At 60.7% G+C, this 49014-nt stretch carries 40 protein-coding genes and 1 other RNA gene; 8 read left to right on the top strand and 33 right to left on the bottom strand.

Translation table 11 applies throughout. The features are described 5' to 3' along the window. Positions 1 to 524 precede the first annotated feature (524 nt). The 17 genes from HMPREF2674_RS02115 to glf form a co-directional block, all read right to left on the bottom strand. Entirely contained in the window at positions 525 to 704 is a 180-nt protein-coding gene (locus tag HMPREF2674_RS02115; RefSeq protein WP_070824684.1) for a hypothetical protein, read from the bottom strand. A 275-nt stretch (positions 705 to 979) separates the two neighbouring features. Beyond that, positions 980 to 1352, bottom strand: a transfer-messenger RNA (tmRNA) gene (gene ssrA / locus HMPREF2674_RS02110). Between the two features lie 273 nt (positions 1353 to 1625). Then, on the bottom strand, positions 1626 to 2384 hold the full coding sequence (locus tag HMPREF2674_RS02105) for a DUF4190 domain-containing protein (RefSeq protein ID WP_070824683.1): 759 nt from the start codon (positions 2382 to 2384) through the stop codon (positions 1626 to 1628). 215 nt (positions 2385 to 2599) lie between these two features. Beyond that, complete coding sequence (locus HMPREF2674_RS02100; protein WP_049333306.1) at positions 2600 to 3061, bottom strand: DUF4190 domain-containing protein; 462 nt, start codon at positions 3059 to 3061, stop codon at positions 2600 to 2602. 145 nt (positions 3062 to 3206) lie between these two features. Continuing rightward, entirely contained in the window at positions 3207 to 3701 is a 495-nt protein-coding gene (gene smpB / locus HMPREF2674_RS02095) for an SsrA-binding protein SmpB (protein WP_005508591.1), read from the bottom strand. Between the two features lie 18 nt (positions 3702 to 3719). Continuing rightward, positions 3720 to 4847 carry a peptide chain release factor 2 gene (prfB, locus tag HMPREF2674_RS02090; protein WP_070824682.1) on the bottom strand — a complete coding sequence of 376 codons (1128 nt, stop codon included), beginning with the start codon at positions 4845 to 4847 and terminating at the stop codon, positions 3720 to 3722. A 261-nt stretch (positions 4848 to 5108) separates the two neighbouring features. After that, positions 5109 to 5702 carry a pilus assembly protein TadG-related protein gene (locus HMPREF2674_RS02085; protein ID WP_049333310.1) on the bottom strand — a complete coding sequence of 198 codons (594 nt, stop codon included), beginning with the start codon at positions 5700 to 5702 and terminating at the stop codon, positions 5109 to 5111. Further along, positions 5665 to 6177: a pilus assembly protein TadE gene (locus HMPREF2674_RS02080; protein ID WP_246826149.1), complete on the bottom strand. Its 513-nt coding sequence runs from the start codon at positions 6175 to 6177 to the stop codon at positions 5665 to 5667. The genes HMPREF2674_RS02085 and HMPREF2674_RS02080 overlap by 38 nt, the downstream gene beginning before the upstream one ends. Next, complete coding sequence (locus HMPREF2674_RS02075; RefSeq protein WP_049344011.1) at positions 6152 to 6607, bottom strand: TadE family protein; 456 nt, start codon at positions 6605 to 6607, stop codon at positions 6152 to 6154. Before HMPREF2674_RS02075 ends, HMPREF2674_RS02080 begins: the two co-directional genes overlap by 26 nt. Next, complete coding sequence (locus HMPREF2674_RS02070; RefSeq protein WP_049344009.1) at positions 6607 to 6834, bottom strand: hypothetical protein; 228 nt, start codon at positions 6832 to 6834, stop codon at positions 6607 to 6609. Before HMPREF2674_RS02070 ends, HMPREF2674_RS02075 begins: the two co-directional genes overlap by 1 nt. 108 nt (positions 6835 to 6942) lie before the next feature. Next, complete coding sequence (locus HMPREF2674_RS02065) at positions 6943 to 7875, bottom strand: type II secretion system F family protein (RefSeq protein ID WP_070634785.1); 933 nt, start codon at positions 7873 to 7875, stop codon at positions 6943 to 6945. Further along, entirely contained in the window at positions 7872 to 8726 is an 855-nt protein-coding gene (locus HMPREF2674_RS02060; protein WP_070824680.1) for a type II secretion system F family protein, read from the bottom strand. The genes HMPREF2674_RS02065 and HMPREF2674_RS02060 overlap by 4 nt, the downstream gene beginning before the upstream one ends. Further along, positions 8726 to 9988, bottom strand: coding sequence for a TadA family conjugal transfer-associated ATPase (locus HMPREF2674_RS02055; protein WP_070824679.1), 1263 nt, complete (start codon positions 9986 to 9988; stop codon positions 8726 to 8728). Before HMPREF2674_RS02055 ends, HMPREF2674_RS02060 begins: the two co-directional genes overlap by 1 nt. 464 nt (positions 9989 to 10452) lie before the next feature. Then, positions 10453 to 11226, bottom strand: coding sequence for an ABC transporter ATP-binding protein (locus tag HMPREF2674_RS02050; RefSeq protein WP_005505398.1), 774 nt, complete (start codon positions 11224 to 11226; stop codon positions 10453 to 10455). A gap of 4 nt (positions 11227 to 11230) precedes the next feature. Then, complete coding sequence (locus HMPREF2674_RS02045; protein WP_049333323.1) at positions 11231 to 12112, bottom strand: ABC transporter permease; 882 nt, start codon at positions 12110 to 12112, stop codon at positions 11231 to 11233. Continuing rightward, positions 12109 to 14115: a glycosyltransferase gene (locus HMPREF2674_RS02040; protein WP_070824678.1), complete on the bottom strand. Its 2007-nt coding sequence runs from the start codon at positions 14113 to 14115 to the stop codon at positions 12109 to 12111. Before HMPREF2674_RS02040 ends, HMPREF2674_RS02045 begins: the two co-directional genes overlap by 4 nt. A 2-nt stretch (positions 14116 to 14117) precedes the next feature. Then, on the bottom strand, positions 14118 to 15305 hold the full coding sequence (gene glf, locus HMPREF2674_RS02035) for a UDP-galactopyranose mutase (protein ID WP_049333325.1): 1188 nt from the start codon (positions 15303 to 15305) through the stop codon (positions 14118 to 14120). A gap of 625 nt (positions 15306 to 15930) precedes the next feature. Here glf and HMPREF2674_RS02030 point away from each other — a divergent pair. Continuing rightward, positions 15931 to 20256, top strand: a complete 4326-nt coding sequence (locus tag HMPREF2674_RS02030; protein WP_246826148.1) for an FtsK/SpoIIIE domain-containing protein — start codon at positions 15931 to 15933, stop codon at positions 20254 to 20256. 18 nt (positions 20257 to 20274) lie between these two features. On the opposite strand, the gene HMPREF2674_RS02025 is transcribed toward HMPREF2674_RS02030, so the two are convergent. Further along, positions 20275 to 20718, bottom strand: coding sequence for a hypothetical protein (locus HMPREF2674_RS02025; RefSeq protein WP_049343991.1), 444 nt, complete (start codon positions 20716 to 20718; stop codon positions 20275 to 20277). A gap of 495 nt (positions 20719 to 21213) precedes the next feature. On the opposite strand from HMPREF2674_RS02025, the gene HMPREF2674_RS02020 reads away from it, so the two are divergent. Next, positions 21214 to 21462, top strand: a complete 249-nt coding sequence (locus HMPREF2674_RS02020) for a WhiB family transcriptional regulator (RefSeq protein ID WP_004005030.1) — start codon at positions 21214 to 21216, stop codon at positions 21460 to 21462. Positions 21463 to 21608: 146 nt separating this feature from the next. Here the strand turns inward: HMPREF2674_RS02020 and HMPREF2674_RS02015 are convergent, their stop codons facing one another. From HMPREF2674_RS02015 to HMPREF2674_RS02005, 3 genes are all read right to left on the bottom strand, one after another. Further along, positions 21609 to 23183, bottom strand: a complete 1575-nt coding sequence (locus tag HMPREF2674_RS02015) for a sensor histidine kinase (protein WP_049343988.1) — start codon at positions 23181 to 23183, stop codon at positions 21609 to 21611. A gap of 378 nt (positions 23184 to 23561) precedes the next feature. Continuing rightward, entirely contained in the window at positions 23562 to 25208 is a 1647-nt protein-coding gene (locus HMPREF2674_RS02010) for a CpaE/TadZ family protein (protein WP_070824676.1), read from the bottom strand. After that, complete coding sequence (locus tag HMPREF2674_RS02005; RefSeq protein ID WP_070824675.1) at positions 25205 to 25906, bottom strand: SAF domain-containing protein; 702 nt, start codon at positions 25904 to 25906, stop codon at positions 25205 to 25207. The genes HMPREF2674_RS02010 and HMPREF2674_RS02005 overlap by 4 nt, the downstream gene beginning before the upstream one ends. A gap of 360 nt (positions 25907 to 26266) precedes the next feature. Here HMPREF2674_RS02005 and HMPREF2674_RS02000 point away from each other — a divergent pair, with 360 nt between their 5' ends. Beyond that, a complete protein-coding gene (locus HMPREF2674_RS02000; RefSeq protein WP_049333339.1) occupies positions 26267 to 26500 on the top strand; it encodes a helix-turn-helix domain-containing protein in 234 nt (77 codons plus the stop codon). A 136-nt stretch (positions 26501 to 26636) separates the two neighbouring features. Here the strand turns inward: HMPREF2674_RS02000 and HMPREF2674_RS01995 are convergent, their stop codons facing one another. Beyond that, complete coding sequence (locus tag HMPREF2674_RS01995) at positions 26637 to 27236, bottom strand: histidine kinase (RefSeq protein WP_070824674.1); 600 nt, start codon at positions 27234 to 27236, stop codon at positions 26637 to 26639. Between the two features lie 208 nt (positions 27237 to 27444). Between HMPREF2674_RS01995 and HMPREF2674_RS01990 the strand changes: the two genes are divergently transcribed. Next, positions 27445 to 28311 carry a LysM peptidoglycan-binding domain-containing protein gene (locus HMPREF2674_RS01990; RefSeq protein WP_070824673.1) on the top strand — a complete coding sequence of 289 codons (867 nt, stop codon included), beginning with the start codon at positions 27445 to 27447 and terminating at the stop codon, positions 28309 to 28311. Between the two features lie 41 nt (positions 28312 to 28352). Then, positions 28353 to 28976 (top strand): Rv3235 family protein, encoded by a 624-nt coding sequence (locus HMPREF2674_RS01985; protein WP_070824672.1) that lies wholly within the window; start codon positions 28353 to 28355, stop codon positions 28974 to 28976. Positions 28977 to 29105: 129 nt separating this feature from the next. Here the strand turns inward: HMPREF2674_RS01985 and secA are convergent, their stop codons facing one another. The 10 genes from secA to HMPREF2674_RS01935 all read right to left on the bottom strand — a co-directional run bounded on the left by secA (position 29106) and on the right by HMPREF2674_RS01935 (position 42902). Continuing rightward, positions 29106 to 31733 (bottom strand): preprotein translocase subunit SecA, encoded by a 2628-nt coding sequence (secA, locus tag HMPREF2674_RS01980; protein ID WP_070824671.1) that lies wholly within the window; start codon positions 31731 to 31733, stop codon positions 29106 to 29108. Between the two features lie 341 nt (positions 31734 to 32074). After that, on the bottom strand, positions 32075 to 32710 hold the full coding sequence (gene hpf / locus HMPREF2674_RS01975; protein WP_049333383.1) for a ribosome hibernation-promoting factor, HPF/YfiA family: 636 nt from the start codon (positions 32708 to 32710) through the stop codon (positions 32075 to 32077). Positions 32711 to 32926: 216 nt separating this feature from the next. Beyond that, positions 32927 to 33613 carry a ComF family protein gene (locus HMPREF2674_RS01970; RefSeq protein WP_168162478.1) on the bottom strand — a complete coding sequence of 229 codons (687 nt, stop codon included), beginning with the start codon at positions 33611 to 33613 and terminating at the stop codon, positions 32927 to 32929. 225 nt (positions 33614 to 33838) lie between these two features. Further along, positions 33839 to 35557, bottom strand: a complete 1719-nt coding sequence (locus HMPREF2674_RS01965) for an LpqB family beta-propeller domain-containing protein (protein WP_070824669.1) — start codon at positions 35555 to 35557, stop codon at positions 33839 to 33841. 251 nt (positions 35558 to 35808) lie between these two features. Beyond that, positions 35809 to 37572: an MtrAB system histidine kinase MtrB gene (gene mtrB, locus HMPREF2674_RS01960; RefSeq protein ID WP_070824668.1), complete on the bottom strand. Its 1764-nt coding sequence runs from the start codon at positions 37570 to 37572 to the stop codon at positions 35809 to 35811. A gap of 48 nt (positions 37573 to 37620) precedes the next feature. After that, positions 37621 to 38322, bottom strand: a complete 702-nt coding sequence (gene mtrA, locus HMPREF2674_RS01955; RefSeq protein WP_080974956.1) for an MtrAB system response regulator MtrA — start codon at positions 38320 to 38322, stop codon at positions 37621 to 37623. Between the two features lie 55 nt (positions 38323 to 38377). Then, positions 38378 to 39646, bottom strand: a complete 1269-nt coding sequence (locus tag HMPREF2674_RS01950) for a methionine synthase (RefSeq protein ID WP_070824667.1) — start codon at positions 39644 to 39646, stop codon at positions 38378 to 38380. 37 nt (positions 39647 to 39683) lie between these two features. Beyond that, positions 39684 to 40085 carry a chorismate mutase gene (locus HMPREF2674_RS01945; protein WP_049343966.1) on the bottom strand — a complete coding sequence of 134 codons (402 nt, stop codon included), beginning with the start codon at positions 40083 to 40085 and terminating at the stop codon, positions 39684 to 39686. An 88-nt stretch (positions 40086 to 40173) separates the two neighbouring features. Next, a complete protein-coding gene (gene mnmA / locus HMPREF2674_RS01940) occupies positions 40174 to 41376 on the bottom strand; it encodes a tRNA 2-thiouridine(34) synthase MnmA (protein WP_049343962.1) in 1203 nt (400 codons plus the stop codon). A gap of 278 nt (positions 41377 to 41654) precedes the next feature. Further along, positions 41655 to 42902: a cysteine desulfurase family protein gene (locus HMPREF2674_RS01935; protein WP_070824666.1), complete on the bottom strand. Its 1248-nt coding sequence runs from the start codon at positions 42900 to 42902 to the stop codon at positions 41655 to 41657. Between the two features lie 146 nt (positions 42903 to 43048). Here HMPREF2674_RS01935 and HMPREF2674_RS01930 point away from each other — a divergent pair, with 146 nt between their 5' ends. After that, positions 43049 to 43516: a tRNA (cytidine(34)-2'-O)-methyltransferase gene (locus HMPREF2674_RS01930; RefSeq protein ID WP_049333350.1), complete on the top strand. Its 468-nt coding sequence runs from the start codon at positions 43049 to 43051 to the stop codon at positions 43514 to 43516. A gap of 1 nt (position 43517) precedes the next feature. Then, the gene (locus HMPREF2674_RS01925) at positions 43518 to 44165 is read left to right on the top strand and encodes a uracil-DNA glycosylase family protein (RefSeq protein ID WP_049333351.1); all 648 of its coding nucleotides are present in this window, start codon (positions 43518 to 43520) and stop codon (positions 44163 to 44165) included. A gap of 158 nt (positions 44166 to 44323) precedes the next feature. On the opposite strand, the gene HMPREF2674_RS01920 is transcribed toward HMPREF2674_RS01925, so the two are convergent. After that, entirely contained in the window at positions 44324 to 45631 is a 1308-nt protein-coding gene (locus HMPREF2674_RS01920; protein WP_049333352.1) for a S1C family serine protease, read from the bottom strand. A gap of 767 nt (positions 45632 to 46398) precedes the next feature. On the opposite strand from HMPREF2674_RS01920, the gene HMPREF2674_RS01915 reads away from it, so the two are divergent. Next, a complete protein-coding gene (locus tag HMPREF2674_RS01915; protein ID WP_070824700.1) occupies positions 46399 to 48780 on the top strand; it encodes a non-ribosomal peptide synthetase subunit in 2382 nt (793 codons plus the stop codon). Positions 48781 to 49014 lie beyond the last annotated feature (234 nt).

Raw genomic sequence — 49014 nt, 5'->3', positions numbered from 1 at the left:
GTGGTAGAAACCTACCGCGGTTCGTCCTCTTAGAAACTTCTAAGCGATGTTTTACTTACTAGGTCCCTTAGGGAACTTTGAATCACTCTCAAGCGTCTTTCTGGCTGCAAAAGTAACCAAAAGACCTCCTAAAATTGCACTTAGAATTGATACTGGATCGAAGAACTCCCAGTCTCTGGCAAATGAGATAATCACCCAGAACACCGGAACAATAGTGAGAAAAAATCCTAGTGTAAATATATTCTTCGTACGCATTGGACCTCTCCCAGGTTAAAGAGTGAGAGTGCAGGACACTGCTGCAACAGCTAGCGTAGCGGCAATTACTGCCGGACCTCCAAGGGCTTTTCCAAAACCACCAACAAATGCTGGCCCTAAAGCTCTTGCAATCGTGGAAGCAGATAACCCCCAATTCCAAGCAGAAATTGCGGTTATGAATGCATTCCCACGTCACATAGTGACGTATCTTACGTTACTACTCAGCAGTCTATCAGAGAGTCTCGCCAGATGTAACACGCAAATTTACATTACATGAAAAATATGCTTCTTCTGTCATACACACTCTCAGTGGCGGGTCCACTGCCGCATCTAATCGCGAGGTCGAAGCCCATGATAGTGGCCACCACGCCGTCGATCTTCTCGGTGGATTTTTCTTTGTCGGGTTTGATGTTCCCGGCAGGGTCGGTGCAGATGAAGATGTTGTCCATCTAAACCTTTCGATGCAAGCCCCTACTTTTGACGTTAGCCCAAACCTTTTGACGCCCAACCCACTTACAATGCGGTCACCTGAGTACCCTCGGGCACGCCGGTACATCCCAGAACAGACCGACAATACAGGACCGACCAATTGGGCATAAAAATACCCGGCAGGTGACGCCGTGGGGCGTCCTGCCGGGTGGTAGAAACCTACCGCGGTTCGTCCTCTGGATTGGAACCGATAATCACCGCCGCACCCCATACGGGATAGCGGGCGGTTGGGAGATCGTGGAGATGCGGGGAATCGAACCCCGGTCCGATGTGGCGTCAACGGGGCTTCTCCGTGCGCAGTTTATGCGAACGCTACTTTTCGGCTCCGGTACTTGCATAAACACATATACCGACGAACCTAGTCACGTAAAAGTCCCGCCAGCCCCCGCAACAAGGGCTAGCAGCAGTGGCCTTTTAAGTCGATGCCGGTAACTGAGCCAAAGGCATGCTCAGGCCGACAGACGGCAACTCGCGCTTAGGCAGCGAGTGCGAAGTCAGTGCGCTTAGATTCTGCACTTAATTTTTTGCAGAGGGCGTTAACGAGATAACCCTGCATCCTCGGCACGCTTCACCCATCTCAACTCACATCGTCGAAACCGATCATCCCCCTATGCTTTTATCAAAAAGCCCACCGTCCTCTGAAAGTTTTCCTCAGCGTACCTAGACGCTGCGGTGCCATTCAAACACGGTAGAGATTCAGTATATCTGAGGCACCCGAACGGGCGCAAGTCCCTCGATGCTTCCCCCGACGACGTGCACGCGCCGAGTGCCTGTCCCCAACATAGAGATTCCCAGAAAGCGAAAGGAGGGGCGGAGCCTCAGAAACTCTGAGTGCTCCGCCCCTCCCCTTACGCGCTCGTCAGGTGGCGTTCTAAAGTTTATTAACGTGCCGGGACGGTCATCAGGTCGTCCGGATCGTCACCGATCTGGCAGACCGCGTGGCCGTGACCGTCGTTAGTACCAACCTCGGCGCACTTCTGCATGGTCTGGAAGGTAAGGATATAGACAAAGACCATAATGAGGCCGAAGATAAAGGCCAGAGCACCGGTAATGATACCGGTAATTGCGAAGCCCTGACCCGCGCCGGCGGCCTTGGTCTGCTTCAGCGAGATGATACCCAGAACAACGGCAGCGATGCCAAAGAGCAGGCCGATTGCGAAGAAGCCGGTCAGAAGACCAACAATACCGAGAATCATCGAGGTGATAGCCAGAGCCGGGGTCTTCTTCGATGCCTGGTAGGGGTAGTTGCCCTGCTGGCCGTAGCTGTAGAGATCCTGGCCGGGCTGCTGGTAGGAGTTCTGCTGGTACTGGTAGTTGTTGTACTCACCCGGCTGGCCCTGCTGGGGGTAACCCTGGCCGTACTGGGAAGACTGCTGAGCCGAGGAGTCCTGGCCGTACTGGCCGAACTGGTTCTGGCTCTCCTGACCGTACGAGGACTGGTTGTAGGGGTTCTGGCCATACGAGTTCTGGCCGTAGGAACCCTGAGCGGACGAATCCTGACCGTATGAGGACTGACCGTACGAGGACTGATTGTAGGAGGACTGGCCGTACGCGTCGTTCTGCTGGGAAGAAGCAGGCTGCTGAGCAGCATAGGGGTTCTGCGCGTTCCCCTGGGGGTTTCCGTAGTTATTCTCAGACATCTGTCATTCTTTCTTTCACAGTTGCAGTGAACAGTTTCATCTCGCTCAACGCGCTACGTAGCGCCAAGCCTTACCCACAATTATATAAACAAGCCGCTCTTTGACCACATATCACGCAATTTTTTCATCAGGAGAGCCGCCACGCCCTCCATCCAGCAAATATGCTTCGGAGCCAGTGCGCGCGCTATCCCCGTGAGGAGGCAGCACCGTCTGCCCTAGAAACGGCTCAGGTTCTTGTACTCCGAGGGGCTCAGGGTCTGCTCGTGACCGCCCAGGGTGCACACGTAACCACCATCGGACGTCTCGTGACCGTTGTTGATGCATTCCTGACCCATCATGGCGTTCAGCACGATGACCGCGATGGTCACCGCAGTCACCACGAAGCTCACGACACCGGTCACGATACCGCCAATCGCCAGGCCCTTACCGGAAGCAGCGCCTCGACGCACCTGAACCAGCGCAACAATGCCCAGCACAATACCGGCCAAGCCGAGAGCAACACCGTAGATAAAAATACCGGTCAGAATACCCAAAATGCCGCATACCAAGGAGGCGATAGCCAGCCCCGAGCTCAGCTTCTGTTCCGCAACAGGATGCGGGGTGCGCTCCGCCGCTTCCTGCACCGGTGCGGAAGCGGCGTCTTCGGGCAACGGCTGAACGTTCGAGGACTCAGACATATCGATCTCCTTACATAGATATAGTTTGTGGCGGCGCACGACGGAGCTTGGAATTGTAGACAGCATCCGGTCGGCGCACTATCCACCTACCATTATAGGTAGGGGCACCCACCCTTCCCGAGGGAGAAGAGCGATGCACCAGTCCCTAGCCGAGGTTGCGGTAACGCATCGCGCGGCGCGCCTCCAGGTCATCCTGACGCTCACGCAAAGCCTGACGCTTATCGTACTCACGCTTACCGGTCGCCAGGGCAATCTCAACCTTCGCACGACCATTCGAGAAGTACAGCTTCAACGGAACCACCGTGTAACCGGTCTCCTTCAGCTTCTGCGCCAACTTATTAATCTCAGAACGATGCAGCAGCAGCTTACGGCGACGACGAGCCGCATGGTTCGTCCACGTACCGTAACCATACTCCGCAATATGAATACCCTCGAGCCACAACTCGTTATCGGTCACCTGGCAGAAACCATCCACAATGGACGCCCCACCATCACGCAGAGACTTCACCTCGGTGCCCAGCAGAACGATGCCCGCCTCATAGGTATCCACAATGTTGTAGTTGTGGCGAGCCTTCTTATTCTGGGCAATAATCGCGTTATTCGGGTCCTTCTTCGCGTCTTTCTTCTTTTTCTGAGCCATCACTCAATCCTTCACGTCTTAGCTCTCTTCAGCCGCGCGCCCCGAAGCACGCCAGCGAATACCAGCATCAATAAAGGCGTTCAAACCGCCATCCAAAACATTAGAGGTATTACCCTCCTCATAGCCGGTACGCAGATCCTTCACCATCTGGTACGGATGCAGAACATAGGAGCGCATCTGATCACCCCAGCTCGCCTTAATATCACCGGCAAGCTCCTTCTTCTTCGCGTCCTCCTGCTCCTTACGCAACAGCAACAGGCGAGACTGCAGCACACGCAAAGCCGCCGCACGGTTCTGCAACTGCGACTTCTCATTCTGCATCGACACCACAATACCGGTCGGCAAGTGAGTCATACGCACCGCCGAATCCGTCGTATTCACCGACTGACCACCCGGGCCCGACGAGCGGAACACATCCACCTTAATCTCAGACTCGGGAATCTCAATAGCATCCGTCTGCTCAATCAGAGGAATCACCTCAACCGCCGCAAACGAGGTCTGGCGGCGGCCCTGATTATCGAACGGCGAAATACGCACCAGGCGGTGAGTCCCCGCCTCCACCGACAGGCGGCCAAAAGCGTACGGCGCGTTCACCTCGAAGGTCACCGACTTCAGGCCCGCCTCCTCAGCGTAAGAGGTGTCCAGCACCTTCGTCGGGTAGCCGTTCTTCTCGGCCCAACGCAGGTACATGCGCAGAAGCATCTCCGCGAAATCGGCGGCGTCCACACCACCGGCACCCGCACGAATGGTCACCACGGCCTCGCGCTGATCGTACTCACCGGAGAGGAGGACCAGAACCTCCAGCTCTTCCAGCTTGGCGCGAATCTGGCCGCATTCCTCCTGAGCATCTGCCAGTAGTTCGGCGGCGGTCTCTGCATCCTCGGCCTCGGCAAGCTCCACCATCACCTCAACATCGTCAATGCGAGAGGACAGCGAGCGCAGACGATTCAGCTCCGCCTGCTTGTAGGAGAGGGCACTCGTCACCTTCTGGGCATGCTCAACATCATCCCAGAGGTCGGGGACGGCGGCCTGTTCGGACAGCTCCTCAATGGCGCGCTCAATCCCCTCGATGTCGCTCACTGCGGCAATCGAGGCAAAGATAGCGCGAAGCTCTTTAATCTCAGCGGAAAAGTCGAAGGATGCCATAGCTTTTAACACTATCGCGAAACGGCCAGAAAGTCCCGCCGTTACAGCCCCCAACAGCCCACAGCGCAGAAGGATAAGGCAGGCAGAGGGCAGAACCCGCGCAGCGAAGACCTAAAAAGGGCATAAAACGAGGGCGCATCCGCTAGCCGTTACACTACCTTGCGGATGCGCCCTCGCAGTCTAGGAGGCTCACAACACGCCAATAAGCGAGTGAGCCGATATACCCGTCGCCGATACGCCCGTGCGCCGTTGATGGACGCACTAATCAGTGGACGGGCCCTGGCTCGTCTTCAAACGCGACGAACCGTGAGCGGTTACCTCAATACCATCAGGCACCAGAATCGACAGTAGCGGCGGACGAATACGAGCCGACAGGTACACATGCACACTCTGGTCAGAATCCACAGACACGTTCTCCAGACGTAGCGCCTGAAAATCCTGCCCCGGCTGAACCTCAGCCAGGTACGCACTCGCATACTCCCACGCCGCCGAACCACTCGCCTCATCCGGAGTGCGCATCGTGCGGGTAATCGAGTTCGCCTGAGCGTCCGCCATATCCTGCAGATGCTGAGTCTGCAGATACGCGCCAGTAATCGCCACCGTCACCGAACCGATGAGCAGAAGCAACGCCAGCATGCCCACAATCAGCGGGGCAATACTGCCCTCTTCCGGGCCTGATGCGATCGGGTCAGCGGCGAGCGCCCGGCTCTGCGCACGGGCACGAACCTGTAGACGGGCACGACGGCATGCGTTAGCGTAGCGCTCCCGCACAGAGGAAAGCAGGCGAGCGGGCGAGAACAGATGAGCGGGCGAACCATTAGGAATCAGCATGACCAGACCCCCAACTCGTCGCATGAGAACTCACCGGAATCACGCCGCCATCCATAAACGAAGGCAGAAGCGGCAGACGCGCCTGAACCGTCACCGTGGCGTACGCCTTCGTACCCGAGACGCACTCCCCCGACGCACAACTCAACGACACGCTCACATCGGACGGCTCAACCCCGTAATCCGCGGCAGCATGCACCGCCAGACGCTGAGCCAAATCCGGGCCAACCGATGAATCCTGCGGCTGCTCCTGCACATACAGCACCACCTGGGCGCTCGCCGCATGAGCCGCCATCACCGAAGACTGCAAGCTAAAAATCGTCAGAATGCCGTAGAGCACCGGGATGAGCAGAGTAATGCCCAAGCCCAGGAACTCCACAATGGCGCTACCCTCTTCAGGGCGGTGCTGGCTAAAAAGAGGCCAATCAGAACGGCTCTTCAGGCGTTCCTTCACCCGCTGCCGAAGCGAAAAGTCACTAATCACCGGAACGATGCTCCGCATAAATCGCATGCCCCTTCACCTCAATAGAATCCGGAAAACCCCACGGGCCCAGCACCGGCAACGGAGACTTCACCGTCACCTCCAAAGTGCGCACACCCGTAGAATCACTACTCTGACGGTACGAAATATTCTCAGCATACGAAGACGGAAGAACCCCCTCAATCATCTGACGGGTACGCTCCATGCCCTCCTGCGGAGTGCGGTCACGCATCGTACCGTAACGTGCCCCAGCCGCCGCAGCATCCACCAACATGGTTCGTGCATACAGGGCGAAAGAAACCTGCAGAATCGCCATGGTCAGCAACACCAACAGCGCACCGACCATGACGAATTCCGTGCTGGCGTCACCGCGCTCGCTCTCCTCCACAGAATATTCCGCGGAGGATAGCTCAGCGGCAGTCAGCTCAGAAGCGATGCGGGGCTTACGCATTACTGGTGAACCAGAGCAATCGCGTCGTTGAACATCTTGGTCAGAGCGGGCTGAGCAATCGCCAGGATAGCGGCAACCAGCACAGCGCTCATCATGGTGATCATGACCCAGCCGGGCACGTCGCCGCGCTCGGGGTCATCCTGCTTGTTCTTCAGGCGCAGAGCCAGCATGGATGCAATAGCCAGGGCAATCAGCACGGTCAGGGTGGTGCGGAAACGACGGAACATTGTATTCTCCTTCTCTCAAAGGGTGTAGTGTGTGGTTGGTGCGGCACGCCGGGCAATCAGCCCAGCCCACCGCGGCGCAGCCGGTACGGTGTGTACCCGCCGCAAAATCTAAAAGTTCAAACGCATGAGCGACAGGCCCGGGAAGACCGCGAAAATCACGGTCAGCGGCAGGATGAAAAACACCACCGGGGCGAGCATCGCAATCTCTTTCTTACCGGCTGTTTCCATCAGCTCACGCTTTGCGTTATCGCGCACATCCTGAGCCTGCGCACGCAACACATCGGCTAGAGGGGTGCCACGCTCAATCGCCACGGCAATACCCTCAACGAAGCGGCTCAGCGCCGGAACGCGAGTACGCTCCGCAAACTCCTGCAGCGCGCTCAGCAGAGAAACGCCGGTACGGGTCTGCGCCAAAATCTCCGAAAACTCGCGAGCCAACTCGCCGCGCGAAGTCAGACAGATACGCTCCAGTGCCGCCAGCGCCGACTCGCCCGCCGTCACCGACAGCGCCATCATCTCCGCCAGCGCCGGGAACTCAGCAACCAGCTGCTTCTCACGTTTAGTCACCGCCTCGCCCAGCCACCAGTCACGCGCCAGAAAGCCGCTTAAACCGCTCACGAGCACCAGCACAAGAGCCACCAGGATGGAGAAACGCTCCTGCACCACACCGATAACGGTCAGGGCGCTCATAACGGTTACACCGGCAAGAGCCCACAGCAGCTGCTCAGCACGAAACGCGCTCACACTCTGCGAAGAACCCGCACGGCGCAGACGCTCCTGCACCGAACTATCGCTCAACGACGAGCCGTTCAACGACGAGGACAGCGAACGAAGCAACGGCGCGCAGAACGCCGAAATCGCCTCCAACAGGCTCGGCTCACGGCGCTCCTGCTCCTTCAACAACGACTCACGTAGAGTCTCACCGCGCAGCTGCGACGCCACACGATCAGAGAACGAAATACTGCGAGTATTCAGCACCGAGGAAAGAATCAGACCCACGCCGGTCGCCAACAGCAAACCAAAAATCAGAGGCAGGTTCATCCGAACACCCTCCGTTCACGCGGCAACTCACCAATACGCAACATCAGACGGTACGCCGCCAAAGAAATAGCGGCACCGGCAATCATCAGCATCGCACCGGCAAACGAGTTATACACCATACGCGCGGCAGGCTGAGTCGCCATCAGACACAGCACAAACCACGGCGCCACGCAGGAGAGCCGGGCCGCATTCACTGTCCAGGATTGGCGAGCCAGAAGCTCCGAGCGGGTGCGGGCATTATCGCGCAGAAAATCACTCAGCGTGCCCAGCAGCTTACCTAGGTCCGAACCGCCCACCTCGCGGGCAATCTTCAACGCCTCGATAATGGTGTCCGCCACCGGGTCAGAGAGGTATTCCTTCAGACGGTTCAGCGAGGGCACGAACTCGCCCGAGGCGCGATAGTCACGCGAAAAATGGGCGAAGGCCCCGCGAAGCTCCTCCGGGCCGCGGTAGGAGAGCTGAATCAGTGCCTCCGGCAGGGAAAGGCCCGCACGAATCGCCGAACGCAGGTGGTCGACGGCATCCGGCCACAGCTGCCAGATGCGTGCATCCGCGGCACGGGCGCGATGATTCACCACCACGCGAGGGGCCACCAGCCCGGCGATAAACCCGAGCACGCCCAGGGCCACCAACTGGCTAACCAGCAGAAGCAGCAGGGACAGGGCGACGGCGCTCGCAAGGCTCACCCAGGTGAAGGTTCGAGGGGTCAGCGTGTGCATCCCGGCTTTGCGCAACGCCACGACCAGTGCGGGGTCGGCGGCCTCGCGGACCGGTTTCTGCCCCTCCGGAAAACAGGAGAGGTACACCAGGCACACGCCGATGCCCAGAATTAGGCTGAGGAAAAGCGGCATCACTGCCCCGCTTTCGCGAGGGCCAGCACCTGTTCGGGACGATGTCCCGCACGTACCCAGCGTTCGGCGTTCGGCAGTTCCAGGGCCACGCAAACCATGCGCCCATCATGGCGCACAAATAGCGGCGACATCTCAATCACCCCGTCCTCGACACGACCGCCGAGCATGCTAATCTCCTCGACCCGGCGCTGCCCGCGGGTATCGCGGCCGCAGTGAACCACGATGTCAAAGCACGAGGCCACGGTGGGCACCACGAATGAGGAGGAGATATTCTCGCCCGCCAGTAGCGGCAGGGTGCAAATCTTTGTCACGGCGTCGCGTGCCGAGTTCGCGTGAATCGTGCACATGCCGGGCAGACCCGCGTTGAGCGCAATCAGCATGTCCAGAGATTCTGCCTCGCGTACCTCGCCAATGAGGATGCGGTCCGGGCGCATACGCAGGGCCTCCTTGACCAGGCGGCGCAACTCGATGGCGCCGGTACCCTCAAGGTTCGGCTGGCGGCATTGCATGCCCACCACGTCTCGCAGCGGCACGGAGAGCTCAAAAATCTCTTCGCAGGTGACCACGCGTTCCCGCGGCGGAATCGATGCAGATAGGCAATTGAGCATCGTGGTCTTGCCCGACTGGGTTGCACCCGAGACGAGGATATTCATGCCGCTCTCCACCGCCGCGTGCAGCAGGGACGCCGCGCCGGCGCTTAGCGAGTTCATGCGGACCAGATCGGGCAGGCGGCGGGCCCGCACCACGAACTTACGAATGTTGATGCTCGTGTGCCTGCGGGTGATATCCGGGATTACCGCGTGCAATCGGGAGCCATCCGGCAGGGAAGCATCCACGAAGGGAGAGGAAAGGTCCAGGCGACGGCCCGAGGGCTTGAGCATACGCTCCAGCAGGCTGTTGATGGCCCGGGGGCTCAGATGCAGGCCGGTGAGCTCGCTTTCGCCGTTGCGCGCGATGAAGATTTCATCGGGCGAGTTAATCCAGATCTCCTCAACGCTCTCATCATCGAGGAAGGGCTGAATGACCCCGAAACCGCAGATTTCATCGTGGAGCCGCTGGATGACGACGCTCCGCTCCCCCACATCGGGCAGGGAGACGCGGGTGCGCTTCTGCTCATATTCGTCCAAACATTCACCGATGAGCGCGCGTACGGCATCCCGGTCCTCTCGAGGGTCCAGGTTGCGACGGCGCATGGCCTTGCGAATGTTCTCCTCAAGTAGAGCCAGGTGTTCCATTTTGGTATTCGGAACGGTGTTCTCCATTGAAATAATCCGATGCTGCGGTGTGTGGTGGCGTTACATGCAACTTTACGACTGTAACCTATTACTTCCATCATCCTAGCCACAGGGCATCAAATTTATCAAACCTATATATTTCGCTACTTAATATTTACAGGTGTAGTTTTTCGATATTTTCTATCGTGATATGTGCTATTTCTGCGCGGGGAATACCCGAATCAGTACAAACGCCCTAGTCAATCGCCGCAAGTATTCTTCTCCGCCCTTGGGAGGTAGCTTGCAGCATCTAGCGCCAAGCCCATCTTCCTACCACGAATACGTGCGTAACATTTGGTGTTTTATCCACACCGCGGATTTGGCCAGGACCATCCGCGCTGTCCCTCACGAGCCGATAACCCCGCAACGAAAGAGCGCAGTGACAGGGCACGGCAAAGGGGCGTGCACTCCCCTCACGGGAATACACGCCCCTTCACCATGACGCTTAGCGTTTAGTCACCGCCGCGAATTACCTTCACGGCCTCCTTAATCGGACCGTCGAATCGAAGGTTACCGTGCTCCAGCACCACGCCGCGGTCACAAATCTTAGACACCAAATCCAGGTCATGGCTCACCACGGCAAGAGTCTTACCGGCAGAGCACAGCTCCTGAATCTTCGCAATACACTTCTTCTGGAACGGCTCATCGCCCACCGCAAGAATCTCATCCACCAGGAAGATATCCGGGTTCGTATGAACCGCAACCGAGAAGGCCAGACGCAGGTACATACCCGAAGAGTAGAACTTCACCTCGGTATCGATAAAGTCGTGAATCTCAGCGAAATCAACAATCGAATCGAAGGAAGCCTCAATCTCATCTTTGGTCATACCCAAAATCGCGCCGTTGAGGTACACGTTATCGCGGCCGGTCAGATCAGGGTGGAAACCAGCGCCCACCTCAATCAGACCCGCAATATTGCCGCGAGTAAGAACCTCACCTTCATCAGCGCGCATCACGCCAGAAATCATCTTCAGCAGCGTGGACTTACCCGAGCCGTTCAGACCCAGAAGAGCCACACGCTCGCCCTGACGAATATCCAGGCTCACGCCGTTGAGTGCATTGAACTTCTCCGAAAGATCACCCTTGCGGCCCTTAATCAGCCACACAAAAGCTTCCTTCATCGAACGGGTGTGGCGCAGAACGAAGCGCTTCACCAAATTCTCCACGTGAATCACCACGGGAGCGTCCGGGCTCACCGGCGGGAACTCAAGCTTCTTAATATCCACAGAATCAGAGCTCCTGGGCGAAGTTGCCCTCAAACTTACGGAAGAGCAAATCACCAATCAAAACGGTCAGCAGAGAAATACCAATGGCAATCGGAGTCCAGAAGCTGAAGAGATGCGGAACCACCTGCGAAGCAGGAAGCGCCAAATCCTCAGGACGGAGCGTCGGATGCCAGAAGCCATAGTGGAACAGCTCCACCGCAACGGTCAACGGGTTAATCATGAACACGTTGAACACCCACGGGTAGAGAGTGTCACGCACCATGGTCCAGGAGTACAGCACCGGCGAGAACCAGGTAGCCACCATCAGCAGCATGTCCACAATGTTCTCCGAATCTCGGAAGAACACGTTAGCCACACCGAAAATCAGACCCAGACCATAGGACAGCAGCATCACGATGAGCATGCCCGCCAGAATCGACCCGAAAGCCAACGCGGACGGATGCCAACCCACCGCAAAACACGCCAGGAGCATGACCACAATCTGCGGCACAAAATGCACCAGAGCCACCCACACCGTCGACAGCGAGAACAACTCACGCGGCAGGTAAATCTTGCGAATCAGAGCGCTGTTAACCACCATGGCGCGAGCACCATTGCCGAACCCCTCCGAGAAGAAGTTAATGGCAATCATGCCCGAGAATAGGTACACCGCATAGTTGTGCATACCGCGTTCCAGGCCAAGGAAAAGACCCATGGCAATGTAGAACACCAGGAACTGCACGCCCGGCTTAATGTACGACCACAAAATACCCAGCACCGAGCCGCGGTAGCGGACCTGGATTTCCTTATCGACCAGCAGTCGAAGCAGGTAGCGATTCTTCATCGCATCCAGAATGCCGCGGCCGCGACCGGGCGCCTTCAGGGGAACAGACTTCAAATCGCTCATCGGGTCAGCTCAGAATCCGTATGCTCAGCAAAGGTCTTAGCCCACGCATCGTAGGAGGCAACCTCTGCGGCCTTCGAACGGTACAGCTCGCGCAGCTTCTCCCAGCCGGTCACCAGCTGAGCGTGCAGCTTCGCGGCGTGAATCAGCTTCGACTTCAGCTGCTCGGGGTCACGACGGTACCAGAAGAGACCGGTACCCTCAGCGTTCGTGGCCAGAGCCGAATCGAACTTCGACAGGGTCCACCAGTTGGTTTCACCGTAGTTCAGCTGAATCTGCGGATGCGCCTTCGCTTCTTCGCTCACGGGCTTGAAGAGCTGGCGACCCACGGTCTTCGCGGTCCACGAAGCAAGCTTCTTGTAGCCGGGGGATGCGAAGGAGCGGCGACCGCGGAACGGCGGCTTCTTCGACTGGATAGCCGGGAAGTCATCCACGTTCGGCTTCACCTGAGACTCCGGGTACTCCTTAGCCATCGCGCGAATCACCGGCAGACGCTTCGAGAGCGAGGGGTGCAGGTGATCGGGGCCCGACAGCAGATCCTCGAGAGCCAGCAGACGGCCGGCCTCGGTGTAGTACTGCATCGACAGGGTGTGCTTGACGTCAAGGAACAGCGAATCCAGCAACACGCGGCCACCCTTGTCGAAGGGAGAGTGCAACAGGGCCGTGATGAGACGGTTACGCTCGTGGTAGTAAGCCTGCCAGCCGACGGAATCGTCCTTATCGGTCCAGGACACGTGCCACACGCCGGCACCGGGGAAGGACACGGTCGCGAAGCCCGCGGCCTTAGCGCGCAGGCCGTACTCGGCGTCGTCCCACTTCAGGAACAGCGGCAGGGACAGGCCGATCTCCTTGATGACGGCGGTCGGGATGAGGCACATCCACCAGCCGTTGTAGTCCACATCCACGCGGCGGTGCAGCCACGGGGTGTTACGCAGGTTGTGGTGGCCCAGGTTGTGGCCCATCGCCATGTCTTCGTGCGGCTTAGCGTAGAAGTTACGCCACGGATCAACAACCTCACCGAACGCGTGCAGAACCGAACGGTCGAACATGTCGAACATGTGCGCACCCACGATGGTGGGTTCCTTGCAGTAGTTCGCGAAGGTCACCATACGCAGGATCGACTCGGGCTCAACGATAACGTCGTCATCCAGCAGCAGCACGTAGTCGGAGCCGTTGTTCACGGCCTCGAACATGCCGCGTGAGAAGCCACCGGAACCGCCCAGGTTGCCCTGGTTGATGATGCGGAACTTGCCCGCCAGAGGCTTGACGACCTCTTCGAAGTCCTCGTGGTCCTGAACCTTCTGGGTGCCCTGGTCGACAATCAGGAACTCGTGCACGGCATCGAAAATCTCGGGGCTCTCGCCCAGCGCACGAATGTTGTTGATGCAGTACTCCACCTTGTTCATGGTGGTAATCTGCACGGTTGCCTGGCCGGCCTTCACGTCGGCGCGGGGCTCGATATCGCCCAGCCAATTTGCCTCAACCAGCTCGAGGTCGGTGGTGCCTGACAGGTCGAACCAGTACCAGCCACCGTCACCGAAGGGTGCCAGGGGCATCGTGAAGGTGGTGGTCTCCTCGCCGGAGAGCAGCTTGGCGTCCACACGCTGGATCACGCCACGGCCGTTGGACTTGTACACAATGACCATGCCCTCGCCACGGGTCTGAACGCTCAGGGTGACCTTCTTCAGGTCGGTCCAGCGGCGCCAGTACGAAGCGGGGAAAGCATTGAAATAGGTACCGAACGACAGGCTCTGGCCCGCGCTCACGGTGATGGAGCGGCGGCTGTTCAGGCTGTTCGCGGCGTCGCGGTTCGCGCTAGCGTTCGATACAGACTGACCGGAGGTGTTCATCGCCTCCGCGATAGAGGTCGAGGCGTCGCCGTCGATACGGGTGGGCAGCTGAACGCCGGTTGCAACGCCCGCATCCACGTAGAGGGGCACGACGTCGGTCTCAACCGCGCTCGGGAAAATGACCCGCTGCAGAGTCTTCAAAGTCTGAGTAGCCATAACTATGCGTCCACACCACCGGATTCGATCTTGGCACCGTCGGTGAAGTGCGGGCGAATCTTGTTGTCAAACATCGACAGTGCCGAGGCGATGGCCATGTGCATGTCCAGGTACTTGTAGGTACCCAGGCGGCCACCGAACAGCACGTTATCCTCACCCTTAGCCAGGTCGCGGTAAGCCAGCAGCTTCTCGCGATCCACGGCGGTGTTCACCGGGTAGTAGGGCTCGTCACCCTTGTTAGCGAAGCGGGAGAACTCACGCATAATGACGGTTGCGTCCTTGGTGTAGTCACGCTCCGGGTGGAAGTGACGGAACTCGTGGATACGGGTGAAGGGGACGTCAGCATCGGGGTAGTTCATCACGGAGCAGCCCTGGAAGTCCTCGATCGGCAGGACTTCTTCTTCCAGGTCGATGGTGCGCCAGGACAGATCGCCCTCGGCGTAGTCGAAGTAGCGGTCCACCGGGCCGGTGTAAACCACGGGAATCTGGCCGAGTACGTTCTCGCGGGAGTACTCGTGGCCGGGCTCGAAGAAATCGGTGTTCAGGTGAACCTCGATGTTCGGGTGTGCAGCCATGCGCTCCAGCCAGGCGGCGTAGCCGTCGACCGGCAGACCCTCGTACTTGTCATTGAAGTAGCGGTTGTCATAGGTGTAACGCACCGGCAGACGGGAAATGATGGATGCGGGCAGCTCCTCCGGCGGGGTCTGCCACTGCTTTGCGGTGTAGTGCTTAATGAAGGCCTCGTACAGGGGGCGACCAATCAGGGAGATGCCCTTGTCGTTGAGGTTCTGCGGGTCGGTACCGGCCAGCTCGCCAGCCTGCTCAGCAATCAGCGCCTTTGCCTCTGCCGGCGAGTAGGCGGCGTTGAAGAACTGGTTGATGGTACCGAGGTTAATCGGCATGGGGTACACGATGCCGTTGTGGCGGGTGTACACGCGGTGCACATAGTTCGTGAAGTCGGTGAAGCGGTTCACGTACTCCCACACGCGCTCGTTGGAGGTGTGGAACAGGTGAGCGCCGTAGCGGTGCACCTCAATGCCGGTCTGCTTCTCCTTCTCGCTGTATGCGTTACCGCCAATGTGGGAGCGACGGTCCAGCAGAGCGACTTTCAGGCCCAGCTCGGTGGCGGCCTGTTCTGCGATGGTCAGGCCGAAAAGGCCCGATCCGACAACTACGAGGTCAGCAGTCAATGTTTTCTCCTGTATTATCACGGCGCTCCGGCCCCTATCGGGGCTGGTTTTGCCTTCCAGACCGGGCATTTCCCCGCTGGTTCGGGGAGGGCACGATCCGCGTGGGCGGGGCACACCTTGCCCCTCCCACGATGGATATAGTCATACTCTAAGATACCCGCTTATCAACTGGTCCGCATACTTATGACATGATTTTCGGTACTTTTGGGAACTAGTTTTTGCGCTATTGGTCGTTGGGTTCCGGATGGACATGAACGGGATTAGCACGCATCTGAAGATTTTTATTTGCCGTTCAGGATAAGAGCTTCGGGAGCTACGCGAAACAGGGCGAGAAATTATTTACGCGTAAATATTCACTTGAGGGGCGGGCAAGTCCACTACCCAGAAGAGACCATTCAAGGAATGGGGTGCGCACCCGCCGACCATATGCGCACAAGCCGACCGTATGCGCACAAGCCGCGCACCGGGGTCGATCGCGAAAATCACCCCGGGTAGCCTTTCGAGCAAATATGCAGTATCCACAGAATTTAAGATATTTAGATAACAAAAACGCATTATTCGAATATTTATGTCATCTTAAATGGCATATATTGAGCATTAGTTCACTATGGGTTTACCTATAGGCATGACTCTCTATTTTCTTGACCGCGCCAAAACCTCCGCAGAACGCCCCTACCCTCGCGTCGTGCGGGTCGAAGGTGAACCGGGTAGGGCCGAAAGCATGACGCTGGCCCGGGCAGAAAAACGCCTGGAGCACGATTTGGCCGCCGCTCTACAAGAACAAATCGCAAGCGGTAAGAAGCATCTGAGCCTGCCTACACGGGGCGAACGCTCCAGAGAAGAGGAAAATACCACCGGTGCGGGCAACAGCGGGCGGGCCATCAGCCTTCTCTGCGTTCTGCGCGGCCCGGACGCCGGCAAGTCCTTCCCGATTCTCCGCGGGGACACCACGCTGGGCAGGTCCCCGCGCGGACGACGAGGAAAAGCCGGGCACGTGCATCTGCGAGACCCCTTCCTACGAGGGGTTCACGGAACCTTCCGCGCCGATAGCTCGGGTGTGCTGTGGCGCCCGGTGAATACTCCCGCGCGTAAAATCCGGAGAACTCGGGACGATGGGGCACGGCCGGTTGTCTGGGACGTGCCCTTCCTTCTGGGATCGTCCCTTTGCGTTCTTCGAGACCCCGGCGTTTCAGGCCCGATTCCTTCCAACCGTGCGGCGTCTTCCGTTTCCAAGGGCGGTGCCGACAAGCTTCAGGGTTCCCTAGCGGACTCCCCCGACGGCAATCCGTTTGAACCCGTCACGGTCAACCCGGCCCAGCCTCGAAAGCTCAAGCAGATTCTACTCAGCGTTTGCCTGCCGATTCTCGTGGGCCTGGCCATTGCGCTACTGACCGGGCTGTGGTTTCTGCTTCTCATGTCGGCGGCCTCTTCCCTGCTCATGCTCCTGCACTTCTTTGGAAGCCGAGCCGAAAACCGTGCGGGCCGCGCAATGACCCGCACGGCGGCCGAACGAGAGGAGCAACGGGCCTTGAATCTACCCACCGCCGCGGATCTGGCGTTCGCCGCAACCTCCCCCGCCCTTCTCGCGTTCCCCGCTCACCCCGGCATCGTGCTCGGATGCGGCCCTCGGCTGCCCTACCTGCGTGGACGTAATCTTACGCTCGCCTCACTACCCAGGCTCCAGAGGGCACCCCACTACGTTCCCTTACCCGCCGGTGCGCTCGGGCACCTTCTTTCGCTCGACGAGGGGCACCTGCGCGCCTATCTCGTCCAGCTGGTCGCCGGTTATCCGGGAAGTATCTCAATCCTGCTCGGCCCTCCTGCGAGCGCCGAACAGGAGCGAATCAACGCGCTCCTGCAAACTCTCGCCGTGGTGCCCCGGGTTAGCGTGTACTCTCAGCGCTCCGAGACCGCCCCCGAGGAAAGGCAGGCTCTTCACGATGCCCTGCACGACGAACTTTCCGCGCAGACCCCTCCCCTGTTGATTATGTCGGAGGACGCGTGCGATATTTACGCTCCGCTCGTGCGCACGCTCCAGGCTGAGGCGGCGGCCGCCGAAGCCGCAACACGGAATGGCTCGCGGGCTCCCAAAGAGCCGAGGGGCGCATCGGTGGCTCTGTGCATCATCGCCGATCCGAAGGATGGTACGCGATCGACATCCGGTCGTACCGTCTGCGAGTCTCTCTTCGCCGCGGGGTGGCTCGAGTGCGTCAGCGAGGGCAGCCACCGTCAATCTATCCGCTATGCGGCACGGCACTACTCGAAGCCTCCGGGGCAGCCCAGCGAAGGAGTAGTACAGGTGCACCCCCTCCTCCTCGATGACCTATGCCTGCATGCCGATGGGCTGAGCGTTGAGGCATTTATCCGAGCTCTAGACCACCTCTATCTAGTTGAGGATGGGCCGAGGACAGGCAAGATCAGCGATGCGCAGGTGCACCAATTCGCGCATCGGTTCTCCTCCCTATCGGAGGCGAAAAACGAAAGAGGCGAAGGCGGGATTGACCTGTCCGCCGAGGGGCTTAAGGAACGATGGTCGAAGGGGCTTTACGCCGAAGACGTCCGCTGCTACCTGGGGGTTTCGCAAGCGGGTTCGCTTTCGCTCGGCCTTTCGGAACACGGGCCCCACTGGCTGCTTGGCGGCACCACCGGTGCCGGCAAATCCCAGCTGCTACGTTCCCTGGTGCTGAGCGCCGCCCTGGCCTACCCGCCCGAGCGTCTCGGGTTGATTCTGGTGGATTTTAAGGGTTCCGCGGGCCTGGGCCCCCTCGCCGAGCTGCCCCATGCTCTAAGCATCTTGAGTAATTTCGATGTTTCCGCGGTTGAGCGCGCCCTAGAGTTCTTGAGGGCAGACGTCCGTCGAAGGGAAACCGATCTACAGGCTGCCGGGGTCAATTCTTACCGCGACTATTTGGCGGGTTGCCGGGCGCAAGGTGTACTCCCCCGTTACCCCGAGCTGCTCATCGTCGTTGATGAGTTCCGCATGCTGATTGATTCCATGCCCGATGCGATGACGGAGCTCATGCGCATCGCAACGATTGGCCGTTCCCTGGGGCTGCACCTGATTCTTGCTACGCAGCGTCCCCAGGGCACGATTTCACAGGATATCCGCGCCAATATCGCCACGAGTATCTGCCTGCGCGTGGCCAGCGCACAAGATTCCTACAACCTGTTGGAGCACGAAGCGGCCGCCTATATCTCGGCTGCTCAGCCCGGGGCCGGGTACGTTCGTCTGCCGGATGGACGTTCCCTCTCGTTCCGCGCTCCTCTCACGGACCGAGTTCCCTCCGAGGTGCAGGCGATTCCCCCGAAAGTCTTCTCGCTCGAGCCCGAAGGTTGGAGGTGCATCAACGTTACGGAGGAATCGCCGAGGGAAGGCTACGGAGAGGATGAGTGCCTCACCCGGTCTATTAGAGAAACCTTCCGCGCCGTAGCGGGGTCTCACGGCGCCTCATATCTGTACGGTGCTCCCGGCACCGAGCCCCGCAAGGGTGAGCAGGAAGAGTACTGCCCCATCCCCGAGGAGCTTCCCGAATCTCTATCCCTGTCACTTCCGGCCGAGGAGACGGAGCGAGGGAACGGGTATCTGCTGGGAGAACTGGAGATTGCCCGCTACGGTGTTCGTGGCCGGTACAGGTGGAACGGCGGACAAACGCTGGGGCTTCTGGCGCAGAGTGCGGAACGCATACCGTTTCTTCTGGGCCTGCTCGCCCAGGCGATATCCGCCAAAGTCCCGGTGGTTCTGCTGACCTCCGATGGCTCCCTCCAGCGGGACTTGGAGCCCTATGCTCCGTTCCTTGAGGTGCTCGTGGGGCCGCAAGAGCACCAGCACCTGCGTTTCTGCCTTGAGGAGCTGAGAGAACAGCGCCTGCACGCCGAAAGTGAGGGACACCGCCCACTCATCATCGTGGACGGCTTGGACGGATGGTTGGATGCGCTCATCCGCCATCCTGATACGGAGCATCTACTCTACGATATACTCTCGCAAGGCTACCGGCGCGGCTACTCGGTGCTGTTCACCTCTGCACTGAGCCCGAGGGGACGCTTCGGCACGGTCGCGCACTCCACTCTGCTGAGCCGCCGCTTCCTTGATACCGACCTGATGCGTTCGACCAGCCGCGACTACCCGGTCCCGTCCCAGGGCCACTACTGTGTCGAGGGGAGCATCAACGAGGGGTTTATCGGGGATCAGCCGCTTACCGCCTCGGTGTTGGCACCGTGCGCGCTATCCCTCCGAGACTTTGAGATGTATACCTGCTCATCTGCGAGCGCATCCGCTCAGACAGGCACCCTGTTACGCCAGTTCCCGGAGTATTTCCGCATGCCTGCGGAGGAGTATATTCGCGTAGCTCAAAAGACCTGCAACCCCCGGGGTGAGCAGCTTCTCGTGGGTTTCAACCGCCGCCGTCTTCCCGGGTGGCTGAGCGCCGGGCGGGGAAGCATCATTCCCGTCCCGGGTGCCCGGTCGACGGGTAAGAGCACGCTACTCGAGAGCGTCCGCCAGCTCAACCCGCATCTGGAGGCGCTCTGGATCAAGGGAGGCAATAGTTCCAGGCCGTTCACGGAGGAAATGGTACGTTCCCTGCTGAGCGATGTGAAGCATCCCGCCCAGACTCTGCTACTCGTCGATGATTTGCAGTACCTTTCGGCCGGAGTGCAGAACGTTCTGCTGGAGCGCCGCGGGGCCTTCCGCGCGGTCTTCGTGACCTACACACCCTGGCCGAGGCGGGCCTCCTCCCCGCTGCTTTCGACGCTTATGGGATGCTCGCGCGCGATTCTGCTCGCGCCCGCAACCCTGGCGGAGGCCGATATCTGCACCGTTACGGCGCTTCCGGCGGATCGTTTCACGCGAGGCGAGCAACCGGCTGGGCGCGCGATAGCGGTGGACGGCAGCTCCGTTGAAGCGATACAGGTTCCGCTACCGAGGGTCCTCGACGCTCACCCCATTGCGTAGAGACAATTTGGTGATAGCCTAGCGGCGGCGGCCGATACGCTTGGCTTCCTCACCGCGTTCCTCGGTGACGGCTTCGATGTAGCGGCGGCTACTGGGCATCAGGACGAAGATGAAGGCTACCGCCGCGCCGATAACGCCCGCCACGGTCTGAGGGTTGAATCCATTGATGCTTACGCCGTAGGCGCTCACGCTCTGCACTAGCGTGCTTGCAGTGACCCACAGGGCGCAGAGAGTAATCAGGATCATGGGCAGGCGCGAGCCGTAACGTCCGCGGTAGAAACGCAGGGCGTAAAAGGTCATGCCCGCGGCGATGAGCACTTGAAGTACGCCGCCGACCACGCCCTGGGCGGGCTCTCCATTAGAAAGGAGGAAGGGGTAGAGGATACCGCGAATCAGAATGTATGCCGCGAAGGTTTCGGTTATAACGAATGCGTAGAGGACGTTGAACGGGCGTGACGTCACGGTGGGCTCCTCACAGGTGGTGTCGTTGGCAGGCCGAGGGGTATTCAGCCTGATGCGCTTGTAGTTTAGCGGCTGGGCACTTCCCTCGCACACTTGTTTGCGCGCGGGGTGCCTGCATTTGTGCAGGGGCTCGCCGCCTCGTCATCGGTGCGGTTCGTCGGGTGAAGTACCGCTTTATATTATGCCCGAGGCGCCGCTCCCCTGCGGGGCGGCTCCCCGGTTGTGAGATGACTCAGCGAGGGGTTGTGTCACCATGCGATTCTCCAACCGGACAATTAGACAAAGGTTCACCTTAGTGATAGATGCCTCATCGTAATACTAAAGTTTTTAGCGTAAAGCACTTGTCACATTAGCCCCGACGTGCGAAAGTTGATAAGTCAAATTTCACCCTAACTTGGGGCGCACACCCCAACGGTGGGCCTATTTGGCACGCGCACAGGAATAATAAACAGCATCTCGCTTCGGCGGGACTGCACATAGAGAAGGAGGTCCACCGTGGATTGGCGTAGTCGTGCAGCTTGTTTGGACAAGGACCCGGAGCTGTTCTTCCCCGTTGGAAACACCGGACCCGCCCTGTTGCAGATTGAAGAGGCTAAGACCGTCTGCCGCTCTTGCGAGGTTATTGACGTCTGCCTGAAGTGGGCCATCGAGACCGGCCAGGACTCCGGCGTGTGGGGTGGCACCAGTGAAGACGAGCGTCGCGCCATGAAGCGTCGCGCAGCTCGTGCCCGCCGTGCATCCTAACTTCCGGAGTATTCAATAGGGCATTAAAAAGCGTGGTGCAGTGACTTATCGGTCACTGCACCACGCTTTTGCTATACCCGATGCAACGATAAACCCGGCCGCGGAACCCCAAAATCAAGGTCCCGCGGCCGGGTTTTCTCTTCGCTTTAGATGAGGAGCGCCGTAATAACCACGCGAGTACCGGTCGGCTCATTAGCTTCCCAACGGATTGAGCCGTTGAGCTCGCTCGCCACCAGGGTGCGCACAATCTGCATACCCAGGCCTTCCTTGCCACTGACCGGGCGGTAGGCGTTCGGACCGGACTCCTCGATCTTCTTATCGCCCATGCCCTTACCGTCATCGGTAATAATGACGGTCAGGGTGTCCTCACCCTCGTCATTGGTGCCGCGAATACCCTCGAGCGTCACGGTTCCGGTTTCTCCGTCGAGTCCGTGCTCCACGGCGTTGGCGACGACCTCGTTAATCACCAGCGCCAAGGGGGTCGCGAACTGGCTAGGCAGGGCACCAAAGGATCCCAGCAGCTTGGTCGTCACGTGCTGGCCGGGGGAGGCCAGCTCGGCGGCCAGGTGGAACTGACGCTCGATAAGCTCGTCAAAGTCGACGTTCTGAGCCAGACCCTGCGAGAGAGCCTCGTGCACGGTGGCAATCGTGGCGACACGACGCATCGCCTGTTCCAAGCCCTGACGCGCCTCATCGGAGGTCATGCGACGGGACTGCAAGCGCAGCAGAGCGGACACCGTCTGCAGGTTGTTCTTCACGCGGTGGTGAATCTCGCGGATGGTTGCGTCCTTGGTCATGAGCTCCATCTCGCGGCGGCGCAGCTCGGTGACGTCGCGGCAGAGAATCAGGGCGCCCAGGCGCTCGATGTGCGCACCCTTCTGCTTGAGCAGGGGGATGGCGCGCATCGTCACACGGGCTCGGGCGATGGTCAGCTCGGTACGCAGGTCGCTACGGCCGGCCAGGACCAGCTGCAGGGTCTCGTCCGCTTCTTCGCCGGAGGAGAGCATCGCACGGGTCACGTCTGCCAGGTTACGCTTCTCAAGGTAACCGGTCATGCCCATGCGGGTGTACATCGAGTTGGCATTGGGGGAAGCAACGACCACGCGACCGGTCGGGTCGAGCACGATAATGCCGTCAATCGCGCGAGGATTACCCTGCGTGCGGCTGCCCTGGGCCAGCGGGTCGGGCCACAGGCCGCTGTGCAACATGGTCAGCATGGTGTCGGTGACGAACTCGTAGACCTCTTCGCTCAGGCTGGGATAGGTGTGAAGAGTGGCAACGCGATGGCTGGTGAGCAGGGCAATAGTGCGGTTATTGCGCACAATCGGCACGAAGGTGATGTTTACCTCCGGGCGGTATCCCAGGCCTTCTCCCCTGGCCGGGTCGGTGTAGGTGCTGATCTCCTGGGTCGTCCAGGCACGGTAGGCCTCGTCGCGGATGCCGTCTTCCATGTCGTGGTCAATGATGTCGTGGTGGAAGAGGGTGCGGACGTTGGAGGGGCGCACATGTGCAAATGCTGCGAAGGTACTGGTTTCGCGGGGACCGGAAACGGCATCCGGGGAGGTGCCGTCGGCAACCACGTAGTCGGTGGGGAGCCAGAGGACAAGGTCGCTCTGGGCAATATCAGAGATAATCTGCCATTCCCCCATGATGAGGTGAACGCGTTCAATATCGCCAGGGCCGAAGTCGCAGGCGCTCAGAATTCCTTCTGCAAAAGACATGTTTGTGTGCTTCCCGTAAGTTCAGGTATCTTCAACCATTTTATGCGGTTGCCCGCCCGAGTCTATTTCGGGCGGTAATATTTCGGTCAGTGTAACGAGCTTGTCTGAGAAATTGCCTGAAATCAGCGCTGCGGCGCTCCACGCTTAAAGAAACGGATAGAAGAGCGAGATGTTAGCCGCTCCTAAGTCTCAGAATTTCCCCGAATATTACATTGCTCAGGGCGAATCGTTCTCACGCTACGTACCCCACCAAAATATACCCGATGCATCGCGTCCAGTGCGCCCGAACGGGGCCGACCGGTCGCGAGGCACCGAGTATATCTATTGGGGCCAAAACCTACCAATGCTAGAAGCAATAAGACCGTATTAGAAGGGGCCTCAGCCTACGGGCCGTACCGCGTACATTCCCTCCAGCATCGCATCGAATGCCTGCACCATCGCGTGTCGAGGCGCGACCTCCAGGAGGGCCTCCCCGTTACGGCGCAGGCGATCCATGATCTTCCGCTCGTATGGAATCACCCCGTCCAGGGGAACGGAGAGGTAGCGGGACCAGTTATCGCGCATCTTTGCCTCTGGGTTGAAGCCCGCCGCCTCACGCCGGGAACGGTTGAGCCAGTACTGCACGCTCGTGCCGGGAGCCATGAGGTCCGACCGCTCCTGCACCTCGCGGGCCAGGTTGATGAGGCGAGGCAGACCCACCACGTCAGCCTCCCCCACGACAATCACGCGATCGGACTCCGCCAGGGCGGTGAGGGTCGCGGCGTTACGGCGGGGCGCGGGTCCGTCAAAGGTGAGTTCCTCGTCCACCTCGATGGGCGCGGCCACATCGCAGATGACGATATCGTAGTGGGGCTTGAGCCAGCCCAGCACCTCGCTAAAGGCACGGGCACGCACCTCCGGCCAGCGAGAGGATGAAGTAATCCCGCTCAGAAAATCGAAGAATCCCTGCTTGAGCGGAACCCGCTCCATGATTGCTCCGGCCTTCTTCTCGTCGAGCTGCGCGCGGTCAGCGTCCGAGCAGATAATGGCCAAGCCCGATCCTGCGTCTTCCAACGCCATGAGCGCGTCGAGGCTGGGTGCGTAGGTATCCGCATCGATCAGGCATACACTCTGCCCCTTCTGCGCGGCCAGCGCCGCAAGGTTGAACGCGATGGTGCTTCGGCCGGGTGCGCCGTGGGTGCCCCAAACGGTCAGAATCTTGCCGATGCGGTGCCCGGGCTGGTAACGGGCCGGGGCTTCGGGGGTCGGGGTGATGTCCGGATGCAGGGGCTGGCTGTCGCCGTTTTCTTCCTCGAATCGGCGGGCGTATTCGCTACCGGGTGCGAACCCATCGACGATGGCGGCAGCCCGGGTCAGCACGGATTCTTCGTCGCCCGGGATTGCCGGCGCCTCGGGGTTCTGCGCCACGGGGTCGAACGAGGAAGGCACGGCCCCCTCGGGGGTATTGCGGCCGTAGGAGTCCGCGGGAAATTCGGGAGACTGAGCCCCGTATGCGGGGTCGTAACCGTACGCCCCGGCTGAGAGGCCCGGCAAGGAGTAGTCGGCGTGTCCGGTCCCGATATCGTAGCCGTAGCCCACCGCGTTCTGGCCCGCCGCGTCGTAACCGTACCCGGAGGGGTCCATCGTCAGGGTGTTTCCGGGCAGCGTGCCGGATGCCGTGTGCTGCACACCGTACGCACCGCGAGGCCGAGCCAAGGCCGCGTCCACGGCCCGTTCGATGGAGCCAAGGATTTCTTCCAGTGCAGCCTCGGTGCGGATGCGGTGGGCCTCGGCCGGTAGCGGCAGGTTCTCGGGTGCGATGACGGCGAGCAGAACCTCGGATTGGGCGAGAGAGTCAACGGTGGAAGCGCTCAACTCTGAGGGAACGCGAGCGCAGAGTAGTGCCCTGGCGATGCCGGTGTGGGCCATGCCGAGAGCCTCGCTGAAGTCCTGAACGGTACGGGCAACCGAGATGCGCCCGTGCTGAGTTTCGATACCGTTCAGGAGCGTGCCGTCATCGCCGTAGAGGATGACCGGGATATTCATTCGCCCTCCCCGTAGGTTCCGGGAATGAGGCTGAGTTTCGAGTCGCTATTGCTCTCCTGTACGAGCGCCGCGACGGCTTCTTCCTTCACCCATAATTGCACGGTGGCCTTACCGTTCGCGCCCAGCACGCCCTCGTCTACCGTGATGGAGGCGATCTCGGCGTTGGTCACGATGGCGCGGGCGCCAGACGGGTTGTTCTCGGCTGATTCCTGTCGTTTGGTGTCCTGGTTACGGGGCCCGGAGGTCCACACATCTACGCGTTCCCCCGTCTTTAGCGTGGCCGCTGCGGTTCGATCGATGGTGATGGTGGCGAGCCGACGCCCGGAGGGGGTTTCGGTGCCGATAGCTTCCCTACTGATGAGGTTTCCGGCGGGGATGCGCTGCGTTGCAATTTTTCCCTGCATTAGGGCGGTATCGGCTCGGGTGAAGTACTTATCGCTGGCAGTGTCAATATTGGCTTCCACCCGGGCGAGCTTATCGTCGGTAATTTTCTCACCCATGCGGATTTCTGTCTTGGCGGTGTAGTACTCGGTTTTGTGGTTGTTCGCCTGCACGTAGAGCTGGACGCCCGTCATAGAGACGAGGACCAGGAGAATCCCCAGAATGAATCTCCAGTCTTTAATGGTGGGCCTTTTGAGGCGTTTGGCGTGCGGTTCGGTGAGGGTAGAACGCTTCGTCGCGTTCTGTCGTGTACGCATGTGGGTTGTGCCTTTCGGTACGGAAGTTCGGCGGGCTGCCGAGCCGTTGTATTCAACTAACCGATGAGCGAGTGGGCTGTTAGATGTTCCTATAAGCGCTATAGGGACTAACCCTAACAGGATATTTCATTTAGTGTATTCAATCAACAAGAACGCATTTTATGAAATGCTCGCAAACCTACCCTCATTTTCAGACACGATTCGATAATATTTCGGGCAGTATAAGGCTTTTGCGAGCAATTTTTACCCCAGTGTCATATACTGAAGGTACTCAATAGATGTTCGATGAGAACTCTCAATGTAGTGTCGCGATTCCGTGACACTGGGGCCCAAGATTCCACATATGGAAAGGATAGATTCATGTCTGCACCTCGTTTCCTCACCCTGAGCGATGTCGCTGAGGAACTGCAGGTTTCGCTTTCGCAGGTGCGTGCTCTGGTGCGTAGCGGCGAGTTGCCCGCAATCCAGATTGGCGGCCGCAATCAGTGGCGCATCGAACGTTCTCGTTTCGAGGAGTACATTACCGAGCGTCACGAGCAGACCCTGGAGGCTATTGCTTCCGGCAAGCTGACTGCCAAGGCGAAGGCCGAGTAATACAACATAGTTTTACCCAAGACGCTCTGCCAGGTGTCTGCAAGGGCCCGTCCCCTTTCATGAGGGAACGGGCCCTTGTTCTATTCTCCGGACGACTATTTTTATCTTTCAGAATCACTCAGGGTCGCCGCAAAAGCTACCGTGAAATACGTGCAATAACGGCGCTTATACGCGCCAGCGGAATAATTCTGACACCCGCGCCGGGCGCCCGCACCTCACGGGGCCCGCGCGAATAGAATCCCCGCTCGTAGATGCGAGGATACTGTCCCCCGTTGAGAAGACGGAGCTCCAAAAAATCTGCCCCTACTCGCTCGATCACTCCGTCGTAGCTGACGGTTCCACCCTCGAGGGAGAGGCGGACCGGTTCGCGTGCCACGCCCAACGCTCGCAGGGCGAGCTGCAGCTTCATGCGATACCTTCCTGGGCGAATTTCTGCACGGCCGGGCGCTCGGCCGCCCTCCCACCAGAGCATGCCCCGTAGGGGAATGAGGATGCTCTCACCGTGGGATTCAAGGTTAATCCATTCCTCCCCCACCATATCGAGGTTCCCCTCGTAGACCTGCATATCTGTCGCGCAGACCCGGACGGGGCCACCTTTTTGGGCCAGGAGGCGATCGTCGAGGGTGATGGTGGAGTATTGCACGCGCGCAACCTGGCGGGCGTCTTGTTCGAGCTCCCAGGCTCGCTCGGAGGCCAGTCGGGCTTCTATATCTCGGAGGAATTTTTCCATGCTCATGATTTGACCCTACCGGATACTCGGGACTCTCGGGTCAAAACAGACTCTAATGACACGATGTGACAAAAAACTACCCCCAATATCCCTCAATAAAGCAAAAAAACTAAAAATTTCATGTGTTTTAATGCATTTTGCTACATCTAGATAGGAGCATGGGGTATAAATAGAGTACAAACAGGGTTACCAAACGTACTCTTTGGAGGTCATCGTGGACCAAACATCACAATACGCGCACGGTGTACGCAGCGACGAGCCCCGTTCCGAAGCGCTCCGTCCCGAGGCGTGGGCCAGCCGCCAAGACATCTTTCTGTTCACGGCTCCCCCGGTACTCTCGGCGCTTGTGCTGGCTGCCCTCTGTGTCCACCTGCCGCGCATCCCTTCAGCCCACCCGCTCACCGATGCGGTGCTCCTCTGCGCGGGGATATCAGCTGTACTCATCACCCTCTGGTGGATTGTCAGCTTCGTCTGCACCCTTCACGAGGCCCGAACCGCCCACAGGGTCACTAACCCCCTGGAACCTCGTTTGCCGAGAACGCCGCGCATTTTCCGCCCGCTCTTCATGCGTCGCATCGTTCTGACGCTAGGCGGCACGGCCATCGGGCTTGGGGCGGTCTTCGCCCCGGCACACGCCGCCGAGGCGAGTCACACCCCCGCGCCGACCGCGCCGACCACCTCGTTGATGGCCCCGGATGCGTGCTCAGCCGGGTACAGTACCGACGGTTCATCGGTCGCGTACCAGACGGAACCGACCGATGCGGGAAACACCACCAATGCAGAGATTCCCCTCGCCCCAAACACTACCGAATCCACCGGGTCACTCCAGGATCGCAGCCCATTCTTCGCGCCCTCGCACGAAGCCCGCGGCACCTCTGCCTACACGGTACGCGCCGGAGATACTCTCTGGTCCATTGCCGCCGAACAGCTGGGCGAAGGCACCGATGCCTCCGTTATTTACGATTACACCCTCGATATCTACAGCGCCAACCGCGAGGCGCTGGGGCGGAACGCCGATCTGCTGTACGAGGGGCAGGTACTCCAGATTCCCGAGCAGCCGCTACAAACTTTCCGTCGCTAACCGGTTATTTTCCTCTACATCATTTCAGAAAGGAACCCGTCATGGGCTTCACGCCTCTTCTTCCCCCGCTCCCCCGCCGCACTCCGGCGCTCCGCACGTTCCCTCCCCCGAAGGTGAGCACGCCGACCCCAGATTCCGTTCCGGAGCCTTCGCAAAAGCTTGCGCAGGCACCCGGAGCCCTCGCCCTTGTGCAGGCCCGAGGCTTCGATTCCCCAGTATCGATTGTTCCTCTCCCCCGCTATGAGCAGAGCTCCTCGCACCGAACGGCACCTCCTCGGGCTGGTCGCCCGCTTCGCCCCGTGGACGCCATCTCCCGCCAAATTGAGGGGCGTTGCGCGGGCGTGGCCATCGCCTATCTCGAAATCATGGCCGCCCGACGCTCGCGCCAGCAGCTCGCCCAGTGGGTTTCGGCGGATTGCTTTCACCGCCTGCTACCGCGTTTTCCCAAGAATCCTCGTCAGGTTCCCGCAGGGCAGGCCCTCTCGATGCCTCCGGCGCTCCTTCGGGTCCGCGCACAGCGGGTCAATCCCAAGCTCTACGAGGCGGTTGCTCTGTTCCGATGCGGTCAGGGTATCAGGGTGGTTACCCTGCAGGTTCGGGAACTGCACGGTACCTGGCTTATCACTTCCATCGAGCAGCCGCAGAATCGGCCGGGCGCAAATTAGCGGGCTCTGCCCCGAGGAAGAACGAACCCCACGATCTCAGCCTGCCCTAAACATATAAACACGCGGAGAGGGTGCGAACCCAGTGATGGATTCGCACCCTCTCCGTTCGTTTCGGGGTTTATACCGCGACTACTTCTTCTGAGACTTCTTCTGAGAACGCTCCACGTGCACCTGAGTGTGGCCGTCCTCGTCGGGGGCCGAGTACTGCAGGAACTTCGGACGCGAGGGCTCAGCCAGGCGCACGGCGGAAGCCTGAGTGCGCTGCTTGGACAGGTCCAGGTTGTACAGGTAGGTCACGGTCTCCTCGCGAACAGCGTCGAGCATCGACTGGTACATGTCGTAGCCCTCACGCTGGTATTCAACCAGCGGGTCACGCTGGGCCATTGCACGCAGACCGATACCTTCCTTGAGGTACTCCATCTCGTACAGGTGCTCGGGCCAGCGCTGACCGATGACCGAGAGCATCACGCGGCGTTCAATCTCACGCATGCTCTCTTCGCCGACGCTCTCCTCACGCTCGTCGTACACGACGTGAGCGTCCGCAAGGACTTCCTTCACGATCTGGTCGCGGGTAATCTTGGTGCGATCGCCTGCGTCCTCAGCTAGGTCATCCACGGTAATGGAGATGGGGTACACCTGCTTGAGGGCGTTCCAAAGCTCCTCGAAATCCCAGTCCTCGGCGTGCCCCTCGGAGACGCGTGCGTCGATGATGGAGGTCAGCACCTCGTCCACGAAACCGGAAATCTGTTCTTTCAGGTCGTCACCGTGCAGAATACGGCTACGATCCTTGTAGATGGCTTCGCGCTGGCGGTTGAGCACATCGTCATACTTGAGCACGTTCTTACGCTGCTCGGCGTTACGACCCTCAACGTTGGCCTGCGCGGTGGCAATGGCACGGCTGACAATCTTGGAGTCCAGTGCGGAGTCCTCGGAGGCCGCCGCCATAAGGCGGGTCGCCATGCCGGTGTTGAACAGACGCATGAGCTCATCGGTCAGCGACAGGTAGAAGCGGGACTCGCCCGGATCGCCCTGACGACCGGAACGACCGCGCAGCTGGTTGTCGATACGGCGGGACTCGTGGCGCTCGGTACCAAGCACGTACAGACCACCGAGCTCGGTGACCTCCTCGTGCTCTGCTTCTGCGGCTTCCTCGCACTCCTTGAGAACTTCGGGCCAGCGGGCCTCATACGCCTCGGAGTTGGTGTTCGGGTCCAGGCCGAGCTGACGCATCTTCTCGACGGCCTCGAACTCGGGGTTGCCGCCGAGCATAATGTCGGTACCGCGACCAGCCATGTTAGTCGCCACGGTGACGGCGCCCTTACGACCCGCCTGAGCCACAATCGCGGCCTCACGCTCGTTGTTCTTCGCGTTCAGCACCTCGTGACGCACGCCTGCCTTCGCCAACTGGCGGGACAGGTACTCGGAGTTCTCCACGCTGGCGGTACCGACCAGAATCGGCTGGCCCTTCTCGTGGCGTTCCTTAATGTCCTTGACGACGGCCTTGAACTTGGCAATCTCGTCGCGGTACACCTTATCGGGGTTATCGACGCGCTGCACGCCCTTGTTGGTGGGAATCGGCACGACACCCAGGTTGTAGGTGTTCATGAACTCGGCGGCTTCGGTCTCTGCGGTACCCGTCATGCCCGAAAGCTTGTCGTACATGCGGAAGTAGTTCTGCAGGGTCACGGTCGCCATGGTCTGGTTCTCAGGCTTGATCTCGACGCCTTCCTTCGCCTCAATCGCCTGGTGGATGCCGTCGTTGTAGCGGCGGCCCGGCAGAATACGGCCGGTGTGCTCGTCCACGATCAGAACCTCGCCGTCGATGACCACGTAGTCCTTGTTGTTGGTGAACAGCTCCTTCGCCTTAATGGCGTTGTTCAGGAAGCCAATCAGCGGAGTGTTCTTGGATTCGTAGAGGTTCTTCACGCCCAGGTGGTCTTCCACCTTATCGATACCGGGCTCGAGGATGCCGACGGTGCGCTTCTTCTCGTCCACCTCGTAGTCTTCATCGCGCTTGAGCATCGTTGCGGCGATGCGCGCAAACTCTGCGTACCAGCGGTTTGCCTCGCCAGCGGCGGGGCCGGAAATAATCAGAGGGGTACGCGCCTCATCAATCAGAATGGAGTCGACCTCATCGATAATGGCGAAGTTGTGGCCACGCTGAACCTGCTCCTCCACGGTCCACGCCATGTTGTCGCGCAGGTAGTCGAAGCCAAACTCGTTGTTCGTACCGTAGGTGATGTCCGCAGCATACTGCTTGCGGCGCTCGTCGGGCTCCATCGAGGAGAGAATCACGCCGCATTCCATACCCAGGAAACGGAACACGCGGCCCATGAGGTTCGCCTGGTACTCGGCCAGGTAGTCGTTCACGGTCACGATGTGCACGCCCTTGCCGCTCAGAGCGTTCAGGTATGCGGGCAGGGTCGCGACGAGGGTCTTGCCCTCACCGGTCTTCATTTCGGCAATGTTACCCAGGTGCAGTGCTGCGCCGCCCATAATCTGGACGTCGTAGTGACGCTTGCCCAGGGTACGCTTGGATGCTTCGCGAACCACCGCGAAGGCCTCCGGCAGCAGGATGTCGAGGGACTCGCCGTCCTTGACGCGCTCACGGAACTTATCGGTTTCCGCTCGCAGCTCCTCATCGGTCATGGATGCGAAGCTGTCCTCGAGCGAGTTCACCGCCTTCGTGTACGCCTCGAGCTGTCGCAGAACCCTCTTATCGCCGGTTCGGAGGATTTTCTCCAAGAAAGATGCCACTGAGCTTCTACTCCTTGATTGTCTCGGTACCCTCACCAAGGGCGCGCGAGAGTGCGCGCGGTGAGGCCTTCCTACATATTGTATGGCAGAGCCGCCTAATTCGCCCGTCCGAGCTCTTTTTTACGCTCTGCGCTCGGACCGTGAGCCATCAGCCTGGCGGCATCGGCCCCGTGCGCGGGGCACGCGAAAGCCCGGGCCCCGTAGCGGACGACCCGGCAATAATGCGTATTACCTTGCGTCCTTCGGGACCCGGGCCTTCCCGGGGTGAGAGGTTGCGGCTTACACCAGCACCTCACAGAAGATTTCTCAACGGGTATGAACCGTTACTCCCTGCCCGTCCGTTATTCGTCGGTCAGGGTGATGATGCCGTAGCTCCAGCCCTTACGGCGGTATGCCGCAGCCGGGGCACCGGTCTCGCTGTCAATGTACAGGTAGAAATCGTGGCCCACCAGCTCCATGCGGTCAACTGCCTCTGCAGCGGTCAGGCGCTCGCCCTTGAAGCTCTTGTGACGAATCTCGATGGGAGATGCAGCTTCGTCGGCCAGGGTGACCTCGCTGTTGTCGAAGGCGGCTTCTTCCACCGGAATATCCGGCAGCAGAATCTCGGTGATTGCCTCGCTCACAACGGGAATCGAGCCGGTAGCGTCAGCCACAGATACCGGGTGCTTGCCACCGCGCTTAGCCAGCTTGCGGCGGTCACGTGCACGGCGCAGACGCTCCAGGAGCTTGCCGTAGGTTTCATCGAAGACCGCGAACTTATCGTTGCCCTGAGCCTCAGAACGAAGGACCGGGCCGGTACCGACCACGGTAATCTCAACGCGGATGGACTCGCCACCGAGGTGACCGTCCTTGCTGAACTTGACGTCGATGTCCTTCACGTTATCACCGAGCTGGGCGAACTTCTGAACCTTCTCGTTCACGTATTCTTCCAGGCGTTCGGTGACCTTGATATTGCGGCCGTAGATGTTGACTTCCACGATCATTCCCTCCAGGTTGGGGGTTTATACCGCGTCCGGCTGGACCCGGTACGGGGGTTCGACCTCGATGCCGTTCCCTTGCCTATATTCTAATACGAATGGATGCCATACATCACTATATGTGACAAATATTCGCCTACATTACTCTCTATTTATCAATAGTCAGAACAATCTGCAGACCCATTCACAGAAAAGGCGCATCTCACGGATTAGGTACTAGAGCGAGGCCTTCTTCGGTACGGAGGCTACGGCACACACGCCCAGCACCACGGAACCTGCCTCACGCAGAGCACGGACCATCTCCGCGGCCGTTGCGCCGGTCGTCACCACATCATCGCAGACGATGCACAGCCGCCCCTCAACCAGGGCCGGCTCCAGAACGCGCAGGGCCCCGTGCATCCGCTCGGAACGAGCCACCGCGGTCAGGGTCTTCTGTTCCTCTCCCCCGGAGGCGCCGCCCAGACGCCCGGTCAGGGCCCCCACAACGCTACCGAGACTTCCCCCGGCACTCCCGGATGGGCTGGAGGTGTACCCCATGATGTCCAGGGGCATCACCCTCAGGCCGGCGGGAAGGCGCCCCTTCAACCGTTGGGACGCCTCACGGGCCAGGAGCGAGGCCGGGGCGTAGCCTCGTCGACGCACGCTCGCGGGTGAGGATGGGGCAGGAATCAGCAGGACCTCGCTTTTGGCGGCACCGGACGCGGGATTCCGAACGAGCTCCCCTCGGTGCGCGCGCAACAACTCGTACACGCAACGAGCCAGGGCCTCCCCCATCAACGGCACAAGATCGGTCCGCCCCGCGTTCTTCATCCCCAGGACAACCCGGGGCACAATCCCGTCATAGCGCGAAGCCGCCACGGTTTCCGGAACGTCCTGCACCGGGTGCACCCGCTCGACCCTCACGCAGGCGCGCTCCCAGCGGTTCAGGCACCCATCGCAGAGCGCGGGCCCCGAGCCGTACGGCAACACTGCGGAACAGCAGGAACACGACCGCGGCAGGAGCAACTCACCGAGTGATCCCCACGCGCTCTCCACCCAGCGCACGGGGTGCTCCGAACCATGCCTGGACTTCCGGCCTGGGGCCCGTTCAGAATTCAAACCACGCTGTTGGGAATTCATGCAAGCGCCCTAACCGGCGTAGCTAATCTCGTGCAGAAGGGTATCCAAGCGGGTCCAGCCGCGTTCCTCCAGCACATAGCAGGAACCATCGGAGCGGTGGGCAATGATGTTGGAGGTATTATCGGCCGTCGACACGCTCATCACGCCGTCCAGACGATCCAGCTTCGTCTCCTCACCGCTCAGCGAGATTACCTCGGATTCACCGTTCTTCACGTTCACCACTACGACGTTCTGATCGCCAGCCCATCGCGCGCTACGGGGCACCACCGAGGAGCTAAGACGCACCATCTCGGTCAGGTTGAGGGGTTTACCCGTATCATCACGCACCACACCCGAAATAATCACGGCCGACGCGCCCTCCGTGGAGGCTACAATCGCAATGCGCGCGCTATCGTGTGACACGTTGATGCTGGTGAAGCTCAGGTTGCGCGGCCACGACATACCGATATCGACCCCGCGCTCGCGTTCCTGAGCGTCCTCGGAGCTCGGCTTGAAGGCACGCACCGTACCCTCGGCATCGGCGGTCCACACCCAACCGTACGCGTCAAAGGTCGGGGCGGTCAGGTTCGCTCCCTGCCACACTCGGCGGGCGGTCCCCTGGTACACCGTGTACAGGCTGCCTGCATCGTTCGCCAAGCAGGCAAACATATCGCCCGAGTAGCTCATCGCCGGGGCGCTCAGCTGGCTGACACCGCGCAGGAGCATCTGCTCGCCCGAGGCGCTCATGTAGTTATCTCGGGCCACCATCTGCCCGTTCGCGGTGATGGCCACGGTACGGTCGGGGACCGAAAGCGTCAGCGGTACGGGCATGTACCCGTTCGGAGTCTGCTCGGGAATGAGGGTGCCGTTGTAGTACACCTCGGTCTTCTCCAGACCGGAGAAGTTGCTGAGCCCGTGAACAATCTGCTCGCGGATACGCGCCAGGCGAGAATCATCCAGACGCTCACCCGTCAGGCGCACCGTGGCGTCCTGGTTATTGACGAGGCGTGCCTCGTCCAAGGTCATAGAGTCGGTCAGGGCGGAGAAGGCGACACCCTTCAGGTAGGATGCAGGGCCGGACATCAACATGCGCACCAAAAGTTCAAAGTAGTTCTCGATGTGCGGGAACCACCGGATATCGGGCACGGCGTAGCGGAAGGCTCGATCGTAAAAATACAGGCGGTAGGGACTAAACACCCGCTCAAATTCGCTGCCGTCAAGCCACAGCCCATCGGGGCAGGAGCTAATACGCCACTGGTTGTCTTCCTTGACCAGCTTGAAGTCCTGGGTCTCGGTCTGCGCCTCGGGGAAGGTGCTCGTCAGGCCCTGGCTGTTCACCGTAGCGGTCTGCTGGAAGCGCACATGGTAGGTACTCTCCGCCGAGTTAGAAGAAGAGATTCCCTCGTCGGCCTGGGCTTGAATCGTGTTGCGGTACACGCGAGTCGTGCCGAGGGGATTCCAATGCTGGTTATACGAGGAGCTCAGGTACTGGCGGGCCACAGCGTAGTTCTCGATGCTGTCGACTCCAGCACGGACAAAGCCTTCGATAATGGCCTCGGGGGTAGCACCGGCCAACGGGCCGGGCGCACGCGCCGGGGAGGTCTTCGAATCCTTCGCTCCCAGAGTGCTACTGTGCTGCGTCACGTGGTCATTCGAGGGAAGACCGGCACAGGAGCTAAGGAGCGCCGCCAGCGAGGCGACGCCCGCAGAGAGCGCAACGCGCCGAGAGAAAACAGCGCCCTGGGACATAGGGGTTAGACCTTCCTCTAGAACAGTGACGTTATGGCCGTCGCTCCCGTAGAAGTAACAGCGGAGTGAAAATATACGTTCCTCGATTGTACTGGCTAGGTACCTCGTGCACGCAATGTGACGAGGCACATTATGCGTGCGAATCATCCATGGATTCCCTTTGATCGCCAGAAAAACATCGCGCCTCGTCGGGGTGGGAACACTCCCCCCGAAAAAGGCATGCCCTTGACGGTTTGGGTAGGGTTAGGAAGCTACCCTTCCTCACCCTCCGCGGTGTCCTTCTTCTGCCGCGGATCGATCGAGGGCAGGGTATCCTGCGCAATCGCGGGACGGTTAGTCGACGCTTCCGGTTCGCCGGTCGCCAGAACCGGGGACTCCCCGAGCGGAGCGCCGTGAACCAGCGGAAGGTTCATCGTAAAGCAGGCGCCGCGGCCCTTCTCGCCCCAGGCCTCAAGCGTGCCTCCGTGCAGGCGCACATCCTCAGCCGCAATCGACAGGCCCAAGCCGGTACCGCCCAGGGTGCGCTTACGCGAGGTATCGGCACGCCAGAAACGGTTGAAGACCTGAACAGCTTCGTCCTCGGACAGGCCGATACCGTGGTCGCGCACGGCGATACCCAGGTTCGTGGCGTTCGCATCGACATACACATCAATCGGCCGGGATTCACCGTGCTCAATCGCGTTATACAGCAGGTTGCGTAGCACACGCTCAATACGCACACGGTCCATATCGACCATGATGCTCTCGTGGTTCGTGTGCACGTTCAACTTCGTGTTCGTCCGCTCCAGGTGCGGCAGAGCCTCCTGCAGAATATTCGACAGCACCTGGATGAAGTCCTCGGTATCAATCGTCAGCATTGCGCTACCGGCGTCGAAGCGCGAAATCTCGAGCAGGTCGGCCAGCATCGACTGGAAGCGGTCCACCTGACCGTGTAGAAGCTCCACGCTTCGCACCTGCATCGGGGTCATGTTCTCACGCGAGTCGTAAAGCAGCTCGGTGCCCAGACGCACCGTGGATAGCGGGGTGCGCAACTCGTGCGACACGTCCGATACGAAGCGCTGCTGCAGGGTCGACAGGCGCTCCAGCTGAACAATCTTCTCCTGCAGAGAATCGGCCATACGGTTGAAGGAAATACCCAAACGCGCGGCCTGGTCCTCGCCCTTAACCGACACGCGCTGGTCCAAATCACCGGCGGCCAGACGCTCCGCCGTGATGGCGGTCTGCGTAATCGGGCGCACCACGAAGCGGGTCACGAACCACACCACGGACAGCACCACGGTCAGCAGGGCGCAGAAACCGCCGAACAGCACGAAGTTAATGTGCGCAATCGTCTCGGACGAATCGGTCATGTCGTACACGGTGAACAGACCGTAGTTAGGATTCTGCGCGATAGAAACGTGCGTGCCCACGATAAGCACGGGGTAGGTGCGTTCGCGGTTATTCTCAAACGTTGTAATAGTGGAGGTCTGCCAATACACGCCGTCCCTATCGCGAACGGTGTTCTTGAAATCCGTGGGGATGCTCGACGAGTTCAGGGACTTATCGCTACTCTGCTCGGGGATAAAACCCTGCTTGCCTTGCCCCTCCAGCGGCACAAGGATCCAGCTACGTTTGCCGGATGCGCCGGCGTCCAAGACCGTCAGGGTACGGCTCACGTTACGACGAATCTCGCTGTCGCTTCGCATCTCGGAGGAGTTCAGCACGCTCTGCACGTTACGGAAACCGCTAATCGACTCCTGAAGTGCCTGCGACTTCTGGTTCTCGAACAGGCTCGTTGCGATCTGGCTCGACAGGGACCAGCCCACCGCCAAGAAGCTCAGGAACATGAGCACGCCGGCGGTTGCCAATGCACGGAACTGAAGGGATTCACGCCAGAGCCTGCGCATCCGCTGCGGAATGTTTCGGCGCGGCTTGCGATTCTCCCGCGCCCGAGGGGTTCGGGTACGCGAAGAGGCGGAGGCAACCGCCTCCGCCGCCAAAGCGCCGTGCTTACGGCGCGACTTCGCAACAGACAATCAGGTTATCCCTTCGCCACTGTGGTGAGAGTCGTCGTGTGTTCCCGCTTAGTTTGCGGAGGAACCAACCAGTTCGGTCGGAATCTTGTATCCGACACCGCGCACTGTCTGGATAAAGCGATCCGCGCCCAGCTCGTCGAACTTTGCACGCAAGCGCTGGACGTGCACATTCACCAGAGAATCGCTCACGTCGGTGTAACCCCAGACCATGTCCAGCAGCTCCTGACGGCTCAGGGCCTGGCCGGGGTGGCGCACCAGGGCCGCCAAAAGATCGAACTCCAGCGGAGTCATCGGGACCTCGGTGTCGTGGTACTTCACCGTGCGGCCGTCCATATCCATGACGATATCGCCAATCGACACGACCAGCTGGCGGCTCTCACGCGGGCGCAGGCGGGTTCGGATGCGAGCCAACAGCTCGGCGTGCTTAAACGGCTTGGCAATGTAGTCGTCGGCGCCGGCCTCCAGGCCCTTCACCACGTCTTCGGTATCGCTCTTGGCGGTCAGCATGATGATCGGCACGTTCGAGGAACGGCGGATCTGCTGACACACCTCAATACCGTTCATTCCGGGAAGCATTAGGTCCAGAAGAACCAGGTCGGGAGTGGAGCGCATAAAGGTTTCAAAAGCGCGTGCACCATTCTCGCAAAAAACGGCGTTGAACCCCTCTTGTGCGAGCACAAGACCAATCATCTCCGCCAGGGCGTCATCATCATCAACCACCAGAATGGTGTGTGCGTCGCCTACGCTCACAGTACCTCCCTAAAGAATTGCCGAAATTACTTACACTAAAATGTCATTCCTCTAATCATACCCCGCACTCGCCCAGGGCTCGGGCACACTCTGTCACTCGCGCCAGAGAAGCCGTCGCCTCTGTGAGGCTCAGCGAGGCGTAGCCTCCGGCGGGCAGACGAGCGTCGTCGGGCATGAGGCCAGCGGAACTCAGCTGACGAGTCTCCAACCCCACCTCGCCCCACAGGTTGAAAAGGCGTCGTGCCTGGTGAGGCACCATTTCCTCGGTGACGACCGGCAGCCAGACGCGGGCCCCCGCATCCACTAGCTGGGCGATAGGCTCCCAAGAGCGCGGATCGCTCAGGGGCGGCACGTGCAGCGTTCCTGCCCCCCGCGGACGGGAACGGTCGGGGTGCAGCATCAGGGCGCAGGGCAGGGCGGGGTTGGCTGCAGCCTGCATGGTTTTGAACATCTCGAGCGCGTCCAGGCTCGGGGCGGGCTTAACACTCACCTTCGGCGCGCGCAACGGCTTCACCCCGGTGCCGTCGATATTCAGGATGACCTGCAGGTTCAGGTCGGCGCACCGCTCCGTCAGGCGCCGGTACGCCTCGCGATAGACGTGTGGTTCAATTGCCGGCAGGGTACGGAAGCCGCTCACGGTGGGGATAGAGCCCTCCAGCAGGCGCTGAAATTCTGGCTCGTCAAATTGCACGGCCAGCGGCGCGGTCGGGGCTTGCAGGGCCTCCCGCAGGAGAATAAACCAGCGTTCCATACCCTCGAGGAAAGAATCCAGCAGATCGCGGCTCGCGCCGGCATCGCTCATCGCCCGTTCGCCACCAGGCAGGTACACCTGCGCGGCGAGGCTCAACGGACCGGTGAGCTGGATCTTGTAGGCGGGGCGGGTCGCCCTTTCTCCCCCAGTCTGCGTTGAGGTGCGGCGGCCCGAAGCGCGTGAGCCCACTCGGTCAGCCAGAAGATTGATATCCGAGAGCAGCCGGTCCTCGGCCAGAGCCGATTCGCGTGCACCGCGTCCGGTGCTGTGCACCATGCGCCAGCCGAAGGATGCACCATCAAAGGCGATTCCCTCGCAGATTGCCAGGGTGCGCGCGGTCGCGGTCCCCTTCCAGCCGGTGGCCGGCAGCTGCGGCAGATAGGGCAGATGTGGCGCTCCCAGTTCTCCCTCGATGCGGGCCATCGCCTCCGCCAGGGAGGTTCCGGGGAAGGGCCCGGTGCCGCTGGCGCGCACCAGAGGACGCTCGGCGGCGAGGGCCGCGAGCTCCCGCTCGTCCAGCTCGTCGCCCTCGGGGGCACGGTACTCGCCGGGCATCAGCAGACGCTGAGGCATCGGTTCCGGCGCGGGGCCTCGCCCGCCCCGGCGAGGGCTACTCTGCATGATCGGCCGAGGCGGGGTTCTCGCCCTGCTCGGAGTCCTGCTGCTCAGCCGCGATACGAATGTGGTGACGAATCACCTCAGAAATGATGAAGTTCAGGAACTTCTCGGCGAACTCGGGGTCCAGGCTGGACTCCTTCGCCATAGCGCGCAGACGGGCAATCTGAGCTTCCTCGCGGCTGGGGTCGCCCGCCGGCAGATTGTGCTTAGCCTTGAGCAGACCCACGCGCTTCGTGGCCTGAAAGCGCTCCGCCAGAATGTGCACGAGGGCCGCATCGAAGTTGTCGATGGAGCGGCGCATCGCGAAAAGCTCCTCGTAGACCTCGGGCGCAACCTCATCGCCCATGGAGGTGGCGTGAGGGTCAAATTCGCAGGACGTGTGTTCGGCGGTCATCGGTTTCTCCTCAGATTGGTTGTGGTCTTCTGTGCGTTGCTGCTGCAGTGTGGTTGGGGCAAACCGCGAGAGTATTTACTGCTGTGCCTTATGCGCCCAGGGCTTCCTGAATATCCTCGCGGTTCAGGGAGTATGCGCGGGCAATCGTGGACTGGCCCAGCACGCGGGTGCCCTGGTAGAGCACCATGGTCTGGCCGGGAGCGACGCCCGAGAGCGGGTCCAGCAGGCGCACCACGGTCTCCAGGCGCAGCGCGTTCTCTTCTTCAGCTTCGGGGTCGGGGGCCCAGGTCAGGTACGCCTTGGCGCGCACCGGGTCGGCGTGGGCGCGCACCTGCGCGGTCACCTCAAACTCTTCGCTGCGAGCGCCTAGCTGCTCCGGTTCCTGCAGGAAGCGGGCTGCCTGATCCACCGGGACTCCCGCCCAGGTGGCGCGGATGCCGCGAATCTCGTCCACGGCCAGAAGCTCGCGGGATCCGACAATCACCTCGTTCTCTTTGGGGCGCACCTCCAGCACGAAGCGGGGCTTGCCGTCGGGGGCGGGGCGGCCCAGCGCCAGGCCCTTACGCTGACCGACGGTGTAGGCCTGAGCGCCGGGGTGCTCGCCAAGCACCTGGCCGCTCGTGTCCTTGATGAGGCCCGGGCGCATCTGGATGTGCTCGCCGAGCCACGCGCGGGTGTCACCCTCGGGGATGAAGCAGATGTCGTAGGAGTCAGGCTTCTTCGCCACGGAGAAGCCGCGCTCGGCGGCCTCGGCACGCACCTGTGCCTTCGAGGGGGTATCGGCCAGGGGGAACCAGGCATGCTTGAGCTGCTCGTGGGTGAGCACGCCGAGCACGTAGGACTGGTCCTTGGCCCAGTCGGCGGCACGATGTAGTTCGCGGTTACCGTCCTCGTTCGTGATGACGCGGGCGTAATGGCCGGTCACCACTGCGTCGAAGCCGAGGGCGACGGCGCGTTCGAGCAGGGCCGCGAACTTGATCTTCTCGTTGCAGCGCATGCAGGGGTTGGGGGTTCGCCCGGCCTCGTATTCGGCGATGAAGTCGTCCACGACGTCTTCCTTGAAGCGTTCCGAGAAGTCCCAGACGAAGAAGGGAATACCCAGCTGGGAGCAGACGCGGCGGGCGTCCATGGAGTCTTCGAGGGTGCAGCATCCGCGGGAGCCGGTGCGCAGGGTTCCGGGCATGCGCGAGAGGGCCAGGTGCACGCCCACGACCTCGTGACCCGCATCGACGGCGCGGGCTGCGGCCACGGCGGAGTCAACGCCGCCGCTCATAGCTGCCAGAATCTTCACTACGCTATTCCTCGTTTCCGTGGCCGAACCTTGCCGCGCGTTGCGCGGCGGGGTGTTCGGCCGGTCCTGTGTTGGTGTCGTCCATACACCGATGCTCTATCGGCTGCCTCGGATGCGCGGGCGCGCAGAAGCACGGGCCCGAGGCTGTAGCTACCTATTGTACGCAGGGCGACGCCCCGGCACCGGGCAGTGCACCCTCAGCGAACCTCCGGTCCAGGGGTGAGGTTCGGGGCTTCGGGGTGTTTTAGGCGGTTCCGGGGCGTTCTATGCGGGGGTACTTAGTGCCAGCGGGATGCGTCCGGCAGCTGAGACGACAGCCCAGCCTTGGCGGCCTGGGTGTAGGCGGCGGGCAGGGCCGCGATGAGGCGCGCAATATCCGCGCCGGTGCTCGAGTGGCCGAGGGTGAAGCGCTGGGCGCTGCGGGCGGTGCCCTCGTCCATACCCATGGCGATGAGCACGTGGGAGGGGCGAGTCACCCCGGCGTTGCAGGCGGAGCCGGTGGAGCTGCTGATGCCCTGCATGTCCAGCAGGAAGAGCAGGGTGTCACCCTCTGCGTTCTCGAAGGTGAAGTGCGCGTTGCCGGGCAGGCGCTTCTGGCCGGGGTACTCCTCGGTGAGCGGGTCCTCGCCGCTCAGGTGCGCCTGCGGAATGAGCGCGCTGACGGCGGCCACGAGTTCGTTGCGTAGCGCGGCGATGCGGGCCGATTCTTGGGGCAGGTGCTCAACCGCGTGCACGGCGGCTTCGGCGAAGCCCGCGATGGCGGGTGCGTCGATGGTGCCGGAACGCACGGAGCGTTCCTGACCGCCGCCGTGGAGCACGGGGGTCATCTGCACGGCGCGGGTAGCGACCAGCGCACCGATGCCCATGGGGCCGCCAATCTTATGGCCGGAAATGGCGAGGGTGGTCGTGCCGCTGGCATGGAAGTCAATCGGCACAGCGCCAAAGGCCTGCACGGCGTCCGAGTGCATGGGAATCCCGTACTCGGCGGCGATAGCGGCAATCTCGGGGATGGGCTGCACGGTACCCACCTCGTTATTGGCCCACATGACGGTCACGAGCGCGACGTCCTCGGGGTTCTTCTCGATGAGCTCGCGGACCGTCTGCGGGTTCACGCGGCCGCGTTCGTCCACGGGAATCCATTCAATCCGTGCACCCTCGGCCTTTTCAAGCCACTCGCAGGTGTCTTCCACGGCGTGGTGTTCGATGGAGGAGACGAGAATTCGGGTACGCCGAGCGTCTTCCTCGCGACGCTTCCAGTAGATGCCCTTGACGGAGAGGTTGTCCGCCTCGGTGCCGCCCGAGGTGAAAATAACCTCGGCGGGGTCGGCGCCAATGGCGCGGGCTATGCGTTCGCGGGCGTACTCGACGGTGGCTCGGGCGTCTCGGCCCAGGGCGTGCAGTGAGGAGGGGTTGCCGCCCGCGCGCATCTGTTCGACCATCGCGTCGATGGCGGAGGGAAGCACCTCGGTGGTTGCGGCGTGGTCAAGGTAGACGCGGCCGTTCTGGCGGTTGGTTTCTGCGCTCATGTGTTCCTCCTGCTGGATGCGTGGCTGTTCGCCTCGCTTATTTTATCGCGCTGCCTCTGGCCTCTTCTAGCAGCATTTGCCTGTGGGTAGGTCGGTGAGCGCTACTCAGCCGGGCTGTTCAAAGGCTACGCGGTACACTTAGGAACGTGTTCAAGATTCTTTTCTATACCCCCGAGATTCCGGGTAATACCGGTAACGCCATCCGACTGGCCGCGATTACCGGTGCCGAATTGCATCTGGTGGAGCCGCTGGGTTTCAACTTCGATAACGCCCACCTGCGCCGCGCGGGCCTGGATTACCACGACCTGGCCGTGGTGACCGTCCACAAGACCCTCGAGGATGCCTGGCGAGCCCTCGAGCCAGAGCGCGTCTTCGCGTTCACCACCACGGCCTCGACCTCCTACGCGGATATCGAGTACCGTCCCGGAGACGTCCTCATGTTCGGCCCCGAGTCGGTGGGTCTGCCCGCCGAGGTACAGCGGGACGAGCACATTACCGAACGGGTTAAGATTCCCATGAAGCCTGGCCGCCGTTCCCTCAATCTGGCTAACTCCGCATCGATTGCCGTGTTTGAGGCCTGGCGCCAGAACGGATTTGAGGGAGGCGCCATCTAGCATGGCTACCGCACACCACGATTTGCCCGAGCACATGGTTCAGCAGATTCTGAGTTCTACCCCTCCCCTGGCCGAGCAGATTCGCCGGGATCCTGAGAATAAGGAGTACACCGAGCAGGGCTGGGAGCCGGTCTATTCGGCGTCACCTAGGGCACGCATCGTGGTGATTGGTCAGGCACCGGGGCGCGCCGCGCAGGAAAGCCGCATCCCGTGGAACGACCCGAGCGGTGAGAAGCTGCGCGAGTGGATGGGCGTGACAGACGAGCAGTTCTACAACCCCGAGCTCATTTCGCTGCTGCCGATGGATTTCTACTACCCCGGTAAGGGCGCGCACGGCGATAACCCGCCGCGTAAGGATTTCGCGCCGAAGTGGCATCCGCAGCTACTGGATCTCATGCCGGATGTGCAGCTGATTCTGCTGGTGGGCGCATACTCCCAGAAGTACTATCTGAACGGTAAGCGCGGTCCGAAGGCCGAACGTAACCTGACCGAGACGGTACGCGCGTGGGAGTCCTACCTTCCGAAGTTCCTGCCGCTCGTGCATCCTTCGCCCCTAAACTTTAGGTGGCAGGCGAAGAACCCCTGGTTCGAGCAGGAGGTCATCCCTGCCCTGCAGAAGCGCGTGGCAGAGATTCTCAAGAACGCCTAGCCTTCCCGCAAGGCCGTTCCCGTAGCGCTAATACGACGAAGCTCCCGGCCCTCACATCGAGGGTCGGGAGCTTCGTCTCTATTTGCTCTTCTACCCGCCCGTATTTGTCGGCTCGCATCCCCGTCGCAGAGGCGAGCGCCAAAAGAGGCGGGTTAGCGCTACGAGCTGGCGCTGCCCAGAGTCACGGTGATGTCCTTGGTCGTCCCGCCGCGCTTAACCTTGAGCGTCATGTTCGAGCCGGCCGCCGCCGCACGCACCGTGCCGTTGAGCTCGTCGCTCTTCGTGATGGGGTGGCCGTCCGCCTCCACTACGATGTCGCCGGCACGCAAATCTGCCTTGGCTGCGGGGCTGCCGGAGGTCACAGAGCTAATCTCCACACCGCCGGAAATCAGCTTCGAGGAGCCGCTACCGGTGTCGGCGGGGCTGTTCTTAACGTTCGCACCCAGGTAACCGTGGGTGGCCTTGCCGTTAGCGATGATTTCGGAGGAGATACGCTTGGCGTAGTTCGAAGTAATCGAGAAGGCCATACCGTCGGCGGTACCGCCGTCCTGGCTGGCCTGGCCCTGCGCGTTAATGCCGACCAGTTCTCCCTTGAGGTTGACGAGCGGTCCGCCGGAGTTACCGTGGTTGATGGGGGCGTCAGTCTGAACCATGGGGATGTAGTTCTGGCCCTTCTCGTCGGCAGGCTGCACGCGGTTCGCGTTCGACACCACACCGGAGGTGACCGTGTCGGTACGGCTATAGGGCGCGCCGAGGGCCACCACGACCTCGCCCGAGACCAGCTTCGAAGAATCTCCCCAGGTGATGGGCTGCAGGTCAAGACCGGAGGAGTTAATCTTCAGGACGGCCAGATCGGAGGCTTCATCGCGCCCCACGATCTTGGCGGTGCGCACCGTACCGTCGTTCAGGCGCACCTCGACGATGGAGGCTTCCCTGTTAGAGAAAACCACCACGTGGTTATTCGTCAGGATGTGTCCTTCCTTGTCCAGAACGACGCCGCTGCCGCCGCCGGCAGTGCTCGACCCGTCAGATGCCACGATGCTAACGGTCGAGGGAAGAACCTTCTTCGCGGTCTCGGCGACGCCGGTAACAGTCGACGAGTTGCTGATATTGGAACTCACCGACCCACGAGAGGAGCTCGAAGAGGAGGAACCGGCCGAGGCGGTGAAGGACCCGACGCCGGCGCCCACGCCGCCACCCACGAGGGCCGCGAGCACGGCCGCAGTGAGAACAACTCCGCCGCCGTAACGCTTGCTCTTCTCCGGGGCGGGGGAAGCTACCGTAGCGGTCGCACGATACCCGTAGCCGTTCTGAGGGTACGCCTGCGAGTAGCCGTTTTGGGAGGCCTGGTACCCGGCCTGCTGATAACCCTGGTAATTGGGTTGCCCGTTTACGCTCTGCAGAGGCCGTGTCGCGTCGGAGAGGCCGTCGTTGCCGCCCGGAGACCATCCGGTGTTCTGAGTCATGGGTTTGTTCTCCTTGAAGTCTACCCGTGCGTCGTTCGGGCGCACTATCTCTATCTACTGTAGAGGGTCTTTTGTGCCGTTCGATGCTTTTTCACTGTCGCTCAGCGTAGAGTTCCCTGGGAATTTTCTGAGTGTCGGCTTTTCCCCGCGCTACCCGCGAAGTGCCCGCAAATGAGAATCTAGCGAACGGCAATCTACACAGCGGTGCCCGCCTCTACGCACAGCTGAAGCACAGAGAAGACCCGTAGCGTGGAGGGCAGATGATAAACGAAGGAGGAACTCCAGTGATTGCAACCATAATCTTTTGCGCCGTATTGGTTTGCTCAATCGGCATCGGTGCCGGTGTGGTGGCCTGCTGCTCAGGCATGGTGTACCGCCGCCAGCAGGAGGAACAACTCCACGAGCGACACCAGAGCGCGGCCATCTCTAGATAGCGTTGGCCAAGACGACGGATAAGGCTCCACCGTCGAACGAGTTTTCCGGTACGGGAGTTGAGAGACCCGTAACGGATGGGGGTGTATCCCCGAAAGTGTCCTTCGGCTCGGGTGAGGCCGAGCCGGGACATATGTGTTAAGTGATGAGTGATGAGGATGCGGTCCCCACCCCGAATACGGGTGGGGGCCGCTTCTTTGTTTGGGCTCGTACCTGCGTTAGCTCCGCGTCCCGGGCTCACCCGCTCCGCAGGATGGCTCGGGTATCGACTCTTAGCAGGCGGCGGATTCACACGCTCCCGAGCACGGCGGGGCATGCTGGGCTATCGTAAAGACATGAGTACTTCCTGCGCCGCGTTCGCTCTTCTCGCCACGCTACCTTCGCTATCGGTGGCGGGCCCTGCACCCCTGTACACCCTCCTCGGGGGCGTACTCGCTATCACCCTTGTCGTTCTGCTGGTTAGCCTCCGTGCCCAGAAACGGCGGGGCAAAAACGACGCGCAGCAGAATCAGCGGATGTCGCCTCCGTACAGCCCGTACCCGGCGAGCGCACCGCAGGCGCCTCCCCATGCTCCGGGACAACCCCAGCACGGGTACCCTTCGCAGGTTCAGCCTCCGCAGGCGCAGAACCAGCAGGGTCAGCCCGTCCGGGGTGCCGTCAGCTATCCGCAGCAGTACCTGCCGAATCCGCAGCCCTCGAGTGCCCCGCAGGGTACCACCCCGGCTAACGACGCACAGCAGAACCGTGTTGAGAGCACCGCAGCGAAGCAGGGGGTGCCCTCCCCGCTCGCTCCCCTTCAGATGGAAAGCCCCGCTGGCGCTCAAGAGGCCGGTGTGCGCGAAGAATCCCGGTCGGAGGAGGCCGTTCGGCAGGAGGCCACTCCCCCGAACGGAACGGCTCAGCAGGAAGAAACTACGCAGAAGGACGAGGCCGACCAGCCCAAGCCTGCGCCTTCCGACCCTTTCTCTTTGAGCACCAACTTCAAGCTCATTCCCCCTCTAGAGAACGCGCAACGCAGCCGCTACCCCATGGTGCTTTCTGTCAGTAAATCTGAGGATGAAGTCTTTACGCTGCCGTCGATTAGCGGTGTGCCGCAGCACCTGCTGGTCGGTACGCAGGAGAATCATGTTCCGCTGAATCAGCGTCCGCGCCGGGAGCAGGTCAGCATCCTGGAGAACTACCTCATGCGTGCGGTCATGAACCTGCAGACGCTCGAGCGTGCACAGGTTTCTCCGTTGCACAGTTTCAAGGAGACTGCCCAGGCTGACCGCACGGTACTTGCCGCCGAGCTGGAAGAAACCATCCGGGTATCTCGGCTGAAGCTGAGCGGGGCGCTAGAGTTTTATACGTCCCTGCCCCGTCTGGCGGATACCCCGGGCTCTTTCGCTTTTGCCCGTGACCACGCGCTCTCTTTGAGCGCCGCCGTCATTAGCCTGACCGAGGAGTGCTTTGAGCGTACCTTCCGTTGGCGCCTGCTGGAGGATAGCCTCCCGGATTCTTTGAGCGACCGTCTCTACGCGGTGCGTTATCTGCGTGAGAGCGCCCAGAAGCTGGCGGCTTTTGTGGAGCTGAGCGAATTTGACCGCGCTATGCAGCTTGCCGAGACCTGGAAGAAGACTGTTCGTAAGGATTCGAAGATCGATGAGGCCAAGGTCTGGAATGAGATGACCGAAGTCGCCTTTGACGTTCTGCCCGAGTTGCGAGAGCGGGCGTTGAAGGGCGTGCAGTCTACGCTGGAGTTTAGCGAACTTTTCTACCGCACTGGCGAGGACGGTGTGCACCGTATGCTCCGCCCAGAGCAGCTGAGCGAGTTTGAGCTCAAGGGCGTGCAGTCCACGCTGGAAGAGCGCCTGGAGAAGGTGCGTCTTGAGCTTCAGAATGCGGAGTTCTGCGCCGCGGTCTTGAGCCTGCAGACGAACGCTGTCATTGAGCTTCTCCAGGAGCTTCTGCAGGTTGAGCAGGACGGCGTTCTGACCGAGATTGTGACCGATTTGCGGGCGCTTGCTCATGACTCGCCCGACCTTGCCGAGCAGCCTATCCAGACGTCGATGTTCAGCCGCGAACAGTACGCCCCGGATGGGGAGGATCTGCCGACCATTGGCGAGCGCATCCGTTCCCTCTCGAGTGTTCCCGAGGTTCTGGCGTTCGTTCACTACGAGGGACCGGTGCTTCTGGTGGGCGTCTCGGATCCGTATAAGGCGTTTTCCGGGGAAGGCTCCTTCGAGGGTCTGCTTTCGGAGGAGAAGAGATTATCTTCCATGCCGTTGTCTGTGTTGCGCACCCATTCGCGGCTTCTGAAGCAGGTGCTTCGTCTGCAGAACCTGCGTTTGAAGCTGGTGTGGGTGAGTAGCTGTAGCGGCTACATGCCTTTGAGCCTGGTTGAACGGTATTTCGTCGGTCCCTCTGCCGGGGATGAGGATTTGAAGGAGCTGACCGAAAATATTGAGGCGCTCGCTGAGCTTCTGGACGCTCGCGCCAGTTCCCGGGAGTATAGGGGTCGTGACGTGCCGGTCCCCCGCATCCTGTGGTCGCAGATGCGCAAGCAGGCAGATCGCAGTTCTAGGTTGCTGAATACTGTGCAGTTCTTGGGCTGGATGTTCGCTTCGTCTTCGCGGGTTAAGGTGGTGAACGGCATAGCACAGAGCATCCACGATGTTGATGCCGCGGAGGTCGTTGAGTACCTGATGAGCAATCTGAAGATTGCGCGTCGGCGCTAACTGGCTACATAACCGGTGGGCCGGGGTCTGGCGGGAGGCTAGACACCGGCCCACCTGTATGCCGGCTTTCCTGTATAACCCTGGGAAGACGGTAAGCGGGTGGCAAACAACCGCACAATATTGTGGTCTTATTCGCTGAAGGCTTCGTATCATCGGCCCTTGGCCGCGGGGCCGGTTGCCGGGCTGTTAGCTGGGTCGGTTGCTGGGCCGCGGTTACACTAATAGTGTGACCGG

Source organism: Rothia sp. HMSC062F03, from assembly GCF_001836905.1.
Classification (GTDB): Bacteria; Actinomycetota; Actinomycetes; order Actinomycetales; family Micrococcaceae; genus Rothia; species Rothia mucilaginosa_A.
The sequence above is the reverse complement of the archived record's forward strand: the minus strand, read 5'-3'. Positions and strand labels throughout refer to the sequence as shown.

Bases quoted from the DNA above. Each gene is read 5' to 3' on its own strand.
- HMPREF2674_RS02115 (WP_070824684.1), bottom strand. From the start codon at position 704: ATGGACAACATCTTCATCTGCACCGACCCTGCCGGGAACATCAAACCC.
- HMPREF2674_RS02105 (WP_070824683.1), bottom strand. From the start codon at position 2,384: ATGTCTGAGAATAACTACGGAAACCCCCAGGGGAACGCGCAGAACCCC.
- HMPREF2674_RS02100 (WP_049333306.1), bottom strand. From the start codon at position 3,061: ATGTCTGAGTCCTCGAACGTTCAGCCGTTGCCCGAAGACGCCGCTTCC.
- smpB (WP_005508591.1), bottom strand. From the start codon at position 3,701: ATGGCTCAGAAAAAGAAGAAAGACGCGAAGAAGGACCCGAATAACGCG.
- prfB (WP_070824682.1), bottom strand. From the start codon at position 4,847: ATGGCATCCTTCGACTTTTCCGCTGAGATTAAAGAGCTTCGCGCTATC.
- HMPREF2674_RS02085 (WP_049333310.1), bottom strand. From the start codon at position 5,702: ATGCGACGAGTTGGGGGTCTGGTCATGCTGATTCCTAATGGTTCGCCC.
- HMPREF2674_RS02080 (WP_246826149.1), bottom strand. From the start codon at position 6,177: ATGCGGAGCATCGTTCCGGTGATTAGTGACTTTTCGCTTCGGCAGCGG.
- HMPREF2674_RS02075 (WP_049344011.1), bottom strand. From the start codon at position 6,607: ATGCGTAAGCCCCGCATCGCTTCTGAGCTGACTGCCGCTGAGCTATCC.
- HMPREF2674_RS02070 (WP_049344009.1), bottom strand. From the start codon at position 6,834: ATGTTCCGTCGTTTCCGCACCACCCTGACCGTGCTGATTGCCCTGGCT.
- HMPREF2674_RS02065 (WP_070634785.1), bottom strand. From the start codon at position 7,875: ATGAACCTGCCTCTGATTTTTGGTTTGCTGTTGGCGACCGGCGTGGGT.
- HMPREF2674_RS02060 (WP_070824680.1), bottom strand. From the start codon at position 8,726: ATGCCGCTTTTCCTCAGCCTAATTCTGGGCATCGGCGTGTGCCTGGTG.
- HMPREF2674_RS02055 (WP_070824679.1), bottom strand. From the start codon at position 9,988: ATGGAGAACACCGTTCCGAATACCAAAATGGAACACCTGGCTCTACTT.
- HMPREF2674_RS02045 (WP_049333323.1), bottom strand. From the start codon at position 12,112: ATGAGCGATTTGAAGTCTGTTCCCCTGAAGGCGCCCGGTCGCGGCCGC.
- HMPREF2674_RS02040 (WP_070824678.1), bottom strand. From the start codon at position 14,115: ATGGCTACTCAGACTTTGAAGACTCTGCAGCGGGTCATTTTCCCGAGC.
- HMPREF2674_RS02030 (WP_246826148.1), top strand. From the start codon at position 15,931: ATGACTCTCTATTTTCTTGACCGCGCCAAAACCTCCGCAGAACGCCCC.
- HMPREF2674_RS02015 (WP_049343988.1), bottom strand. From the start codon at position 23,183: ATGTCTTTTGCAGAAGGAATTCTGAGCGCCTGCGACTTCGGCCCTGGC.
- HMPREF2674_RS02010 (WP_070824676.1), bottom strand. From the start codon at position 25,208: ATGAATATCCCGGTCATCCTCTACGGCGATGACGGCACGCTCCTGAAC.
- HMPREF2674_RS02005 (WP_070824675.1), bottom strand. From the start codon at position 25,906: ATGCGTACACGACAGAACGCGACGAAGCGTTCTACCCTCACCGAACCG.
- HMPREF2674_RS02000 (WP_049333339.1), top strand. From the start codon at position 26,267: ATGTCTGCACCTCGTTTCCTCACCCTGAGCGATGTCGCTGAGGAACTG.
- HMPREF2674_RS01995 (WP_070824674.1), bottom strand. From the start codon at position 27,236: ATGAGCATGGAAAAATTCCTCCGAGATATAGAAGCCCGACTGGCCTCC.
- HMPREF2674_RS01985 (WP_070824672.1), top strand. From the start codon at position 28,353: ATGGGCTTCACGCCTCTTCTTCCCCCGCTCCCCCGCCGCACTCCGGCG.
- HMPREF2674_RS01965 (WP_070824669.1), bottom strand. From the start codon at position 35,557: ATGTCCCAGGGCGCTGTTTTCTCTCGGCGCGTTGCGCTCTCTGCGGGC.
- HMPREF2674_RS01950 (WP_070824667.1), bottom strand. From the start codon at position 39,646: ATGCCTCAGCGTCTGCTGATGCCCGGCGAGTACCGTGCCCCCGAGGGC.
- HMPREF2674_RS01945 (WP_049343966.1), bottom strand. From the start codon at position 40,085: ATGACCGCCGAACACACGTCCTGCGAATTTGACCCTCACGCCACCTCC.
- HMPREF2674_RS01935 (WP_070824666.1), bottom strand. From the start codon at position 42,902: ATGAGCGCAGAAACCAACCGCCAGAACGGCCGCGTCTACCTTGACCAC.
- HMPREF2674_RS01925 (WP_049333351.1), top strand. From the start codon at position 43,518: ATGGCTACCGCACACCACGATTTGCCCGAGCACATGGTTCAGCAGATT.
- HMPREF2674_RS01920 (WP_049333352.1), bottom strand. From the start codon at position 45,631: ATGACTCAGAACACCGGATGGTCTCCGGGCGGCAACGACGGCCTCTCC.
- HMPREF2674_RS01915 (WP_070824700.1), top strand. From the start codon at position 46,399: ATGAGTACTTCCTGCGCCGCGTTCGCTCTTCTCGCCACGCTACCTTCG.